The organism is Cryobacterium sp. MP_3.1, from assembly GCF_035984795.1.
In the GTDB taxonomy this organism is placed as follows: Bacteria; Actinomycetota; Actinomycetes; order Actinomycetales; family Microbacteriaceae; genus Cryobacterium; species Cryobacterium zongtaii.
Genome location: NZ_JAXCHV010000019.1, coordinates 1 through 55,588 on the forward strand (window position 1 = coordinate 1; position 55,588 = coordinate 55,588).

General features: G+C 69.3%; 59 protein-coding genes and 1 pseudogene (1 of these 60 cut by a window edge). 41 read left to right on the plus strand and 19 right to left on the minus strand.

The window, feature by feature from the left end:
• Nucleotides 1-172: 172 nt before the first annotated feature.
• Together RCH12_RS12345 and RCH12_RS12350 are read right to left on the minus strand one after the other, a co-directional pair.
• Nucleotides 173-1,213 (minus strand): hemolysin family protein, encoded by a 1,041-nt coding sequence (locus tag RCH12_RS12345; RefSeq protein ID WP_327017033.1) that lies wholly within the window; start codon nt 1,211-1,213, stop codon nt 173-175.
• Complete coding sequence (locus RCH12_RS12350) at nt 1,206-2,555, minus strand: hemolysin family protein (RefSeq protein ID WP_327017034.1); 1,350 nt, start codon at nt 2,553-2,555, stop codon at nt 1,206-1,208. The genes RCH12_RS12345 and RCH12_RS12350 overlap by 8 nt, the downstream gene beginning before the upstream one ends.
• Before the next feature lie 222 nt (nt 2,556-2,777).
• Here RCH12_RS12350 and RCH12_RS12355 point away from each other — a divergent pair, with 222 nt between their 5' ends.
• Together RCH12_RS12355 and RCH12_RS12360 are read left to right on the plus strand one after the other, a co-directional pair.
• Complete coding sequence (locus RCH12_RS12355) at nt 2,778-3,581, plus strand: sugar phosphate isomerase/epimerase family protein (RefSeq protein ID WP_103431406.1); 804 nt, start codon at nt 2,778-2,780, stop codon at nt 3,579-3,581.
• On the plus strand, nt 3,578-4,684 hold the full coding sequence (locus RCH12_RS12360; RefSeq protein WP_327017035.1) for a Gfo/Idh/MocA family protein: 1,107 nt from the start codon (nt 3,578-3,580) through the stop codon (nt 4,682-4,684). Before RCH12_RS12355 ends, RCH12_RS12360 begins: the two co-directional genes overlap by 4 nt.
• Nucleotides 4,685-4,693: 9 nt before the next feature.
• Here RCH12_RS12360 and RCH12_RS12365 read toward each other — a convergent pair whose 3' ends face one another.
• On the minus strand, nt 4,694-5,302 hold the full coding sequence (locus RCH12_RS12365; RefSeq protein WP_327017036.1) for a TetR/AcrR family transcriptional regulator: 609 nt from the start codon (nt 5,300-5,302) through the stop codon (nt 4,694-4,696).
• Between the two features lie 83 nt (nt 5,303-5,385).
• Complete coding sequence (locus RCH12_RS12370) at nt 5,386-5,895, minus strand: hypothetical protein (RefSeq protein ID WP_327017037.1); 510 nt, start codon at nt 5,893-5,895, stop codon at nt 5,386-5,388.
• Nucleotides 5,896-6,025: 130 nt separating this feature from the next.
• On the opposite strand from RCH12_RS12370, the gene RCH12_RS12375 reads away from it, so the two are divergent.
• From RCH12_RS12375 to RCH12_RS12415, 9 genes are all read left to right on the plus strand, one after another.
• Nucleotides 6,026-6,496, plus strand: coding sequence for a hypothetical protein (locus RCH12_RS12375; protein WP_103431402.1), 471 nt, complete (start codon nt 6,026-6,028; stop codon nt 6,494-6,496).
• A gap of 52 nt (nt 6,497-6,548) precedes the next feature.
• On the plus strand, nt 6,549-7,376 hold the full coding sequence (locus tag RCH12_RS12380) for a siderophore-interacting protein (protein ID WP_327017038.1): 828 nt from the start codon (nt 6,549-6,551) through the stop codon (nt 7,374-7,376).
• 98 nt (nt 7,377-7,474) lie between these two features.
• Nucleotides 7,475-8,014, plus strand: a complete 540-nt coding sequence (locus RCH12_RS12385) for a MarR family winged helix-turn-helix transcriptional regulator (RefSeq protein ID WP_327017039.1) — start codon at nt 7,475-7,477, stop codon at nt 8,012-8,014.
• On the plus strand, nt 8,011-8,790 hold the full coding sequence (locus tag RCH12_RS12390; protein ID WP_327017040.1) for an SDR family oxidoreductase: 780 nt from the start codon (nt 8,011-8,013) through the stop codon (nt 8,788-8,790). The genes RCH12_RS12385 and RCH12_RS12390 overlap by 4 nt, the downstream gene beginning before the upstream one ends.
• A 5-nt stretch (nt 8,791-8,795) precedes the next feature.
• Nucleotides 8,796-9,539 (plus strand): SDR family NAD(P)-dependent oxidoreductase, encoded by a 744-nt coding sequence (locus RCH12_RS12395; protein ID WP_327017041.1) that lies wholly within the window; start codon nt 8,796-8,798, stop codon nt 9,537-9,539.
• 72 nt (nt 9,540-9,611) lie between these two features.
• On the plus strand, nt 9,612-10,085 hold the full coding sequence (locus RCH12_RS12400) for a universal stress protein (RefSeq protein WP_103431397.1): 474 nt from the start codon (nt 9,612-9,614) through the stop codon (nt 10,083-10,085).
• A gap of 92 nt (nt 10,086-10,177) precedes the next feature.
• The gene (locus RCH12_RS12405; RefSeq protein WP_327017042.1) at nt 10,178-10,924 is read left to right on the plus strand and encodes a 2,3-bisphosphoglycerate-dependent phosphoglycerate mutase; all 747 of its coding nucleotides are present in this window, start codon (nt 10,178-10,180) and stop codon (nt 10,922-10,924) included.
• On the plus strand, nt 10,924-11,382 hold the full coding sequence (locus RCH12_RS12410; protein WP_327017043.1) for a fluoride efflux transporter FluC: 459 nt from the start codon (nt 10,924-10,926) through the stop codon (nt 11,380-11,382). The genes RCH12_RS12405 and RCH12_RS12410 overlap by 1 nt, the downstream gene beginning before the upstream one ends.
• Nucleotides 11,379-11,756 carry a fluoride efflux transporter FluC gene (locus RCH12_RS12415; RefSeq protein WP_088457521.1) on the plus strand — a complete coding sequence of 126 codons (378 nt, stop codon included), beginning with the start codon at nt 11,379-11,381 and terminating at the stop codon, nt 11,754-11,756. The genes RCH12_RS12410 and RCH12_RS12415 overlap by 4 nt, the downstream gene beginning before the upstream one ends.
• Before the next feature lie 12 nt (nt 11,757-11,768).
• Here RCH12_RS12415 and RCH12_RS12420 read toward each other — a convergent pair whose 3' ends face one another.
• The gene (locus tag RCH12_RS12420) at nt 11,769-12,263 is read right to left on the minus strand and encodes a MarR family winged helix-turn-helix transcriptional regulator (RefSeq protein WP_103431394.1); all 495 of its coding nucleotides are present in this window, start codon (nt 12,261-12,263) and stop codon (nt 11,769-11,771) included.
• A 150-nt stretch (nt 12,264-12,413) separates the two neighbouring features.
• Between RCH12_RS12420 and RCH12_RS12425 the strand changes: the two genes are divergently transcribed.
• The 12 genes and pseudogenes from RCH12_RS12425 (at nt 12,414) to RCH12_RS12480 (ending at nt 24,219) form a co-directional block, all read left to right on the plus strand.
• Complete coding sequence (locus RCH12_RS12425) at nt 12,414-13,595, plus strand: TerC family protein (protein WP_327017044.1); 1,182 nt, start codon at nt 12,414-12,416, stop codon at nt 13,593-13,595.
• A gap of 141 nt (nt 13,596-13,736) precedes the next feature.
• A complete protein-coding gene (locus tag RCH12_RS12430; protein ID WP_088457524.1) occupies nt 13,737-14,327 on the plus strand; it encodes a TerD family protein in 591 nt (196 codons plus the stop codon).
• 54 nt (nt 14,328-14,381) lie between these two features.
• Nucleotides 14,382-14,960 (plus strand): TerD family protein, encoded by a 579-nt coding sequence (locus RCH12_RS12435; protein ID WP_088457525.1) that lies wholly within the window; start codon nt 14,382-14,384, stop codon nt 14,958-14,960.
• A gap of 51 nt (nt 14,961-15,011) precedes the next feature.
• Entirely contained in the window at nt 15,012-16,214 is a 1,203-nt protein-coding gene (locus RCH12_RS12440) for a toxic anion resistance protein (RefSeq protein WP_327017045.1), read from the plus strand.
• A 33-nt stretch (nt 16,215-16,247) separates the two neighbouring features.
• Nucleotides 16,248-16,760, plus strand: coding sequence for a hypothetical protein (locus RCH12_RS12445; RefSeq protein ID WP_327017046.1), 513 nt, complete (start codon nt 16,248-16,250; stop codon nt 16,758-16,760).
• The gene (locus RCH12_RS12450; RefSeq protein WP_103431390.1) at nt 16,757-17,308 is read left to right on the plus strand and encodes a TerD family protein; all 552 of its coding nucleotides are present in this window, start codon (nt 16,757-16,759) and stop codon (nt 17,306-17,308) included. The genes RCH12_RS12445 and RCH12_RS12450 overlap by 4 nt, the downstream gene beginning before the upstream one ends.
• A 3-nt stretch (nt 17,309-17,311) precedes the next feature.
• The gene (locus tag RCH12_RS12455; protein WP_327017047.1) at nt 17,312-18,055 is read left to right on the plus strand and encodes a hypothetical protein; all 744 of its coding nucleotides are present in this window, start codon (nt 17,312-17,314) and stop codon (nt 18,053-18,055) included.
• Between the two features lie 6 nt (nt 18,056-18,061).
• A complete protein-coding gene (locus tag RCH12_RS12460) occupies nt 18,062-19,252 on the plus strand; it encodes an HpcH/HpaI aldolase/citrate lyase family protein (protein WP_327017048.1) in 1,191 nt (396 codons plus the stop codon).
• Complete coding sequence (locus tag RCH12_RS12465; protein WP_327017049.1) at nt 19,249-21,837, plus strand: phosphoribosyltransferase domain-containing protein; 2,589 nt, start codon at nt 19,249-19,251, stop codon at nt 21,835-21,837. Before RCH12_RS12460 ends, RCH12_RS12465 begins: the two co-directional genes overlap by 4 nt.
• Nucleotides 21,834-22,649 carry an HAD family hydrolase gene (locus RCH12_RS12470; RefSeq protein WP_327017050.1) on the plus strand — a complete coding sequence of 272 codons (816 nt, stop codon included), beginning with the start codon at nt 21,834-21,836 and terminating at the stop codon, nt 22,647-22,649. Before RCH12_RS12465 ends, RCH12_RS12470 begins: the two co-directional genes overlap by 4 nt.
• Before the next feature lie 93 nt (nt 22,650-22,742).
• Nucleotides 22,743-23,168 (plus strand): YciI family protein, encoded by a 426-nt coding sequence (locus RCH12_RS12475; protein ID WP_327017051.1) that lies wholly within the window; start codon nt 22,743-22,745, stop codon nt 23,166-23,168.
• A gap of 26 nt (nt 23,169-23,194) precedes the next feature.
• Nucleotides 23,195-24,219: pseudogene (locus tag RCH12_RS12480) on the plus strand (RNA polymerase sigma factor).
• Here the strand turns inward: RCH12_RS12480 and RCH12_RS12485 are convergent.
• The gene (locus tag RCH12_RS12485) at nt 24,216-24,626 is read right to left on the minus strand and encodes an arsenate-mycothiol transferase ArsC (protein ID WP_327017052.1); all 411 of its coding nucleotides are present in this window, start codon (nt 24,624-24,626) and stop codon (nt 24,216-24,218) included. The pseudogene RCH12_RS12480 and the gene RCH12_RS12485 overlap by 4 nt on opposite strands.
• Before the next feature lie 77 nt (nt 24,627-24,703).
• On the opposite strand from RCH12_RS12485, the gene RCH12_RS12490 reads away from it, so the two are divergent.
• On the plus strand, nt 24,704-25,696 hold the full coding sequence (locus RCH12_RS12490) for an epimerase (RefSeq protein WP_103431380.1): 993 nt from the start codon (nt 24,704-24,706) through the stop codon (nt 25,694-25,696).
• 243 nt (nt 25,697-25,939) lie between these two features.
• Here the strand turns inward: RCH12_RS12490 and RCH12_RS12495 are convergent, their stop codons facing one another.
• Nucleotides 25,940-27,340: an MFS transporter gene (locus RCH12_RS12495; RefSeq protein WP_327017053.1), complete on the minus strand. Its 1,401-nt coding sequence runs from the start codon at nt 27,338-27,340 to the stop codon at nt 25,940-25,942.
• Nucleotides 27,333-27,776: a MarR family winged helix-turn-helix transcriptional regulator gene (locus RCH12_RS12500; RefSeq protein ID WP_327017054.1), complete on the minus strand. Its 444-nt coding sequence runs from the start codon at nt 27,774-27,776 to the stop codon at nt 27,333-27,335. Before RCH12_RS12500 ends, RCH12_RS12495 begins: the two co-directional genes overlap by 8 nt.
• A 166-nt stretch (nt 27,777-27,942) precedes the next feature.
• Here RCH12_RS12500 and RCH12_RS12505 point away from each other — a divergent pair, with 166 nt between their 5' ends.
• From RCH12_RS12505 to RCH12_RS12525, 5 genes are read left to right on the plus strand one after another with little or no spacing between them, the layout of a single operon-like run.
• Nucleotides 27,943-28,347, plus strand: coding sequence for a TOBE domain-containing protein (locus RCH12_RS12505; RefSeq protein ID WP_327017055.1), 405 nt, complete (start codon nt 27,943-27,945; stop codon nt 28,345-28,347).
• The gene (modA, locus tag RCH12_RS12510) at nt 28,347-29,147 is read left to right on the plus strand and encodes a molybdate ABC transporter substrate-binding protein (RefSeq protein ID WP_327017056.1); all 801 of its coding nucleotides are present in this window, start codon (nt 28,347-28,349) and stop codon (nt 29,145-29,147) included. Before RCH12_RS12505 ends, modA begins: the two co-directional genes overlap by 1 nt.
• Before the next feature lie 4 nt (nt 29,148-29,151).
• On the plus strand, nt 29,152-29,970 hold the full coding sequence (locus RCH12_RS12515) for an ABC transporter permease (protein ID WP_327017057.1): 819 nt from the start codon (nt 29,152-29,154) through the stop codon (nt 29,968-29,970).
• Nucleotides 29,967-31,055, plus strand: coding sequence for a sulfate/molybdate ABC transporter ATP-binding protein (locus tag RCH12_RS12520; protein ID WP_327017058.1), 1,089 nt, complete (start codon nt 29,967-29,969; stop codon nt 31,053-31,055). Before RCH12_RS12515 ends, RCH12_RS12520 begins: the two co-directional genes overlap by 4 nt.
• The gene (locus RCH12_RS12525; RefSeq protein ID WP_327017059.1) at nt 31,052-31,552 is read left to right on the plus strand and encodes a MepB family protein; all 501 of its coding nucleotides are present in this window, start codon (nt 31,052-31,054) and stop codon (nt 31,550-31,552) included. The genes RCH12_RS12520 and RCH12_RS12525 overlap by 4 nt, the downstream gene beginning before the upstream one ends.
• A 59-nt stretch (nt 31,553-31,611) precedes the next feature.
• Here RCH12_RS12525 and RCH12_RS12530 read toward each other — a convergent pair whose 3' ends face one another.
• The 4 genes from RCH12_RS12530 to RCH12_RS12545 form a co-directional block, all read right to left on the minus strand.
• Nucleotides 31,612-32,727, minus strand: a complete 1,116-nt coding sequence (locus tag RCH12_RS12530) for an EAL domain-containing protein (RefSeq protein WP_327017080.1) — start codon at nt 32,725-32,727, stop codon at nt 31,612-31,614.
• Complete coding sequence (locus tag RCH12_RS12535; RefSeq protein ID WP_103431372.1) at nt 32,724-32,900, minus strand: DUF1059 domain-containing protein; 177 nt, start codon at nt 32,898-32,900, stop codon at nt 32,724-32,726. The genes RCH12_RS12530 and RCH12_RS12535 overlap by 4 nt, the downstream gene beginning before the upstream one ends.
• Before the next feature lie 94 nt (nt 32,901-32,994).
• The gene (locus RCH12_RS12540; RefSeq protein WP_327017060.1) at nt 32,995-33,579 is read right to left on the minus strand and encodes an RDD family protein; all 585 of its coding nucleotides are present in this window, start codon (nt 33,577-33,579) and stop codon (nt 32,995-32,997) included.
• A 27-nt stretch (nt 33,580-33,606) separates the two neighbouring features.
• Nucleotides 33,607-35,244: a peptide chain release factor 3 gene (locus tag RCH12_RS12545; protein WP_241990465.1), complete on the minus strand. Its 1,638-nt coding sequence runs from the start codon at nt 35,242-35,244 to the stop codon at nt 33,607-33,609.
• A gap of 227 nt (nt 35,245-35,471) precedes the next feature.
• On the opposite strand from RCH12_RS12545, the gene RCH12_RS12550 reads away from it, so the two are divergent.
• Entirely contained in the window at nt 35,472-36,434 is a 963-nt protein-coding gene (locus RCH12_RS12550) for an ROK family protein (protein WP_327017061.1), read from the plus strand.
• Here the strand turns inward: RCH12_RS12550 and RCH12_RS12555 are convergent.
• The 7 genes from RCH12_RS12555 to RCH12_RS12585 all read right to left on the minus strand — a co-directional run bounded on the left by RCH12_RS12555 (nt 36,431) and on the right by RCH12_RS12585 (nt 43,643).
• On the minus strand, nt 36,431-37,969 hold the full coding sequence (locus RCH12_RS12555) for a glycoside hydrolase family 3 protein (protein ID WP_327017062.1): 1,539 nt from the start codon (nt 37,967-37,969) through the stop codon (nt 36,431-36,433). The genes RCH12_RS12550 and RCH12_RS12555 overlap by 4 nt on opposite strands.
• Nucleotides 37,966-38,901: a carbohydrate ABC transporter permease gene (locus RCH12_RS12560; protein WP_327017063.1), complete on the minus strand. Its 936-nt coding sequence runs from the start codon at nt 38,899-38,901 to the stop codon at nt 37,966-37,968. The genes RCH12_RS12555 and RCH12_RS12560 overlap by 4 nt, the downstream gene beginning before the upstream one ends.
• Nucleotides 38,898-39,842, minus strand: coding sequence for a carbohydrate ABC transporter permease (locus tag RCH12_RS12565; RefSeq protein ID WP_103431367.1), 945 nt, complete (start codon nt 39,840-39,842; stop codon nt 38,898-38,900). The genes RCH12_RS12560 and RCH12_RS12565 overlap by 4 nt, the downstream gene beginning before the upstream one ends.
• Before the next feature lie 49 nt (nt 39,843-39,891).
• Complete coding sequence (locus RCH12_RS12570) at nt 39,892-41,244, minus strand: extracellular solute-binding protein (RefSeq protein ID WP_327017064.1); 1,353 nt, start codon at nt 41,242-41,244, stop codon at nt 39,892-39,894.
• Between the two features lie 69 nt (nt 41,245-41,313).
• On the minus strand, nt 41,314-42,489 hold the full coding sequence (locus tag RCH12_RS12575; RefSeq protein WP_103431365.1) for an ROK family transcriptional regulator: 1,176 nt from the start codon (nt 42,487-42,489) through the stop codon (nt 41,314-41,316).
• Nucleotides 42,490-42,604: 115 nt separating this feature from the next.
• Nucleotides 42,605-43,366 (minus strand): DNA alkylation repair protein, encoded by a 762-nt coding sequence (locus tag RCH12_RS12580; protein WP_327017065.1) that lies wholly within the window; start codon nt 43,364-43,366, stop codon nt 42,605-42,607.
• 28 nt (nt 43,367-43,394) lie between these two features.
• Nucleotides 43,395-43,643 (minus strand): hypothetical protein, encoded by a 249-nt coding sequence (locus tag RCH12_RS12585; protein WP_133163830.1) that lies wholly within the window; start codon nt 43,641-43,643, stop codon nt 43,395-43,397.
• Nucleotides 43,644-43,765: 122 nt separating this feature from the next.
• On the opposite strand from RCH12_RS12585, the gene RCH12_RS12590 reads away from it, so the two are divergent.
• From RCH12_RS12590 to RCH12_RS12640, 11 genes are all read left to right on the plus strand, one after another.
• Complete coding sequence (locus RCH12_RS12590) at nt 43,766-44,359, plus strand: helix-turn-helix domain-containing protein (protein ID WP_327017066.1); 594 nt, start codon at nt 43,766-43,768, stop codon at nt 44,357-44,359.
• A gap of 178 nt (nt 44,360-44,537) precedes the next feature.
• A complete protein-coding gene (locus RCH12_RS12595; RefSeq protein ID WP_103431361.1) occupies nt 44,538-45,935 on the plus strand; it encodes a DUF6421 family protein in 1,398 nt (465 codons plus the stop codon).
• On the plus strand, nt 45,928-46,626 hold the full coding sequence (locus RCH12_RS12600) for an SDR family NAD(P)-dependent oxidoreductase (RefSeq protein WP_327017067.1): 699 nt from the start codon (nt 45,928-45,930) through the stop codon (nt 46,624-46,626). Before RCH12_RS12595 ends, RCH12_RS12600 begins: the two co-directional genes overlap by 8 nt.
• 82 nt (nt 46,627-46,708) lie before the next feature.
• Entirely contained in the window at nt 46,709-48,127 is a 1,419-nt protein-coding gene (locus RCH12_RS12605; RefSeq protein WP_327017068.1) for a sensor histidine kinase, read from the plus strand.
• On the plus strand, nt 48,124-48,849 hold the full coding sequence (locus RCH12_RS12610; protein WP_327017069.1) for a response regulator transcription factor: 726 nt from the start codon (nt 48,124-48,126) through the stop codon (nt 48,847-48,849). Before RCH12_RS12605 ends, RCH12_RS12610 begins: the two co-directional genes overlap by 4 nt.
• A 123-nt stretch (nt 48,850-48,972) precedes the next feature.
• Nucleotides 48,973-50,454 (plus strand): HNH endonuclease signature motif containing protein, encoded by a 1,482-nt coding sequence (locus RCH12_RS12615; RefSeq protein WP_327017070.1) that lies wholly within the window; start codon nt 48,973-48,975, stop codon nt 50,452-50,454.
• Between the two features lie 81 nt (nt 50,455-50,535).
• Nucleotides 50,536-51,042, plus strand: a complete 507-nt coding sequence (locus tag RCH12_RS12620; protein ID WP_103430762.1) for a universal stress protein — start codon at nt 50,536-50,538, stop codon at nt 51,040-51,042.
• A gap of 105 nt (nt 51,043-51,147) precedes the next feature.
• Nucleotides 51,148-52,032: an ABC transporter ATP-binding protein gene (locus RCH12_RS12625; RefSeq protein WP_088457559.1), complete on the plus strand. Its 885-nt coding sequence runs from the start codon at nt 51,148-51,150 to the stop codon at nt 52,030-52,032.
• Nucleotides 52,029-53,204, plus strand: a complete 1,176-nt coding sequence (locus RCH12_RS12630) for an ABC transporter permease (protein WP_327017071.1) — start codon at nt 52,029-52,031, stop codon at nt 53,202-53,204. Before RCH12_RS12625 ends, RCH12_RS12630 begins: the two co-directional genes overlap by 4 nt.
• Before the next feature lie 125 nt (nt 53,205-53,329).
• A complete protein-coding gene (locus tag RCH12_RS12635) occupies nt 53,330-54,400 on the plus strand; it encodes a threonine aldolase family protein (RefSeq protein WP_103430764.1) in 1,071 nt (356 codons plus the stop codon).
• Nucleotides 54,397-55,588, plus strand: partial view of a long-chain-fatty-acid--CoA ligase gene (locus tag RCH12_RS12640; RefSeq protein WP_103430765.1) — the 5' portion only. The gene runs 512 nt beyond the window's last position; only the first 1,192 of its 1,704 coding nucleotides appear in the window; it begins with the start codon at nt 54,397-54,399; its stop codon lies beyond the right edge, outside the window. Before RCH12_RS12635 ends, RCH12_RS12640 begins: the two co-directional genes overlap by 4 nt.

Below are 55,588 nucleotides of genomic sequence, written 5' to 3' on the forward strand. Positions count from 1 at the left end.
AACGTTCGCCAGCACGGCAAAAACAGCCAACGCCACCCCGGCAGCGGCCTAATAAAATGATCAGGAACAGTGTCCAGGACGCACGGGTCACCCCACCCGATTCGGTCCTCATAGGCGCACTATTTCCTCATAAAGCGGTGCGATTGCCTCCTGGGCACACCCACCAGGCCGGCTAGACGCTGGTGACGTCCTCCACCTCACCGACGAGCTCCTCGATGATGTCCTCGAGGAACAGGACCCCGGTGGCGACCCCGCTCGCGTCGAACGAACACGCCACGTGCGAGCCGGTGCGGCGCATGGCCGCGAGGGCGTCCTCGAGGTCGCTGTCTCGCAGCACTGTGGCCAGCTTGCGCACCCGCTTGGCGGGCACCGGCTGCGCGAAGGCGTCCGGTCCGGTGAGGTCCATCACGTCCTTGAGGTGCAGGTAGCCGGCGGGCAATCCGGCCCCATCGGTGAGGATATAGCGGGAGAAACCGTGCTCGGCCACCGCCCGTTGCAGGTCAGCCGGCGATGCATGCTCGGGCAGGAATACGATGCCGGACAGCGGCACCTCCACGTCCAGGACCCGCTTGGTGGTGAACTCGAACGCCGCCGAAAGCGTGCCGGAGGCATCCATCAGCATGCCCTCACGGGTGGACTGCCGCACGATGCCGGCGACCTCGTCGAGGGTGAACGAGCTGGTGGCTTCGTCCTTGGGGGTCACCCTGAACAGCCGCAGGACCCCGTTCGCCAGCCAGTTCAGGCTGAAGATCACCGGTTTGAACACCGTGGCCACGAACACCAGCGGCGGCGCGAGGATCAGCGCGGCACGGTCGGGCACCGAGAACGAGATGTTCTTGGGCACCATCTCGCCCAGCACCACGTGCAGGAAGGTGACCAGGCCCAGCGCCACCGCGAACGCGATCACGCTGATGGCCTCCGCGGAGAGCGCCGTGAGGCCCAGCGGGATCTCAAGCAGGTGGTGGATCGCCGGTTCGGACACGTTGAGGATGACCAGCGAGCACACCGTGATGCCCAGCTGTGAGGTCGCCAGCATGAGCGTGGCGTGTTCCATGGCCCACAGCGTGGTCTTGGCTGCCTTGCTGCCCTGTGCGGCCAACGGCTCGATCTGGGAGCGTCGGGCCGAGATCACGGCGAACTCGGCGCCGACGAAGAAGGCGTTGACGGCCAGCAGCACAACGAGCCAGAGCAGCCCGGGAAGGTACTCACTCATGGGTCAGCCTCCCTTCACCAACAGCGGTCACCGGGTCGAGGTCGGCCGTTGTCGCGGTCGGGGTGAGACGGATGCGCGAGACGCGGGCGCCGTCCATCCGCTCGACCCTCAGGGTGCCCACGTCGATGGGCACGGTGTCGCCCAGCTCGGGCATCCGGTCGAGCCGGTCGGTCACGAAGCCGGCGATGGTGTCGTAGTCGCCGTCCTCTGGCACGGTGACGCCGATCCGCTCGAGCAGTTCGTCTGGACGCAGGCCCGCGTCGAACACGATGGAGCGGCCGGTGCGCACGATGCCGGGCTTGGCCCTGTCGTGCTCATCCTCGAGCTCGCCGACGAGTTCCTCCACGAGGTCCTCCAGAGTGACGATGCCGGCGGTGCCGCCGTACTCGTCGGAGACCACGGCGATCTGCAGGCCCTGCTGGCGCAGGGTGCCGAGCAGTCGGTCGATGCCCATCGACTCCGGTACCCGCAGAGCGGGCAGCATCAGGTCGTCCGCACGCACCAGGGTGCGGCGGCCGAGGGCCACGGCAAAGGCCTGCTTGACGTGCAGCACGCCCAGGATGTCGTCGGTGTCCCGGCCGATCACCGGGAACCTGGAGAAGCCGGTGGCGCTGGCCAGGGTCACGATGTTCTCGGCGGTGTCACCGGCGTGCACCGACGCCATCTGCACCCGCGGGGTCATCACGTCGGCGGCCGAGTGATCGGAGAACCGCAGGGTGCGGCCCAGCATTTCGGCGTGGTCGGCGTCCAGCAGTCCCTCCAGGGCCGACCGGCGCACCAGGAAGCCGAGCTCCTCGGCGCTGCGCGCGCCGGAGAGTTCCTCCTTGGGCTCGATGCCGACCAGGCGGATGAGGGCGTTGGCGGTGTTGTTGAACAGCAGGATCACGGGCTTGAACACCGCCGTGAACGCGGCCTGCATCGGCACGACGAACTTGGCCGTGGCCAAGGGAACGGCCAGCGCGAAGTTCTTGGGCACGAGCTCGCCGATCACCATGGAGAACAGGGTGGCCAGCGAGATGCCGATCACGGTGCCGAGCACGGGCACGACACCCTCCGGCACCCCGAGGTCGGTCATCGGGCCGCGCAACAGCGAGCTGATGGCCGGCTCGAAGGTGTATCCGGTGAGCAGGGTCGTCAGCGTGATGCCCAGCTGTGCGCTGGAGAGATGCGTCGAGGTGATCCGCAAGGCCTTGATGGTGGGGCCGAGACGTTTCTCGCCGCGGGCCGCTCGGGCCTCGAGCTCATTGCGGTCGAGGGTGACGAGGGCGAACTCGGCGGCGACGAACACGCCGGTGCCGAATGTCAGGATGAGCCCGAGGCCCAGCATGATCCATTCGTTCACGAGGTGGCTCCCTGCGCCCGGAAGTCATGTTCCCGACAAGCTTCGGGGCGGGCAGGGAGCGAGGGTTTATGCGTGGGAGGGTCGTCCATAGTGCTTCGAGCCTAGGGGCGCTTCCTGTACAAACGCACAGGATCACCCGCCGCCGGGTCTGGCGGATAAAACCTTGCAACGTTAGGTTTGTTCCTGCAGAAGAACCACGCCCTCACTTCCAAAGGAGCACGTATGTCCAGCACACCCTCGGTCCAGCTCTACACCGTGAGGGATGCCATCTCCGCAGACCTCCAGGGGGCCATCGCCCGCGTCGCCGACATCGGCTTCACCAAGGTGGAGCCGTACGCGTTCGTCGACCGCGCGGATGAGTTCGAGAAGGCCTTCGCGGCATCCGGCATCACGGCGCCGTCCGGACACGCACCCGTCATCGACTCCGACGACCCGGCCCGCACCTTCGACGCCGCCGCACAGCTCGGCATCGGCACGGTCATCGACCCGTTCATCCCGAGCGATCGGTGGCAGACCGCTGACGACGCCGCCAGGATCGCCGACCGGGTGAACGAGCTCCAGGTGCAGGCGGCCGCCGTCGGCCTGGGCTTCGGCTACCACAACCACCAGTGGGAGTTCGCGAACAAGGTCGACGGCCGCAGCATCTACGAGCTGTTCCTCGACGGCCTCTCCCCCGACGTGGTCCTCGAACTCGACACCTACTGGTCGACCGTCGGTGGCGCGGACACCCCGGCGCTGCTGCGCCGCTTGGGCGACCGGGTGCAGTTCCTGCACATCAAGGACGGCCCGGTCCAGGGCGACATCGTCACGACGCTGCCCGGCAGCGACAGCGCCCTGAACGTGTCCGATGCGCTCGTCACCGCCTTCAGCAGCCAGCTCCCGGCCGGCAGCGGCGACGTCGGCGTCGCCGCCATCCTCGAGGCCGCCCCGCACGCCCTGCGCGTGGTGGAGTTCGACGGCTACGCGGGTGATGTCTTCGAGGGCATCGCGGCGTCGTTCGCCTGGCTCGCGGAGAACGACAAGTGAGCCGCACCGGACGCGTCGGCGTCGGTGTCATCGGCGCCGGCGTCATCAGCGGCACCTACCTGGAGAATATGACGGCGTTCGCCGACCTCGACGTGCTGTTTGTCGCTGACCTCGACCTCGATCGCGCCCAGGCGCAGGCCGAGGCCTACGGGGTGCCCGGACACGGGTCCGTCGAGGACCTGCTGGCCAGGGACGACATCGAAATCGTCGTGAACCTCACCATCCCCGCCGTGCACACCGCGGTGGGTGAGCGCATCATCGCCGCCGGCAAGCACGTCTGGAGCGAGAAGCCTCTCGCCCTCGACCACGACTCCGGCGCGGCACTGCTCGCCGCGGCGGACACCGCGGGACTCCGCGTCGCCTGCGCGCCGGACACCGTGCTGGGTGCGGGCATCCAGACCGCCATGCGGGCCATCAACCGCGGTGACATCGGCGAGCCGCTGACGGCGACCACGATGTTCCACGTTCCCGGCCCCGACGCCTGGCACCCGAACCCCGAGTTCCTGTTCGCGTACGGCGCCGGGCCGCTCTTCGACATGGGTCCGTACTACGTCACGACGCTGGTGCATGCGTTCGGCGCCGCCAGCCGGGTCGGCGCGGTGTCCTCGACGTCCAGCGCGGTCCGCACCATCGGCAGCGGGCCCCGCGCGGGCACCGAGTTCCCGGTGGAAGTGCCGACCCATCACGCGGCGGTCATCTCGTTCGCGGGCGGCCAGTCCGCGCAGTCCACCTTCAGCTTCCAGAACGCCCTGCCGCGGATGGGTTTTGTGGAAATCAGCGGCACCGAGGGCACCCTGGTGCTACCGGATCCCAACACCTTCGAGGGTGATTCCACGCTGTGGCGGTTCGGCCAGGAGGAGCCGAGCATTCTCCCGGCGACAGGTTCCACCTACGGTCGCGGCTCTGGCGTGCTCGACCTGGCCCGCTCCATCCGTGCCGGTGTGCCCGAGCGCGCCAGCGGTGCTGTCGCGGCGCACGTGCTCGATGTGCTGCTGGCCGTCTCCGACGCCGCCGAAACCGGTCAGAGCGTCGACGTGGTGTCGAGCGTTGCCCGGCCGACGCCGCTGCCCGAGGACTGGGATCCCGCGGCGGCCACCCTGTAGCCGCCTGGCTCAGGCCGGGGAACCGTTCGCCGCCGGCGGGCGGTTCCCCGCGCGGGCCAGGGCTATCACGGCCTCGACGTGTGCGCCCATGTCGCGGCTGTCGTCGAACATCCACTGCACCTGCATGCCGTCGCTGACCGCCATCAGGATCGACGCCAACATCTCCGGGTCGACCGAGTCGTCGAGCCGCCCGGATGCCTGCATGCGGCGCAGCCCGGCCGTGATCGTGCTGCGCGAGTGCGCGTAGCGTTCCCGAAAGTACTCGTGCGCCGGATGCTCAGGGTCGGTCGCCGCCGCGGCGGACAGGTTGGCGAACATCTGCACGAGCCCGGGCACCTCGGCGTTGTGCCGGATCAGGGCCGCGAAGGTGGCCGCCGGGTCCGGGTCCTCGGGATCCTTCGCCGCGTCGATCTCGTCCCTGGTGCGCAGGATGGCCACCCAGAGGTCGTCCTTCGACTCGAAGTAGTGCAACAGGCCGGCCTGGGTGAGCCCGACCGCGGCGGCGATGTCCCGTACCGAGGTCTGACGGAAGCCCTGCCGCGCCACGAGCGCCAGGGCGGTCTCCAGGATCTCGGCGCGCTTCGCGACGCCTTTCGGGTATCTGCCCAGGGTGGCCATGGTGCAAGGCTAGCGAGGTTCCGCGGACCGTGAGATAAGCACCGAAAATCCCCGGATTCTGGGGCTTGAGTCACAGTTCGCGGTCAGTGCACCAGGATTTTCAGCAGCATGGCGAGCAGCCCCAGGGCCGCCGTGGCCAACGACCCGCAGGCCCGCCAGTACCAGGCGACCCTGAGGCCGCCGAAGGCGATCCAGCCCGCCGCCGCCAGGATGGCCACCTCGACCCAGAGCGCCCACCAGTAGGCCACTTCGCCGTCGTGCACCCCGACGAGTCCGAGCAGCAGGAAGATCAGCGGCGGGACCCCCGCGAGCAGGAGTCCTCTGGAGTCCTTCAGCGCGGACCGGACCGACGCCCGCACCCGCACGGCCTCGGTGTCCGGCCGACGCCGTTGCGCGGCGATGGTGTGTGCGAAGACTTCGGTGGCCCAGAAGATCAGCACGCTGAAGAGGGTGATCGCAAAGACATCGAAGATGCCCCCGGCCTCGTCGGCAACCGCGATCACCACGCTCACCAGCACGGTCCCCGAGATCAGTTCCTGAGTGATGAACTCCTGTCTCAGCCACGCGCTCGACCAGGGCTTCGTCGTGTCCACGTCCACAGGTATCCATTCCGCGCCGCGCGTCGGCGTTCGTCGGTACGATCTTTGCCCCGACCCTCCGACGCTGTCTAGGCCCGCCGCGCACCGTCGTGCCGGAGAATGGGAGGACCACGAGAGGGGCGTCATGTCGCGGAAGAGGCGAGCAGAACAACTTCGGGCGATCGCAGCGCACGTCCTGACGGCTCCGATCCTGCTCGAGGGGGATGCCGACGAGCTCCTCACCGTGCTGCGCGACGGCGCGCGCGCGGCGGGAATCCCGGTGACCGACCACGCACTGTCGGCGCGCCCGGCCCGTGTGGTGGTGCTGGCCATCGACCGGGACGCCCGGCGATCCTCGCTCGTGAAGGCCGCCACGCTGCTGCGCGAGCTGGAGGACCACATCGCACCGGACGCCGTACGAATCGTCGTGGTGCAGAGCGCCAGATCCAGGCTCGCTCCCCCGAAGCTGCAACGCCTGGTCGCGTCTGAAATCCTGTTCCATGTCGCCCTCGCGCTCTCGAACGTCGTGCCGGGCCAGAGGGAGCGCACGCTCCGGCAGCGGTTCGGCCTCACCACCCTGGACGCGGCAGGCTTCCGGATCCTGCGCTTCGGCTAGCCGCACCCGGAATATTGCCAAGTGAGGGTTACCTAACTTAGAGTGAGTCGGGATGACTACTCTCACCGCCAGACCGGCCCGTCCCGTGCGTCCGCAGATCACTCTTCACGTTGTGCGCCGCGAACAGCTGAGCCCCCATCTGGTGCGCATCGTCCTCTCCGGCGAGCAGTTCGACAGGTTCGTGACCAACGACTCGACCGACAAATACGTGAAGATCCACTTCGCCAGGCCGGAGCTCGGTCTCACGCCGCCCTTCGACATCACGGCCCTGCGGGAAATCCTTCCCCCGGAAGATCTTCCGGTGACCCGCACCTACACAGTGCGCCACGTGGACCTCGACGCACGCACCCTCGCGATCGACTTCGTCGTGCATGGCACCGAGGGTCTGGCCGGTCCGTGGGCCGACGCGGCCCAACCGGGTGACCTGCTGACGTTCTCCGGCCCCGGCGGCGGCTACGCCCCCGACCCCGGTTCGGCCTGGCACCTGTTCGCGGGTGACCAGTCCGCGCTGCCCGCCATCGCGGCCGCGCTGGAGTCGTTGCCGGCCACGGCAGCGGGACTGGCCTTCATCCAGGTGGCGAGCGCGAGCGAAATCCTGGAGCTGACCGCGCCCGGTGCGGTGCAGATCCGATGGTTGTTCGGCACCGACCCGGCGCAGCTGTCCGCCGCGGTGGACGCAGCCACCTGGCTGCCCGGCCGGCCGCAGATCTTCGCGCACGGCGAGCGCTCGGCGATGAAGGCACTGCGCGATGTTTTCACGGCGCGTGGCGTGCAGAGATCCGAGCTCTCCCTGTCCGGGTACTGGGCGCAGGGCCGCACCGAAGACAGGTTCCAGGCCGAGAAGCGTGAACCCATCGGCGTGATCCTGCCCGTCTCCTAGCGACACCACCGGCGAAGCGGGGCTTGCACCACGACCTCCTCGAACATATGCTGTCTTGAAGACAGTAAAAGCTTGAGGATGTGAAAGGACGTGCCACCGTGCCCCCCGAGGCCGACGCCGCATCACGAGGAACGTCCGCTCAGCCATACCGTCATGAGCAACTCGGGGCACTGCTCGAGGTCTTCTCGGTCTGGTCCTCCGCCACCTTCATCCGGGGACTGGCGGTCGATGCCGGCGTGGATCTGGACGCCACCTCGATCGTGGCCGTCACGGTTCTGGCCCGCGACGGCGAACAGCGCGCTTCCGCCCTCGCCTCCCGCCTGCGCGTGGGCGCCTCCGCGATCTCCAAGCTCAGCAACCGGCTCACCGCGCACGGCCTGATCGAGAAGCGTCAGGACCCCGACGATTCCCGGGCCACCCTGGTGCGGCTGACGCCCGCGGGAACAGCCGCCACGACGGCGCTGACCCTGGCATGCGACGCGATGATGGCCGACCTGATGCGCCAGTGGTCAGACGACGACCGCGACGACTTCGACCGACTCCTCAGCCGATTCCGTGATGACGCGCTCGCGTACGCCATCACAGTTCAGGCACCGACACCTGAACCCACCACCGACCAGAAAGCAGATCAACCATGACCCGCACCTACCTCGTGACCGGCGCCGCCAGCGGCATCGGCAAGGCCACCGCCGCGCTCCTTCGTTCCAGGGGCCACCACGTCATCGGCGCCGACCTCAAGGACTCCGACATCAACGCCGACCTGTCCACGGTGCAGGGACGCGAGCACCTGATCCACGCTGCCGAGGAACTCTCCGGCGGCGTTCTGGATGGCGTCATCGCCGTCGCCGGTCTCAGCCACCCGATCCCGGTCACCGCCGCGGTCAACTACTACGGCACCGTCGCAACCCTGGAGGGCCTCCGCCCACTGCTGACCCGGTCCCCCGCACCGCGCGCCGTGGCCGTCGCCTCGATGGCATCGCTGCAGCCCTTCGATGAGGAGCTGGTGCGACTCCTGCTGGAAGGCACCGAACAGGATGCCCTGGCCCGCGCCGCCGAACTCGCCACGACCCCGGCGACCGGGCACCAGATCTACTCGTCCAGCAAGCGGGCCCTGGCCCGCTGGCTGCGCACGACAGCACCGACCGCCGAGTGGGCGGGCGCCGGGATTCCACTCAACGCGATCGCGCCGGGTGTCGTTCTCACCCCGATGACGACCGAGTTGGTCGCCACCCCCGAGGGCCGGGCAAAGCTGAACGAACAGGTGCCGATGCCGCTCAACGGGCCGTTCGACGCCGACGTCGCCGCGAAGCTTCTCGTCTGGCTCGCCGACGAGGAGAACTCGCACCTGTGCGGCCAGGTCATCTTCATCGACGGCGGTTACGACGCCGTCCTGCGCGGCGACAACACGTGGTAACCCCGATGCAACTCGACAACAAGAGCGTCATCGTCACCGGTGGGGCCTCCGGCATCGGCGGCGCCATCACCCGCACCTTCGTGCAACGCGGTGCCAACGTGGTCGTGGTGGATCTCGCCCGGGAGGCCGGGGAAGCCCTGGCCGCCGAGCTCGGCGACACCGTGGTGTTCCTGCAGGGCGACGTGTCCGATCCTGCCGTGGCCGAGCGGGCCGTCGGCGCAGCCGTGGAGCGCTTCGGCGGGGTGCACGGACTGGTGAACAACGCTCACGCCTCGCGCCAGGCGCCTTTCCTCGAGCTGACCGAGCAGATGTGGGACCTCTCCTTCTCCACCGGGCTGCGCGCCACCATCAACTTCATGCGCGCCGCCTACCCGGAACTGAAGAAGACCACGGGATCGGTGGTGAACTTCGGCTCCGGCGCCGGCCTGGACGGTCAGCCCACCCAGGCCGCATACGCGGCGGCGAAGGAAGCCATCCGGGGCCTCAGCCGCGTCGTCTCGAACGAATGGGCACCAGACGGCATCCGGGTCAACGTGGTGTGCCCCATGGCGATGACCGAGGGTGTGCAGGCCTGGTCGCAGGCGTTCCCCGAGCTCTACCAGTCGACCCTGGCCAAAATCCCGCTGGGTCGCTTCGGTGACCCGGGTACCGATGTCGCCCCCGCGGTCGCCTTCCTGGTTTCCGACGACTCGAGTTACATCACCGGGCAGACGCTCATGGTCGACGGTGGGACCATCAAGCTGCATTGAGTCGACGGCACGGCGGCGCCGTCCTGGCTAGGGGCCTACCGCGGTGCGGGGTCTTCTGTCACTCTGGGCGCCATGAGCATCCGAGCCCGAGTGGTGGTGGGGGTCTATCCAGGTCAGGCCGACGGCGTCGTGCTGCAGGCCGCGGTGTTCGCCGCGCGGTTCGACGCCGAGCTGGTGTGCGCCTGGGTGGACCCCGGCCGGCATCCGCGGGCCGACCACGCCGACGCGCCCACGCCGGGTAACGGCGCGGCCATCGACCCGTACCTCACCGCCCATCTGACCCGCATCCTGGGCGGCCACGACATCGAGTGGAGCACCCGCCAGCTGTCCGGCGACCCGGCCAGGGCGCTCGGGCAGCTCGCCGAGACGCTCCGGGCCGTGATGATCGTCGTCGGCACCAGGGACGGCACCGTGCGTGGCAGCCTGCAGGAGTTCTTCGCGGGGTCGATCGCGATGCACCTGGCGCACCGGCAGCACCGTCCCGTCGTCGTCGTCCCCCTGGCTCCGGTGTCGTTCGACGATGACGTGCCGTGGGAGTCCGAGTGAGCGGTGTACCCTTTTGCGTGGTGATGGATCCCACCTGAGCACTCGCTCGAACCGCCGACTGCGCTGATGGTTCCGGCCGACGAGACTGGTGGGTGACGGTGACGAGCTTGCCGAGCGGCGCTTCCCTCGTCCTGCTCCGCCACGGCCAGAGCACCGCGAACGCCGCCGGCCTCTTCACCGGCATCCTCGACCCCGAGCTGTCACCGTCCGGCGCCGACGAGGCGCTGGCCGCCGCAGACCTGCTCACGGCGCACGACCTGGTCCCGGATGCCGTCCTCGTCTCCCCGCTGCAGCGCGCCAGGCAGACCAGTGCCATCGTGGCCACCGCGCTGGAGTTGCCGGCCGACGCTGTCCACACCGACTGGCGCCTGAACGAACGCAACTACGGCGCCCTCACCGGACGGTACAAGGACGATGTGCGCGCCGAGGTCGGCGAGGCCCAGTTCCTGGCCTGGCGCCGCTCGGTCGACACCGCGCCGCCGGCCATGTCCGACGAGCAGCTTGGCGGCTTCGCCGACACGGCCCTGTTCCGTGGCCTGCCCGCCCGGGCGCTCACCCGCAGCGAGTCGTTACGTGACGTGATGTCCCGGGTGGCCGAGATCCATACCGAGCGGGTGCTGCCGCTCCTGGCGGATGAGCGCACCGTGCTGGTCGTGGCGCACGGCAACTCCCTCCGCGCGTATTGCGCCGTGCTCGAGACCCTCGACAAATCGGCCATCCACCGACTCAATCTGCCCACCGGGCATCCGCTGGTCCACCAGGCCGGCGGCCGGCGGTACCTCGATGCCCCACGTGCCGAGGCGGCCGCGCTCGCCCTCACCCTCGACGGCGGCACCTGATGGCAGTCCCGACCGGCGCGTCGAGCCCCGTACACCTGCGCTGGCCGCACCTCGCCCTCGTCTTCGCCGGCGGTACCGTCGGCACCGCGCTGCGCGAGCTCTTGGCGATCTCGGTGCCGCCGGTCGCGGGGGTGGCTGTCGTGATCGTGGGCATCAACATCGTCGGCGCCTTCGTGCTCGGGCTGCTGCTGGAGACCCTGGCCCGCCGCGGCCCAGACGAAGGCCGACGCCGGCAGCTGCGGCTGCTGCTGGGCACCGGCGTGCTCGGCGGCTTCACCACCTACAGCGCCCTGGCCACCGACACCAGCCTGTTGCTGGCCGACAGTCGACTCGGCGCCGCCCTGCTCTACGCGCTGGGCACGGTTCTGATCGGCGCGGCCGCCTCGTGGGCCGGGATCGGCGCGGCCGGGGCCCTGCACGGCCGGCGGCCGAATCCTAGCGGGACGGCGGCCCGATGACCCCGCTGCTCTTTGTCGCCGTGGCGCTGGCCGGCGGTCTCGGCGCGACCCTGCGGCTGGTCGTCGACGGCGTCGTGAAGTCCAGGGTGCGCACCACGCTGCCGGTCGGCACCCTGCTCATCAACGTGGTCGGCTCCCTGCTGCTTGGACTCATCACCGGCCTCACCCTGGCGCTGTGGTTGCCGGAGGCCTGGCACCTGGTACTCGGCGGCGGCCTGCTGGGCGGTTTCACCACCTTCAGCACCGCCAGCTACGAGACCGTGCGGCTGGCGCAGGACCGGCGGTCCCTTCCGGCGCTGGTCAACGGGCTCGGGATGCTCGCGCTCGCGGTGGGCTGCGCCTTCCTGGGCCTCTGGCTGGGCCTGGGCGGGTAGCCCAGCGCGAGGTCAGATCGACTCGTTGTGCCTGGCGACCGCATCGGTCACCCAGGAGAGCTCGTCGACGAAACGACCGAGCAACCGGGCCAACTCTGTGCGGTCCTCTTCAGTCCACTTGCCGACCAGGGTTCCGTACACGTCCTGGGCGAGCTGGCGGTGCCGGGCGATGGCGGTACGCCCCTCTTCCGTCGCGGTGATGAGCACGCCCCGCCGATCGGTCGGATCGGATCGCCGACTCACCAGTCCGGATTTCTCCAGCCGCCGGATCTCGGTGGTCATGGTGGACTTGTCCACCGCCATCCAGCCCGCGAGCTTCGACATCCGCAGCGGCCCGGCGACGACGACGCGTTCCAGCAACCAGGAGTCCGTGCTGGAGAGGGCGGCACCGCTCGAATCGTGCAGCATCCGTTTATTGTCGGCGCGCGTCGACCAGCGGAGGATGGTCGACAGGGCCGATTCCAGAGCCTCACCGACCGTTGGAGCGGTTTCCCGGCTGTACACCATGGCTGAAAGTTTCCTGACTTTTCGGAGGCTGTGCGAATAGTTGGACGGATCCAACTAACATAGTGGAGCTACCTTACCTTTCGGTTGGGATGCGAATGGTTGGGCGACCCCAACTTAATCACACCACTACCCCCGCGGAGAACACCACCCATGGACATACCCGGCTACGTCTGGCTCCTCACGATCCTCGGCATCGTCGCCCTGCTCACCTTCGACTTCTTCTTCCACGTGCGCAAGGCTCACGAGCCGACCCTCCCCGAGGCCGCCAAGTGGTCCGCCATCTATGTGGGCATCGCTATCGTCTTCGGGCTCGGTGTTCTCTTCTTCGGCGGCGGCACGCTCGGTACCGAGTACTTCGCGGGTTACATCACCGAGAAGGCGCTGTCGGTCGACAACCTCTTCGTCTTCCTCATCATCATGGCCAGCTTCAAGGTGCCTCGCGCCGACCAGCAGAAGGTGCTCCTTTTCGGCATCGTCTTCGCGCTGATCGCCCGCACCGGGTTCATCTTCCTCGGCGCGGCGCTGATCAACTCGTTCGCCTGGCTGTTCTACCTGTTCGGCGCATTCCTCATCTACACCGCGGTCAAGCTGCTGAAGCCCGAAGCCGAGAGCGACGAGGCCGACAACTTCATCATCCGGCTGGCGAAGCGCCTGTTCCACACCACCGAGCGGTACGACGGCGACAAGCTCTTCACCATGGAGAACGGCAAGAAGGTCATGACGCCGATGCTTCTCGTCATGGTCGCCATCGGTGGCACCGACCTCCTGTTCGCGCTGGACTCCGTGCCCGCGATCTTCGGCCTCACCCAGAACGTCTACATCGTCTTCACCGCGACGGCGTTCTCGCTCATGGGCCTCCGCCAGCTCTACTTCCTCATCGACGGCCTGCTCGACCGCCTGATCTACCTCAGCTACGGCCTGGCCGCGATCCTCGGCTTCATCGGCATCAAGCTCGTGCTGCACGCCCTGCACGAGAACACGCTGCCGTTCATCAACGGCGGCGAGCACGTCCCGGTCTTCGAGATCAGCACCGGCGTCTCGCTCGCCGTGATCATCGGTGTTCTCACGGTCACGGTCATCGCTTCGCTCGTCAGCCCGGCCGGCCGCGCGCACAGCGCGATCGCGCTCAGCAAGGCTTCGGCCAAGAAGTACCTGACCGGCGACTTCAGCGGCAAGGGTGAGACGCGCGACGAAACCTACGCTCTCGTCGTCGCCCACGAACGCGCCCTGGGCCTGCTCACCCCCAAGCACCGGGCTCGTGCCGCCGAAGACGAAGAGCTGCAGGCGCTGCTGGCCGAGGCGCACAACGCCCACGCCGGCGTCGCGCAGTAGCACCACCCCCGGAGCGGGCGGCGACGCGCGGTTGTCGCCGCCTCGCCGCCCGCTCCATACAGGATTTTCCGTGCCGGTGGCCTCTAGACTGGGCGCGCACTGGCGCTGACCAACACAAAACGTCATACGAAGGAGTACACAATGGGTTTGAGCTTGTCAAAGGGCCAGTCGCTCTCGCTGACCAAGGCGGATGGCGGCAGCCTCTCGAAGGTCCGCATGGGCCTCGGCTGGGACAGCGCCGCCCCCGTCAAGCGCGGTCTGTTCGGTCGCGGCAAGGCCGCAGAGGTCGACCTCGACGCCTCGGCGATCTTCTTCGACGCCGCCGGCAAGGTCCTCGACACCGTCTGGTTCCAGCAGCTCAGCAGCAAGGACGGCTCGACCCGCCACACCGGCGACAACCTGACCGGGGCCGGCGACGGCGATGACGAAACCATCCTCGTCGACCTCGCCCAGGTGTCCGCGGCGGTCTCGCAGATCGTTTTCGTCATCAGCAGCTACAGCCAGCAGACCTTCGACCTCGTCGAGAACGCGTTCAGCCGCCTCGTCGACGACTCGTCCGCCGGCACCCCCGAGGTCGCCCGCTACCAGCTGACCGACAGCGGCCCGCACACCGCGATGATCATGTCAAAGGTCTCCCGCGACGGCACCGGCTGGACCTTCAAGGCCATCGGCGAGCGCGCCACCGGCCGTTCGGCCATGGACCTGCTCACCGCGGCAGCGAAGGTCCTCTAACCGCGCCACCGCACGGCCGTTCACCCACCCCATACACACAAGGAGAAAATTCCCATGGCAGGTCTGACACTCGCAAAAGGCAACAACCTCTCGCTGACCAAGGTCAGCCCCGGACTCACCGTCGCGACTGTCGGCCTGGGTTGGGACCCGCGCACCACCAGCGGCGAAGCCTTCGACCTGGACGCCTCCGCGCTCCTCATCGGCGACAACGGCAAGGTGCGTTCCTCCGCCGACTTCATCTTCTACAACCAGCCCGCCTCGGCAGACAAGTCGGTTGTGCACCTCGGTGACAACCGGTCGGGAGCCGGCGACGGCGACGACGAGCAGATCAACATCGACCTGCGTCAGGTGGCCAGCGACGTCTCCCGCGTGGTGATCGTGGTCTCGATCGACCAGGCCGACGCACGCCGCCAGAACTTCGGCCAGGTGCGCGGGGCGTACTGCCGCATCGTCGACCAGGACGATCAGGAAATCGTGCGGTTCGACCTGAGCGAGGACGCGGCACCCGAGACCGCCATGCTGTTCGCGGAGGTCTACCGCAACGGCACCGACTGGAAGTTCAAGGCCGTCGGCCAGGGCTACACCACCGGACTCGCGGGCATCGCCACCGACTTCGGCATCTCCCTCGACTAACCGGCCCACGCTCGTCGCCGCCCGCCGCACCAGAATCAGACAGGACCACGCATGAGTTCACCCCTCTCTCCCCCGGACGCCTCCGAGCTGGCCCTGGTGCTGAAAGCGCCGGATGCACCGGACATCGTGGTGGCGGACGACGCGCCCGGCATGGTGCCGGTTCCGGCCGAGCGGCAGCAGGAGATCGCCCGTCAGGCGCGGGAGTTCGTGGCGGATGTCTCGGCCCTGGATCCGCGGACCCCCGAGTTCAGCGCGAAGATCGAGGGCATCTCCGGCCTCGCGAGCGCCGAGATGGTGCAGTCCAGCGGCTACTCCACCCGCATGCTCGAGCGCTCGTCGACCTCGGTCGCCGGCGCCAAGCGCACCGGCAACAGCGCCCAGATCACCGTGGCGAACACTCTCGGTGAGCTGCGCTCGACCGTTGAGGACCTCACGCCCAACGACGCCGACCTCGGAATGGGACGCAAGATCCTGGGCTTCATCCCCGGCGGGAACAAGCTGGCGAAATACTTCCAGAAGTACGAGTCAGCCCAGACCCAGCTCGACGCGATCATCAAGTCGCTGATGAGCGGGCAGGACGAACTCCTCAAGGACAACGCGTCGCTGGCCGGTGAGAAGGTACAGCTCTGGGAGACCATGCAGACGCTGAGCGAGTACGCGGTCTTCGCCAAGGCCCTGGACAACGCCACCGTCGAGAAGATCGACGCCTCGCGGTCGGCCGGCCGCATCGACGAAGCCCAGAAGCTCGAAGCCGACGTGCTCTTCCCGATCCGCCAGCGCCACCAGGACATCCTCACCCAGCTCGCCGTGTCGGTGCAGGGCTACCTGACGATGGACCTGATCCGCAAGAACAACCTGGAACTCATCAAGGGTGTCGACCGGGCGCGCACGACGACCATCGCGGCGCTCCGCACGGCTGTCATCGTGGCGCAGGCCCTGGCCAACCAGAAGATGGTGCTCGACCAGATCGACGCGATCAACACCACCACCAACAACATGATCCTCAAGACCAGCGAGATGCTCAAGGATCAGACCGTGCGCATCCACGAGCAGGCGTCGAACTCCGGCGTGAGCGTCGAGACGCTGCAGAAGGCCTTCGACAACGTGTTCGCCACCATGGACGCGATCGACACCTTCCGCGCCGCTGCCGCCAAGAACATGGAGGGCACGGTCTCGGCTCTCGAAACCGGACTGCAGAAGGCAAAGCCGTACCTGGAACGCAGCAAGCAGGGGGAACAGCGCGAGCTACGCTAGACAATCGGGCAACGTAACGAGGACGGTGAGGGCATGGCGTTCGGCAAGTTCGTAGACTCTCTGTTCAAGGGTCCGGCGACGACGGATGCCCACTCCGCGGCCGTGGAGCCGGCCGCCGTCGGGGAATCCGAGGATGAAGCCACCCGGCGAGCCCTCGACCAGCTGCGCGCAGCCGTTCGGAGCTCCGGGGGCGAACTGCCCACCCTGCTCACCTCCAGGCTTGCCCAGATCGACGACCTGCTCCGTCGCGTCATCGAGATGGTCGCCGCCCAGAACGCCTCGACCGAGCAGCGGGTGTTGCTCGATGCGATGATCCGGGACTACCTGCCGACCCCTCTGCGGGCTTACCTCGCCCTGCCAGAGGGCGAACGCACCAACACCTCCGCTGCCACCCTGCAGTTCTCCGCCCAACTCGGGATCCTCGAAGAAACCATCGGCGACCTGCTCAACCAGATTCGCATCGGCGCCATCGCAGAGCTCTCCACGCACGGGCGTTTCCTGGCCGACAAGTTCGCGGCTCCCACTCTCACGCTGGACGGACGATGACCTCACTGATCCCGGGGGCCAACGCCGCCCTGACCGCCGAGAACCCGGGGCTCACCGAGCTGATGATCGGCTTCGGCTGGGAGATCATCCCCAGCCGCGGTCCGCAGTCCGAGCTCGTGCCCCTGGCCATCCTGTGTGACGCCCAGGGCAAGTCGCTCTCCAACGACCACCTCGTGTTCTTCAACCAGATCGTCAGCCAGGACGGCTCCGTCGGTTTCCGCGACGACCTGGACACCGAAGAGATCGACGTCGACCTCGCCAGGGTGCCCGCCGAGGTCGCGAAGATCGTGTTCGTCGTCTACGTGGACCCCGACGTGCGGGGCGCCGGCAACTTCTCCTCGGTCCGTTCCGCGTACGTCCGGGTGGCCACCCGCGACAACCGTGAGCTGGTGCGTTTTGTTCTCCCGGCCGGCGAATACCGCACCGTGGACGTGTTGATGTTCGGCGAGCTCTACCGCCACCGTGACGACTGGAAGTTCCGTGCCCTCGGCCAGGGCTATTCGACGGGCCTGCGCGGAGTCGCCGCCGATTTCCGGATCGACCTCTGACCGGTGGCACTGAACAGCTCCCCGGTCCGCACCGATATTGGGTTCCTGCGCCGCCGCGTCAAGCCCGCAGCGCCGGCCGCCGTCGAACGCGAGGCCGCCGCCACCCTGCCGGAGCCTCGTCGGGCCGCATCCGCCGGGTTGTCTCTCGCCCCCGCGACGACGGGCGCAGCAGCATCACCGGGCCGCCCGGCAGCCGTCGCGACGGCGACGGCCACCGTCTCGCCGGACTCGCGCCCCTTCCCAGCCCCCACGATCGACGAGGTTCGCGAGCTGGGCGAGAACGAGCCGGTACTCCGGCTCAACGCCCGCGAGTCCGCTGTGGGCAGCCTCATCGTGAGCGGCGCCGACCTCGCCGTGTGGGAGGACGCCGACCGGGTGACCGGCTCGGAGAGCGCGGCAGGCGACACCGCCGGCACTCCCGTGACGACAGCCGGCAATCGGCCGCTGGTGGGATTCGACGAGGCCGATGCGATCGTCTCCCTGCGCCACCTGCAGAGGCTGCGACGCGCCCTGTTCATCGCGCGCGGACCGCACACCCTTGGCGTGCAGATCTTCGACGGCTCCACGGTCACGACCGCTCGGGGTGACGACTCACGGATGTTCATCCTCTGTTTGCTGAGGGTCGGTACCCTCATCGAACTGCGGGCGGAACCCGTGGACCGCACGGCGTCTGACGCAGCGATTCTGAGCCAGTTCGGTTTCACCCTCACCCCCCACGTCGCTACTCGAGAGTCCCGGAGCCGATAATCCCCCATGCGCCACTTCGCCTTCCTCGATGACTCCCAGACCGACCAGCTCTTCCACCGGCGGCCCCGGGAAATCTCGGTCGACTCGCCCGCCCCGCTGCTCGCCGCGTTCCTCGGCGCCACGCTCTACTGCCCCGGCGACCGTCCCGCCATCGCCGACGACGTCATCAAACAGGCCTCGCGCGGCTGCGTCAGCATGGTGCTCTGCCTCGAGGACTCGATCGCCGACAGCGCGGTGGCTGCCGCGGAGATCAACGTCGCCGACGCGATCAGAGCCCTGCACCGCACCGCGACGGACAAGCCTGACACCGCCCTCCCCCTGCTCTTCGTGCGGGTGCGCACCCCGGAACAGATGTTGCGGGTGGCCGAGTCCTGCGGTGCGGGCCTGGCGCTGCTGAGCGGATTCGTGGTCCCCAAGTTCGAGAACGAAACCGGCTATGCCGAAGGGTTCTTCGTCGCGCTCCGCGAGATCCAGCGGCAGAGCGGTGCCGACGGCTCGCGGGGCGGCCAACGGCTGCGGCTGATGCCCATTCTCGAGTCTCCGAACATGATCCACAGCGAGACGCGTACCTCGGCCCTCGCGTCGATCCGCACGATTCTGCACGACAACCGCGACGACGTGCTGGCCGCGCGCATCGGCGCGACCGACCTGTCCAGCGCCTTCGGGCTGCGCCGCTCGCGCGACGTCACGGTGTACGACGTCAAGGTGGTTGCCTCGATGATCTCCGACATCGTGAACGTGCTGGGCCGGTCAGACGACAGTTTTGTGATCACCGGCACGGTGTGGGAGCACTACGAGACCGAGCGCATCCTCCGTCCGCAGCTGCGTATGACCCCGTTCGTCGAAGCCAACGAGAGAGAACTCCGCCACCGGCTGATGCTGGGCGGCCTGGACGGGCTGATCCGCGAGATCTCCCTCGACCAGGCCAACGGGCTCCTCGGTAAAACCGTGATCCACCCCACCCACGTGTCGGTCGTGCACGCCCTGTCTGTCGTGAGCCACGAGGAGTTCCTGGACGCCGCGGTCATTCTCGACAACGTGGGCGGCGGAGCCAGCGCGTCCCCGTACGGCAACAAGATGAACGAGGCCAAGCCGCACTCCGCGTGGGCGCACAAGACGATGCTGCGCGCCGACGCCTTCGGGGTGGCGTCGGAGTCCACCACCTTCGTCGACCTCCTCGAAGCGAGCATGCGGTGACGGTGGCAACGGCCCTCGACATCCACGTGGCCACCGACCACACCCGGAGCATCCTCGGCGTCGACGAACTCGTCGGTATCGCCCTCCGCCACAACCCCAAGCGCGCCCACCTGCTCGTCTCCACGGTGCTCGCCAAACATGTCCCGACGGTGCCCGGCATCGCCCTGGCGGCCGGGGAACTACTCGGCTTGCTCGTCTCCGCGGTCGTCAGCGGCGGCGTCAGCGGCGGCGGCCCTCCGGCAGCGAACGCGTTGGGCGACCGATTCGCCGTTCTGGTGGCCCGGCTGGCCGAGAAGCCCGAATCGACGGGCGCGGAATCCCTGGCCCAGGCCCACCGCGATCTGACGGACCTCCGCCGCGACATCCGCGCCGCGACGGCGCCGCAACCGGACGTCGTGACGTTCGGCTACGCCGAGACGGCCACCGGCCTCGGCCAGCTCGTCGCGGACGCCCTCGGCGCCTACTACCTGCACTCGACCCGGCACGCGCCGGCCGGGGCGACCCCGTTCGCCGGCTTCGCCGAGGAACACTCCCACGCCACCGACCATGCCCTGCTGCCGACAGACCCGCACTGGCTGCGCGCGGGCGGCACGACGATTCTGGTCGACGACGAACTGAGCACCGGCACCACGGTGATCAACACGATCACGGCGCTGCATGCCCTCATCCCGCAATCGCACTGGGTGATCGCCTCGCTGATCGACCTGCGGTCCCCCGCCGACCTCGGCCGTTTCGACGAGCTGGCGACCACGCTGGGCACCCGCATCTCCGTGGTCTGCCTGTCCGCCGGCTCGATCGGGCTCCCCGCCGACGTGCTTCCCCGGGCCGGCCGGATGATCGAGTCGATGCCCGTCAGCACCCCGGCACCCGCCGCCGCCGGCGAGGTGCACCTGCTCGACTGCACCGACCTCGCCCCGCTGCGAAGCGCCCGATTCGGCACCACGGCACCCGCGGACGCCTCCGTCGCCGCGGCGATCGCCGATCGTGTGGCCGCCCTGCTCCCCGCCGGCGAGACGACCGCGCACAACCGCGGGGTCCTGGTCCTGGGCTCGGAAGAGTTCATCGCCCTGCCGATGCTGACCGCGGACGAGCTCGGACGCGCCGCCGCGCCGCAGTTCGTCAGGTTCTCCACCAGCACCCGATCGCCGATCGCCGCCCTCGATGCGGCCGACTACCCGATCAGAAGCGCCATCAGTTTCCGAAGCCACGACACCACCTCCGACGGCGACGGCGTGCGATTCGCCTACAACCTCACCGCCGGCCAGCACCGGTTCGGCACCGTGGTGTTCATGCCGGAACCCGGCACCGACCCCGCCCGGCTGACCGGCGCCGACGGCGTGATCGACGCCCTCCGTCGCGTGAGCGACCGCATCGTGGTCGTGCTCCTGACCGCGTCAGCCCCCACCGATGGGATACCCACCTCCGTGACCACCAGCCCTCTCCCGCCGGCGGCCGTGCTGCCGCATCCGCTCAGCGGCCCCGCCTTCGGCTCATACGCCGCCGAGGACGTGAGCTGGCTGCTGCAGGACCTGCAGGGCGTTGCCCTCGAGGCGCCGGCCGAGGAACGCGAGCACGCCATCCAGACCGGGGCGGCGAACTACGCCGAATCGCTGCCCATCGAGTACCTGCCGTCGCCGGAATACGAGGCGCTCTACCGCGAGGCGCTTCAGCGTTCCGGCCGCCGGCTCGCTGTAGCCGTCGGTGTCGTCACCGACCTGGCCCTCGCCGCCCGCGGTGACCGGCCGGTGTTCGTCTCCCTCGCCCGGGCCGGCACCCCGATCGGCATCCTGATGCGGCGCTGGGCCCAGCACGCGCGCGGGATCGACGTGCCGCACTACACGATGAGCATCGTGCGCGGCGTGGGGCTGGACCAGACCGCCCTGCGCTACCTCGCCGCCCACCACGATCCGGAGCAGATCATCTTCGTCGACGGCTGGACCGGCAAGGGTGCCATCGCGCGGGAGCTGTCCGCGGCGATCGCCCTGTTCGGCCGGACCGACGGTGTGTTCTTCAGGGACGACCTGGCGGTGCTGGCCGACCCGGGGCACTGCGTCACCATCCACGGCACCCGCGAGGATTACCTGATCCCGTCGGCCTGCTTGAACTCCACGGTGTCGGGGCTCGTGTCCCGCACCGTCTTCAACCGGGACCTGATCGGCGAGGACGAGTTCCACGGCGCCAAGTTCTACGCCGAGCTGAGCCCCAACGACGTGTCGGGCGACTTTCTCGACACCGTCTGCGGCTACTTCGCCGACGTCGCCGCCGACGTCGCCGCCGGAGTCGCGGCGGCGAGCGCCGAGGACCGCACCCCGTCGTGGGTCGGCTGGAAGGCCGTCGAGAAGATCAGCACCGAGTACGGCATCAACGATGTGAACCTGGTCAAGCCGGGAGTCGGCGAGACCACCCGGGTCCTGCTGCGGCGGGTGCCCTGGAAGGTGTTGGTGCGGGCGGATGCCGTGGCGGATGTCGCGCACGTGCTGCTGCTGGCCGAGCAGCGCGGCGTGCCGATCGAGGTCGTTCCCGACCTGCCGTACAGCTGTGTCGGGCTCATCCGGCCCGGTCGCGGGATCGCGGGTGCGCAGTGACCGGCCTGCCCCTGGTCGCCTGTGACCTCGACCGCACCCTCATCTACTCCTCGCGCGCCTTCTGGCTCGAGACGACCGACGCCCAGGCTCCCCCGATCGTCGTGTCCGAGGTCTATCAGGGCGTGCCGATCTCGTTCATGACGCGCGCCGCCGAACGGCTTCTGCTCGACCTCGCCGCAACCGCAACGTTCGTGCCGGTCACCACCCGAACCGTCGCCCAGTACAGCAGGGTGCAGCTGCCGGGGTCGGTGCCGCGCTTCGCCATCACCACCAACGGCGGCACGATCCTGGTCGACGGTGAGGTCGATCCCGCCTGGTCGCACACCCTGCAGGCCCGGTTGGGTGCGGAGGCGGCTCCGTTGGCCGAGGTCAGAGCCCTGCTCGAGGACCCGGCCGCCGGGGAGTGGATTGTGCGGGTGCACACCGCGGAGGACCTGTTCACCTACGCGATCATCGGCCGTGAGGCGATGCCCGCGGACTGGATCGCCGGGCTGCACGTGCGGTGCCTGGCGCTCGGCTGGACCGTCTCCGTGCAGGGGCGCAAGCTCTACTGTGTGCCGGAGGCCGTGAACAAGAGCGCCGCCGTCGCCGAGGTGCACCGTCGGCTCGGCGCCCCCACGGTGCTGGCGGCCGGCGACTCGCTCCTCGACCAGCGGATGCTGGAGGAGGCGCACTTCGCCTTCCGGCCGGCGCACGGCGAGCTCCATGACGCGGCCTTCACCCGGCACAACCTGGCCGTGACAGCCCGGCGGGGCATCCTGGCCGGGGAGGAACTGCTGCACTCCATCACCCGGCAGGTGCTGTCGAGCTGAATTTCTTTCCCGTCCTGTCGATCCAGGCCCGCCCCGTTCGACGCATCATGTAGAGGGACGCACTCGGCGCCCTCCACGAGTGAGGAGAACCCGATGAAGTACATGCTGATCATGCGAGCAACCGAAGCGGCCCGTCAGGACTACGACACGGCGGACATCAATCAGATCATCGAGAAGATGGGTGCATACAACGAGGCCCTGGTCACGGCCGGCGTAATGCTCGCCGGCGACGGTCTGGCCGACTCGATGGCCGACAATTTTGTGGTCGACTTCGCCGCAGACCCACCCATCGTGACCGACGGCCCCTACGGCGAAACCCACGAGCTGTTCAGCGGCTTCTGGATGATCCAGGTCGCGTCGAAGGAGGAGGCCATCGAGTGGGCGAGCCGGTGCCCGCTCGGACCGGGGTCGAAGCTCGAGGTACGCCGGGTCACCGAGATGAGCGATTTCGGTGAGGCGGCCGACAACCCGATCCTTGCGCAGCAGGAGCTCTGGCGCGCCGAGAGCGGCCAGGTCTAGCGGGCTTCGGCCGGCAGGCTGGGGTCATGGCCGATCCGCGGCGCACCGTGGACGCGGTCTGGCGCATCGAGGGCGCCAGGATCGTCGCCACGCTCGCGAAGATGACCAACGATGTGGTGCTGGCCGAGGATCTCGCCCAGGAAGCGGTGGTCGACGCGCTCAGGCGGTGCTCGCCCGCGAGGCTCAGGTCGCGCTGACGCTACGGCTGATCGGCGGCCTCACCTCCGAGGAGATCGCCCGGCTGTTCCTGGTGCCGGTGGCCACCATCCAGCAGCGCATCGTGCGGGCCAAGAGGACCCTCGCCGCGGCGGGGGTGCCCTTCGAGGTGCCCGACCCGAGCGAGTGGCGATCCAGGCTCGGCGGCGTGCTCGGGGTGGTCTACCTGATCTTCACCGAGGGTTACGCGGCCACGTCCGGCGACCATTGGCTGCGCACCGACCTCGCGAACGAGGCACTGCGGCTTGCTCGGGTCCTCGCCGGGCTCACCCCGCGGGAGCCCGAGGCACACGCACTCGTGGCTCTGATGGAGCTGCAGGCCTCCAGGTTCGGCGCCAGGGTGCGCGCCGACGGCACCCCCATCCTGCTGGCCGATCAGGACCGCCGCCGCTGGGACCACGGCCAGATCGCCCGTGGGCAGGCCGCCCTTGCCCGCGCCGACGCGCTGGGCCGCGGCCGGGGCAGCTACGCCCTGCAGGCCGCGATCGCCCAATGTCACGCGAGGGCCCCCAGCGTGGCGGACACCGACTGGGACCGGATCGTGTTGCTCTACGAGGCACTCGGCCGGATCGCGCCGAACCCGGTGGTTGAGCTCAACCGGGCGGTGGCGGTGGCCATGGCGACGGGTCCCGCATCCGCACTGCGCATCGTCGACGACCTCGCCGACGAGGGCGCCCTGCGTGGTTCGGCCCTGCTGCCGAGTGTGCGCGGTGAGCTGCTGGCCCGGCTCGGCCGCGCCCAGGAGGCCCACGCCGAGTTCGTCACGGCCGCCGCTCTCACCGCGAACACGCGGGAACGTGACGTCCTACTCGCCAAGGCCGCCGCGCAGCGCTAAAGGCGGGCGCGGAGCTCGTCGACGCGGGCGCGGATGTCGTCGCGGACCAGTCGCATGCGCTCCATGCCCTCGATGCCGCGCTCAGAGGGCTCGTCCGTGATCCAGGTCTCGAACCGCGTTCCGGCCACCTCATCGACCTGAGCCTCAGTGCCGAGGATCACGACGACGTCGGCAGCGGCCACCATGGCCGCGGTGAGGGCCTTCGGCCGCTCGTCTCTTACGCCGATTCCCAGCTCGGCCAGTGACTGAACGGACTGAGCGTTCAGGGCCGCCGCGGGCTTGGTTCCCGCCGAGAACACCTCGACGCCGTCCCCCGCCGCCGCCCTCATCAGTGCGGCCGCCATCTGCGACTTCCCGCCGTTCTTCTGGCAGACGAATAGAACGGATGGGATACGGGTCTCGGTCATGCCGCAATCGTACTCACCGAGGCTTGCGCACCGGTCGGTCGCGACCGGCCCGCACCCGTACCTCGTAGGCTGAACCCGTGGGGGACACCAGAGAACGCGCAGTGGTAGCCGGGGCATCCGGGTTCATCGGCCAGAGACTCGTTCGCGAGCTCCGCGACCAGGGCTATGAGGTCGCCCGCATCGGCCGCACCGGGCCCGACGCGCGCTGGGACGACGACACCGCCGTGCGGGAGCTGATCGACGGTTCCGCCCTGGTCATCAACCTGGCCGGCAAGAGTGTCGACTGCCGGTACACCGACCGCAACCGCACCGAGATCCTTCGCTCCAGGGTCAACACCACCCGGCAGCTCCGCGAGGCCATCCAGACGAGCGCGCGGCCGCCGCGGGTGTGGTTGAACGCGAGCACCGCCACCATCTACAGGTACGCGATGGACCGCCCGATGACCGAGACCCACGGCGAGATCGGCTCCGGCTTCTCGGCGGACATCGCCCGCAACTGGGAGGACGAGTTCTTCGCCGGCGACCTGCCCGGCACCCGCCGGGTGGCGCTGCGGATGGCCATCGTGCTCGGTGACGGTCCCGCCACCGCGATTCTCGCGCGCCTGGCCCGCCTCGGGCTGGGCGGGCCGCAGGTCGACGGGCGGTGGTTCCCGCACCGGCGCTACCGCGGCATCGGCACTCAGCCGAGCGGGGACGGCACGGCGCCGACCCATCACTCTCGCGGGCGGCAGCGCTTCAGCTGGATCCACATCGACGATGTCGTGGCATCCGTTCGGTTCATCGTCGCCAACGACGAACTCGCCGGGCCGGTCAACCTGGCCGCGCCGCACCCCAGCGACAACCGCACGCTCATGGCGACGCTACGCCGCCGGGTGGGCGCCAGGCTCGGCCTGCCGGCGTTCCGTTGGATGCTGGAACCGGCCATGTGGCTGCTGCGCACCGAACCCGAGCTGGTGCTCAAGAGCCGCTGGGTGGAACCGGAACGCCTGGTCGCCGCCGGATACCGGTTTGCCTGGCCTGACCTAGAGCCGGCCATCTACGACGTGGTCGCTCGATCGGCACGACCGTGACCGCGGTGGCGGTCCGCCTGGCACGGATGATCGCCCAGGCGGCGCTCAAGACGGCCCTGGTGATCGTCGATGCGCTGAGCACCGGCCCCGGCTCCGCGACGTCGTCGGTGGCACACCTGCCCGTCCTGCTTCCGCGCCGGAGCGGGGACGAACCGCCCGCCGCCCAGCCCCGCAGGAAGCGGCGATTTCGGCGCCGGCGCCGGCGCTCCAACTAGGCATCGACCCCGTCCGTCGCTCCGGCCATCACGACCGCGGCCGCCGACCCGAGCGAACCTGCGCCGCCAGGGCATGAACGAGCAGAGCGACACACACGGCCAGGCAGAGCAGGGCGCCGATCTCGAACGTCGTGGTGATGCCGGCGTTGGTGGGGTGGAGGTCCGTGCCGGTATTGGCCGCGATGACCGCAGCCGAGACGGCGGTGCCGAACGAGCTTCCAACGGTGCGCAGCACCTGGTTGAAGCTCACCGAGCTGCCCAATTCCTCGGTGGCCACGCTGCGAGCGATCAGGGCCGGCATAGCGGCATAACTCGAACCCATTCCCAGGCCGAAGACCAGCATGCCGAGGAGGATCTGCCAGAGTTCGGAGTGGGCAACCCACAACAGCGTTCCGGCGACCGCCATCAAGGCGGCACCGGCGGGCAACAGCGCCGACAGGCGCATGCGCCGCGCGAGGCGTCGCACCACGCGGTTGGCGACGAAGCTGCCCACCGACAGCGGGAACATCACAAAACCCGCCCACACCACCGGCATGGCGAGGCCGTAGCCGGTGGATGCAGGGGCCTGGGCCACCAGACTGGCCATGGACAGGCCGATGTACAGTGCCGCGCCCAGCCCGATTGCGGTGGCGTTGGCCAGCAGCACCTCGCCGTTCGTGAAGACACGGAGGTTGATCAGCGGGTGTCGGGTGCGCAGTTCCGCCCGGATCCAGGTCGCGAGCAGAACCACGGAGAGCAGCAGGGTGCCGATGGTCCACGGCGATCCCCACCCCCAGCTCGGGCCCTCGCTGATTCCCAGGAGCAGGGTGCCGAGGCCGAGGCCGAGCAGGGTCGTGCCGACGGAGTCGAATGGCACGCGCAGGGCGCGTTCGTCCGGCCCGGCCGGGATGACGCGGATCACCACGACGATGGCGGAGAGCACGAACAGGGCGGCAAACCAGAAGGCGAACCTGAAGTCGAAGCTGCCGGCGATCAGCCCGGTGAGGGGGTAGCCGATACCGATGCCGGTCGCCACCGTCACCGACAGGCTCGAGATGGAACCCCGCACCTTGTCTGCCGCGACGTAGCGTCGGGCCAGTGCGATGGTCACCGGAACGATCCCATAGGTGAGTCCCTGGAGGGCGCGCCCGATCAGGAACACCGTGAAGTTCGGAGCCAGGGCGGCCGTGACTGAGCCGATCAGAATGATGGCCAGCGCCCCCAACAGCAGTTTCTTCTTGTGCGGCCCGTCGCTGAGCCGGCCCATCACGGGCGTCGCAATCGCCCCGGCGAGCAGGTTGATCGTGAGCATCCACTGCGCGGTGCTGACGGGCACGTTCATCTCCATCGAGATGGACGGCACGAGCAGCATGCCCAGCGAACTGACGATCGCGGTCGACAGAGCGGCGTAAATCAGGGCGGGGACCAGGCGCGAGCGCGGCTCAGTCATTGGCGCGGCCTTCCGCTCCGATCCTGCGCAAGATCGGGATCGCCGCTTCGAGTGTTCGCCGCTCGTCGTCCGTCAGCAGTTCCCTGATCGCCCGGTCCAGGGTGCCATAGCCGGCAGACGATTCCTCGGCCAGCTTGCGGATGCCGGCCTCCGTGAGAACGATCCAGGCCTTGCGCCGGTCAACGGTGTCGGGAATCCGCGCCACCAGTGCCAGACGTTCCATTTCGCGCACCGCGAGGGAGATGCCTTGCGGGCTCACCTGGATGGCTACGGCCAGTTCGGAGGTGGTGGCCCGGCCGTGCTCCGTCAGGTGACGCAGGATGCCGATCTTGCCCGGGGAGATCGTTCGCTCGGCATTCACGATTCGCAGGAGCGGATACAGCACCGTGAGGAAGGAGCGGGTCAACGACAGGTTGGGCGGTATTTCATTGGGCATCATCCAATTGTACAACCAACTTGTTCAAGCTACTTGATTAAATTCCGGAGACTGTCGCCCGCGGCACCGGGGAGGTGGGCGCGGGTGGATACGAGCATGAGATCGAGACGGAATTGCGGTTGGGTTGGACCATCCACTCCGTGAAAACGGTAATAGAGTGGCTCTCATGCCTCAGGTGCGAATCAAAGATGCCGCCGCGTTCCTCAGCGTCAGCGATGACACGGTTCGCCGGTGGATCGACAATGGCGTGGTGCCCAGCTCGAAGGACTCCTCCTCCCGCACGGTTGTCGACGGCCTGGCGCTCGCCCAGCTCGCGCGCAAGAACGCCGTGCTCCCTGACGACCCGTCGGAGGGCGGCCGGTCCGCGCGAAACCGGTTCGTGGGCCTGGTGACCGAGATCATCATGGACAAGGTCATGGCGCAGGTCGAGATTCAATGCGGCCCACATCGCGTAGTGTCGCTGATGAGCAGCGAGGCCGTGCGCGAACTCGGCCTGGAACTGGGCTCCGTCGCCATCGCGGTGGTGAAGGCCACCACAGTGCTGGTCGAAACCCCGAGCGGGAAGCCCTGATGACGAGGCGCTCCCCCGGTTTCCGCTCGCGCCTCGTCGCGGCGGGGTGTGCCGCACTGACCCTCACCGGATGCGCCGCCGCCACGCCGGCCGCAACCGCGCCCCCGGCTCCGGCCGGCGCTCTCGAGGGCGACATCACGGTCTTCGCTGCGGCGTCGCTCACGGCCACGTTCACCGGGCTGGCCGAGACCTTCGAGGCCGAGAATCCGGGCACCACGGTCTCGGTGAACTTCGCCGGGTCATCCGACCTCGTCACCCAGATCATCGAGGGTGCGCCGGCCGATGTGTTCGCCTCCGCCGACACCACGAACATGACCACGCTCACGGATGCAGCCCTGACCGCGGCCGACCCGGTCGACTTCGCCACCAACGTGCTGGAGATCGCGGTGCCGCCGGGCAACCCCGCCGGCATCGCCGACCTCGCCGACCTGGCCGGGGCGGGCGTGAAGCTCGTCGTCTGCGCCCCAGAGGTGCCCTGCGGTTCCGCGACCGTCGCAGTGGCAGCGGCCGCGGGCGTCACGCTCACCCCGGTGAGCGAAGAGTCCTCGGTCACCGGGGTGCTCGGCAAGGTCACCTCGGGTGAGGCGGATGCCGGTCTGGTCTACGCCACCGATGTGAGGGCGGCGGGCGAGACCGTGGAGGGCATCGAGTTCGAGGAGTCCGCCGAGGCCGTGAACACCTACCCGATCGTGGCGCTGACCGGCTCGGCATCCGCCGACGTCGCCCAGGCCTTCGTCGACTACGTCACCAGCCGCGGCGGCGAAGACGTGCTCACCGCCGCTGGCTTCGGGGCGCCGTAACCGCATGAGATCCCTGTCGGGTTCGTACTCCGGGGTTCCCCGCTGGGTCATCGGCATCGCCGCCGTCGGCGCGGCCTTCGTGCTGCTGCCGTTGGCGGCAATGGTGCTGCGGGTGAACTGGGCCGAGTTCGTGCCCCTGGTCACCTCCGAGTCCTCGATCGCCGCGCTGCTCCTTAGCCTGCGTACCTCGCTGGCCGCCACACTGCTGTGCGTGGTCGTCGGCGTGCCGATGGCGCTGGTGCTGGCCCGCACCGACTTCTGGGGCCAGAAGGTGCTCCGCTCGCTGGTGCTGCTCCCCCTCGTGCTGCCCCCGGTCGTGGGCGGCATCGCCCTGCTCTACACCTTCGGCCGGCGCGGGCTGCTCGGGCAGACCTTCGGACTCCTGGGCATCGAGATCGCCTTCTCCACCACCGCCGTCGTGATCGCCCAGACCTTCGTCGCCCTGCCGTTCCTGGTGCTGAGCCTGGAGGGAGCCCTGCGCACGGTGGGCAGCCGGTACGAAGCCGTCGGCGCCACCCTCGGCGCCAACCCCACCACGGTGCTGCGCCGGATCACCCTGCCCCTGGTGCTGCCGGCGGTGCTGTCGGGCGCCGTGCTGTCGTTCGCCAGGGCACTGGGCGAGTTCGGCGCCACCCTCACCTTCGCCGGCAGCCTGCAGGGCACCACCCGCACCCTGCCGCTGGAGATCTACCTGCAGCGGGAGACCGACCCGGACACCGCCGTGGCACTGTCACTGGTGCTGGTGGTCGTGGCCGTCGTCATCGTCAGCCTCGCCCATCGCACCGGCGAGCCCTCCCGCCGGCGGGCACGGGCGCTCTCGTGACCTTCTCCCTCGACCTGCACGTCGCCGACCGCGACGTCAGCCTGCACCTGGACGTGGCGGCCGGCGAGACCGTCGCGATCCTCGGACCCAACGGCGCCGGCAAGTCCACCCTGCTGGGCACCATCGCCGGGCTGGTCACCCCCGACTCCGGGCGTTGCGAGCTGAACGGCACCGTCTTGTTCGACCTGCCGGGCGCCGGGCGCGGCCCCCGCACCTGGCGGGCCCCCCACCAGCGCGGCGTCTCCCTGCTCGCCCAGGAGGCGCTGCTGTTCCCGCATCTGAGCGTGCTCGACAACGTCGCCTTCGGCCCCCGCAGCGCGGGAGCGACCTCGGGCCGGGCCCGCCAGATCGCGACCCACTGGCTCCGCGAAGTGGATGCCGAACAGCTGGCCGCCCGGCGCCCGGCCGAGCTCTCCGGCGGGCAGGCTCAGCGGATCGCGGTGGCGCGGGCCCTCGCATCCGACCCCGGCCTGTTGCTGCTCGACGAACCGTTGGCCGCCCTGGACATCTCGGTGGCGCCGGCGGTGCGGCGGATGCTGCGCCGCGTGCTGGCCGGCCGCAGCGCGCTGATCGTGACCCACGATGTGCTCGACGCCTACACCTTGGCCGACCGCGTGGTGATCGTGGAGGGCGGCCGGATCGTCGACCAGGGCACCCCGGCCGAGGTCTTCGACCGGCCGCGCAGCGCCTTCGCGGCCGGTCTGGCGGGCCTGAACCTGCTCACCGGCGTGCGCCGGGGCACCACCCTGATCACGGCGGATGCCGCGGCCACAGTCGCGAACATCCCCGAGCCGGGCGTGGCCGACGGGGCACCGCTGTCTGTGGCGGTGCGTCCGGCTGCCGTGTCGGTGTCGATCGATCCGCCGGCCGATTCGCAGCTGAGCAGCGTGCGGGCCGAGCTGATCGACCTCGAGCCCCGGGGCGACTTTGTTCGGGCACGGAGCGCCGTGCTGGCCGCGGACGTCAGCCCGAAGGAGGCCGCGCAGCTCGATGCCGCCGTGGGCTCCCCGGTCTGGTTCTCGTTTGCGGCGGCCGCCGCCACGCTGTACCCCACCGTGCCCTCCGACCGGACCACGTCGTCGTGATCCATCCGGACGTGGCAGGGGCCGTGGCCCTGTGCGGGTCGTTGTGCGGTCATTCGGAGACTGCGGCCGCCGAGATCGACATCGACATCGACAACGCGGACTACGGCGCCGCCGTCGCCCGGATCGGAACTCGACGCCTGCGGTTCCGGGTGGGCCGGGTGACGCCCCGCAAGGTCGGCCTGTTCGTCGCCGTCTGGCAGCGCTCGTCCACCGGTTCGACCGAACCGTTCCCGGTCGACGACGTCGACCACCTGGTCATCCTCACCCGGGAGGGGCTGCACTCCGGTCAGTTCGTGTTCCCGCGCTCCGCGCTGCAGCGTCACGGCATTGTGTCGGTGGCGGGTCAGGGCGGCAAACGCGGCTTCAGGGTCTATCCACCGTGGTCGCGCACCAGCAACGCCCAGGCCATCCGCACCCAGGCGTGGCAGGGCGCGTTCTTCCTCGACACCAGCGACGGCGTCGACCTCGAGTGGCTGCGTGAACTTCTCGACCCCTGAGCCCGCACGCACCGGCACGGGGCAGGCGCGCTGGTGTCCTGGCGATGCGACTGACCGGCCTACCGAACCGCGGCGGTGATGAGGCGTTCCAGGCGCACGATGCCGGCGTAGCGGCCGGCGTTGTCGGTGACGATCAGGGGATCGTACCGATGCGTGCTGTCGCGGGTGATCGCGCGCAGCAGGGCATCCCGAACCGGGGTGTCCAGGTTCGCCCGCACGGCGTCGGTCGTGACGCCGAGGTGGGCGCTCTCGCTGTCGAGAACCGAAACCGGGCGCCCGTGGTGGTCGATGAGCACCACGGTGCGTACCTCCGCGTGCTCGGTGAAGATCCGGGAGGCGTCCGCGACCGATTCCACGGCGGGAGCGACGTCGAGCAGGTCCCGCACGATGGGCACCGGCTGCGGTGGCGCGCTCGGCTGCACGTGCCGGGATAGCTCGGGCCACGCGGGACCGGGCCGGGCGAGGTAGTAGCCCTGCGCGAGCGGCACCCCGAGGGCGGTGATGGTGTCGTACTCCGCCGCGGTTTCGATGCCCTCGGCCAACACCCAGGAGTCGATGCGGTTGGCGAAGGTGCCGATCATCTCGACCAGCGCGCGTTTCGCCTCGTCGGTGTCGATGCCCTGGATGAGTTCCCGGTCGAGCTTGATCAGCGCGGGCTTGAGCGCGAGCAGGCGGCTGAGGCCGGCATAGCCCGAGCCGAGGTCGTCGACGGCGATCAGGCCGCCGGCGCCCCGGATGGCGTCGAGTTCGGGTTCGAGGTCGGCGGCGGAGTCGATGGCGGACTGTTCGGTGAGCTCCACGAACACCCCGGTGAGGTCGGCCTGCTCGCGCCAGACCTGCCGGATGGCCTCGTGGCCGAGCACATGCGGCGACACGTTCACGGTGATGAAGCAGTTGGTCGGCACCGACCCGCGTTCGACAAGGATGACCCGCAGGCAGCGGGCCTCGATCTCCGCGGACCGGTCAGCCGCGCGGGCCTGAGCGAACAGGTCTTCCACGCCGACGCCGGCGGGCATCTCAAAACGGGCGAGCCCCTCGAACCCCACCACGATTCCGCGGGCGGTGTCCACGATCGGCTGGAAGGCCGCCGTCACACCCGTGCCGGCGCTGACCGCATCCAGCAGGGCGGTCCACTGCGCAGCCGAGAGCGGTGCGGTGGAGAGCGGCGTTGTCAGGAGACGACCACAATCCGGTCCGTGACGCTCTGGGCCAGCTCGGGGCTCACCGTGTCGATGCCGTGGGCAGCGCTGGCATGCTGGGCGACGAGAACGAGAATCTCGTCATCGGTGGAACTGACCCAGCTCGCCGTGCAGCCGGGCACCACGTCTCCGCACGCAAATGACTTCATGACACTCTCCCCCTGTCGGTGTCGCCACTGGGGCGACTTTCCTGCTTTCGTCTGATTCCGAGTGTAGTTCGGCGGCGATGCGATTCCAGATTGGTCATGCGGCGGTCACGACCCGGGTCTTTCCCGCTTTGTCCTGCCATCCCCGCCGATCGCCGCGCAGCATGGGGAAGGCGAAGACCAGCCAGACCACCAGCAGGATGGGCAGCACGGAGAGAAGCGATGTTCCCCTTTCGCTGTTCCCCACCCCACCGTTGGCAACGATGCCGAAGAGTGTCCAGGCCGACGAGGCGGTGGCGACGACAGGCACCGCGAGTACCAGGGTGCGGGCAAAGAACCCGCCGTAACTGACCGGGCCGCCGGTTCGCTCATCGACCAGCCGGTTGTGCGCGGCAAGCTGACCTACCGATGCCCGTCTGGTTCTGGAAAGACGGAGGTTGAGCAACAGCACGCCGATCGGCACGAGGAACAGCGAGCCGACGCCCAGCTTGAGCACAGCATTGGCCACCGTTACGTTACCCACCGTGTCGAGGTTGAAGCCCACCATGAAGCAGGTGAAGAACACGATTCCGGTCAGCAGCGTCGTGCCGACCACATCGATGAAGAACGCGACGGCTCGAGCCACTGCGGCGGCAGGCGGCCGAGCGACGTCGGTCTGGGCATGCAACTCTGCTGGCGTCACACGCTCACCCTAGGGTGTGGGGCCGTGCTAGTAGCGCACCTCGTCGATGGGCCCGCCGCCGGCGAGGTCCTCAAGCAGCAGCTCCGGGTGGTCGCGCACGGTGTTGCGCAGCCGCCACGGGGTGCTGAACAGGGCCAGCAGGGTGCCGTCGCTGCGGCGGAGCACCTCCACCTGGCGGTCATGGCCGAGGATCAGCGCGCTCTCCTTGTCGGTGCGGCGGGCCAGCTGGTAGGGCAGCACGTCGCTGCGGATGGCGGCGCCGAAGTCGTGCGACATCCGCTCCTCGACGACCTCGAACTGCATCGGGCCGACGGCGCCGAGCACCGGGGCCTGGTCACCGCGGAGGTCCGAGCGCATCACCTGGATGACACCCTCGTGGTCGAGCTGGTCGATACCGCGGCGGAACTGCTTGTGCTTGCTGGTGTCGGCGGGGCGCACGGCGCGGAAGTGCGCGGGGGCGAACATCGGCAGCGGTGGGAAGGTGACGGCGGGGCTGCCCTCGTGGATGGAGTCGCCGACCCGTAGAGCGGAGGCGTTGACCAGGCCGACGATGTCGCCGGGCCAGGCCTCCTCGGCCACTTCGCGGTCCTTGCCGAACAGCTGCTGGGCGTACTTGGTGGCGAACGGCCGGCCGGTGGCGGAGTGGGTGACGACCATGCCGCGGCGGAACTGGCCGGAGCAGACCCGCACGAATGCGACGTAGTCGCGGTGCGAGGAGTTCATGCCGGACTGCACCTTGAACACGAAGCCGGAGAACGGGCTGGTCACCGGGCGGTGGCCGCCGTCGGCGTCCAGGCGCGCCTCGGCGGGCGGGGCGAAGTCCACCAGGGTGTCCAGGATGTGCTGCACACCGAAGTTGAGCACCGCGGCGGAGAACAGCACCGGGGTGGTCACGCCGTCGAGGAACAGTTCCTCGTCGTGGTTCTGGCCCTCCTCGGTGAGCAGTTCGGACTCCTCGGCGGCGGCGACCCAGGCGTCACCCTCGGCTGCGGCGGCCTCTTCGGCAGTGGTGCGCTCGGAGTCGGCGCGGGTGGCGCCGCCGGCGGTGCGGTTGAAGCGGATGAAGTCGCTGCTGTCCCGCTCGATCACACCGCGGAAGTCTCCCGCGATGCCCACCGGCCAGGTCAGCGGGGTGGGGATCAGGCCGGTGCGGGTGCGGATCTCGTCCATCAGGTCGAGGGCGGCGGAGCCCGGCCGGTCCCACTTGTTGATCACGGTGATGACGGGCAGGCCACGCTGCTTGCAGACCTCGAAGAGCTTCATGGTCTGCACCTCTAGGCCCTTGCTGGCGTCGACGAGCATCACGGCGGCATCCACCGCGGAGAGCACCCGGAAGGTGTCCTCGGAGAAGTCGGCGTGGCCGGGGGTGTCGACGAGGTTGATCACGCTGTCGCGGTACTCGAACTGGATGGCGGCGGAGGTGATCGAGATGCCACGCTCCTGTTCCATGGTCATCCAGTCGGAGACGGTGCCGCGCCGGCCGGCCTTGCCGTGCGTGGCGCCGGCGGTGGTGATGGCCCGCGCGTGCAACAGCAGCGCCTCGGTGAGCGTGGACTTGCCCGCGTCGGGGTGCGAGATGACGGCGAAGGTGCGCCGGCGCACGGCCTGAGCCTCGACCTCTTTCGGGGACACCTCGGTGCCCGGGGTCACGGTTGCTTCAGCCACTGCTCGGTTCCTACCTCTATATGTCTGTCAATGCGTCGCTTGCGCGCACGCGTCCTTCAAACCTAACCTGCGCGGCTGTTCACCCGCTCCGCGCTAATTGTTACCATCCTTTACAAACAGAGTCGGCGCGTGGGACAATGTCCTCACAGGCAGTTGATACAGCATGAGCACCCTCGTGGCCGGTTTCTTGCCCCGCGACACTCGCCGACCGCTGAGGAGCCCCAGCCATGACCGCCGTGACCCTCACTTCGGTTCTCGCCCAGGCCCTCCCGCTCGGCGCCGGCGAGCCGGTGATCGCGGTGGATGTGGGCGGCACCGACACGAAGGCCGCGCTCTTCGACGCTTCCGGCCGGATGCTCGGACTCAGCCGCACGCCGACACCGCTGGACGGCGAGCGCACGGCCTTCTCGGTGATCGCCCGGGTGCAGGAGCTCACCCTGCAGTTCGCCGCGGATTTTCCCGCGGTGCAGCCCCGGGCGGTGGGCCTGCTCGCCCCCGGCCTCGTCGACGACGACGCGGGCATCGGCGTGCTCTCGACCAACCTGCACTGGTCGAACGTGCCCTTCAAACAACTCACCGAAGATCTCATTCACCTGCCCACCACTTTCTCGCACGATGTGCGGGCCGCCGGTGAGGCCGAGTTCAGGCTCGGCGCCGCCCGCCCCTATCGCAACGTGGTGGTGCTGGTCATCGGCACCGGGATCGCCGGGTCGCTCTTCATCAACGGCCGGGCGCACACCGGCGGCGGCTACGCGGGTGAGATCGGCCACTCGATAGTGCACCCGTCCGGTCCGCTCTGCGGCTGCGGCTCCCGGGGCTGCCTGGAGACCGTGGCCTCGGCCGGCGCGATAGTGCGCCGCTACGAAGAGGTCACCGGCATCCGGTTGAGCGGGGCCCGCGAGGCTCTGGCCCTGGCCCGCACCGGCGACCCCGCGGCGGCGCTGATCTGGAGCGAGGCACTGGATGCGCTCGCCCTGAGCATCGCCCAGCTGGCCGCGATCCTCGCCCCGGAAGCGATCGTGATCGGAGGCGGCCTGGCGCAGGCGGGCGACCAGCTGTTCGCGCCGCTGCGTGAGCGGGTGAGCGCCCTGCTCAGCTTCCACCGGCGTCCGGTGATCGTACCGGCGTCGATCGGCGAAAACGCCGGCCTGCTCGGCGGCGCCCTGCGGGCGCGCGACCTGGTGAGCTAGACCGGCTCGGCGATCACCGGCTCGGCGGCCAGCAGCTCCAGCAGCGCCCGTCCGGCCAGCCTCGACGCACCGAAGGTGGCGATGTCGGCGTAGCGCAGGTCGTCCGACGGCCAGCCCATGTCGACCACGAGCACATCACGGCGGTCGGCGCGCAACGCATCCACCAGGTCACGAATGAACGGATGCCGGTGGTTGTCCTTGCCGATCACGACCACGGGAGCCCCGGCCGAGAGCTCCAGCGCCCCGCCGTCCTCTGCGCTGCGTGCGACGAGAGGCCTGGCCAACCACGCGGCCGCGAGGTCCGACTCCGGATGCGCGGCCACCTCGGCGAACGGCCCCCAGGGCGCCGGGCCCACGGCGATATTCGTGACGGTGTCGAGCCGAACCACGGAGAAGGTCGCCCCAGCCGCCGCGAGCCACCGCTTCGCCTGGTCGGTGATCGCGAAGGAGGCACGGATCCGCCCGGTATCGAAGCTGGGTTCCGGCATCGTCACCGCGGCAGCCGGGAGCGGGATTTCCAGGGTGTCGTCGCGGATTCCGGCCGCGAGTCGGTGCACCCGGCCGGCTGCCGCGGCGAGACGGGCCTCGGTGAGGGTTCCGGCGTCGACGGCGGCCAGGACGGCGGCCTCGATCTGGTCGAGCTGCTCGGCGGTGTTCTCGGTGCCGATGCAGAGCAGGTCGCAGCCGGCGGCGAGGGCGGCGGCGGCGGCCCCCGGGATGCCCAGGATGCCGCTGGCACCCTTCATGTCCAGGGCGTCGCTGACGATGACGCCGGTGAAGCCCAGTTCGGTGCGCAGCAGGCCGCCGAGCACCCGCGTCGAGAGCGTTGCGGGGTTCTCCGGATCGATCTGGGGCAGCAGGATGTGCGAGGTCATGATGGTCTTCGCGCCGGCGGTGATCGCGGCGCGGAAGGGCACCAGCTCCCGCTCGCGCAGGGTCGACGGCGGCAGGTCGACGACGGGCATGGCCAGGTGGGAGTCGAGGGCGGTGTCACCGTGGCCCGGGAAATGCTTGGGGCAGGCGGCGACCCCGGTGGACTGCAACCCGCGCACCCAGGCGGCGGAGTGCAGGCCCACCCGCACCGGGTCGACGCCGAAACTGCGCACGCCGATCACCGGGTTGTCGGGGTTGGAGTTGACGTCGGTGTCCGGCGCGAAGGTGAGGGTGCAGCCGGCCTTCCGCAGCTCCCGGCCGACCTGCCGGCCGACTTCCTCCGTGTAGCCGAGGTCGTCGATCCGGCCGAGGATGGCGTTGCCCGGATACGGCGAGCCCGAGGAGAAGTAGAGCCGGGTGACGTCGCCGCCCTCCTCGTCGATCGCGATGACCGCGAGCGGATTCGCGGCGCGGATCGAGTCGGTCAGCGCCCGCAGCTGGGCGATCGAGACGATGTTCTGCCCGAACAGGCACACGGCTCCGAGTCCGTCCTGCAGGCGCAGGCGCAACCAGTCCGGCAGCACGGTGCCCACGAAGCCCGGCATCAGGGTCGCCCGGATCTGCCTGCGCACCGGGGAGTCGTCGCCGTGGCCGCCGGTCATCCCTTGACCGCCCCGCTGACCAGTCCGCTGGTCATTCTGCCTTGCACGAAGAGGAAGAAGATGATCACCGGAATGGCCACCATGGTGGACGCCGCCATCACCTGGCCCCAGTCGGTGGCCCGGCTGGCGCTGGCCTGGATGAAGCCGCGCAGCCAGAGCGGAAGCGTCTGGCTGGAGTTGTCCTGCAGCAGCACCAGGGCCACGGTGAATTCGTTCCAGGCCTGCAGGAACGCGTAGACGCCGGAGGCCACCAGACCGGGGGCGAGGAGGGGGAAGGTGATGCGCATGAACGCCTGGGTGCGGCTCAGGCCGTCGATCATGCCCGCCTCCTCGAGGTCGGCAGGGACTCCGGCGACGAAGCCGCGCAGCATCCAGATCGTGAAGGGCACGACCGCGGCGATGTAGATGATGCTCACGCCCACGATCGAGTTGAGCATGTTCAGGCTGCCCATCAGCTTGTACTGGGCGATGAAGAGCCCCTCGGCGGGGAGCATCTGGATCAGCAGCACGGCCAGGACGAACGCCTTGCGCCCGCGGAACCTGAACCGGCTGATCGCCAACGCCCCGAGGAACGCGAAGAGCAGGCAGAACACCACGGTGATGAGGGCGATGGCCGTACTCATGCCCAGGGCGGGCAGGAAGGTGCCGCCCGAAAAGACCGCGACGAAGTTGTCGAGGGAACCGCCGAACGGGAGCCAGGTCGGGGTGGTGCTCTGCAGCACCACGTTGGGCAGCAGCGACGAGTTGAGCATCCAGTAGACCGGGAACACCCAGATCAGGGCGACCACGATGCCGATCACGCCCAGCGCGATCCGGGCGGGGCGGATGCGCCGGTTGCCGCCGCCCTTCCGGCCGGTCGGCGGGAGGGCGGGCCGGGGCCGCGAGCCGGCGGGCGGGGCGGATGCCCCGGTGGATTGGACCGTCGAGGTCATGATTCGTCCTCCTTGAGCATGCTGCGTACGTAAAACCAGCTCAGAGCCACCGTCAGCACGAGCACGAAGATCGAGACGGCGCTGGCCATCGCGAAGTCGCTGGAGCCGACGCCGAGCTGATAGATGTAGGTGCCGAGCAGGTTGGTCTCCGAGGCGATCGACCCGACGTCCTGCAGCAGCCGGATCTGGGTGAACACCCGCAGGTCCCAGATCACCTGCAGCAGCAGGATGATGGCCAGCACCGGCCGGATGATCGGCACGATGATGTACCGGAGCCGCTGGGCCAGCGTGGCGCCGTCCAGCTGGGCGGCCTCGAGCACCTCGGTGGACACCTGGGTGAGGCCGGCGTAGATGGAGAACGCCACGAACGGCACGCTCATCCAGACCACGATGACCATCGCCACGAAGAAGAACGACAGCGGGTTGGCCAGCCAGTTGTGGTTCTGGAAGTCCAGGCCGATACCGGTCAGAACCGAGTTCAGCACCCCGCGGCGCCAATCGATGAGCCAATTCCAGACCGTCATCGCCGCGACGACGGGCATCGCCCAGGCCAGCAGCAACGAGATCTGCAAGGTGATGCGCACGCTGGTGTGCACGGCGTTCATCAGCAGAGCCATCAGGGTGCCGATGGCCATGGTGACCGCGGCGGTGACCAGGCAGAAGGCCAGCGACCGGGCCACCACGGTCCACATGTACGGGTCCGTGAACAGGGTCACGTAGTTGTCGAACCAGACGAATTCCGGGGGTTGGCCGAACTGCTGGGAGAGTCCGAACCTCTGCATCGAGGTGATGAACTGCCAGACCAGCGGGTAGCCGAGCGCCAGGATCAGGATGGCGCAGGCCGGGACGACCAGCAGGTACGGCGTTGATCTGCCCCTTTTTCGGGGCCTGGCCGGCCGCGGCGGATCGGCCTGGCCGAGCACGAGGTTCTGCGTGGTCACGCCGACCCTCCTTTCGTTGTTCGATTCGTCTGGTTCGACAGGCTGCCGGCTATTCGCCGTTCAGCATCGGGGTGAGCTTGTCGTCGTATTCCGTGGCGAGCGCCTTCAGGTCGGTGGAGCCCTCGATCTTGCTGAAGAACTCTTCCATCACGAGGGAGCCTTCGACCGTGGCCCAGCCGGGCGCTGCCGGGGTGAGCTTCGAGTTCGAGGCCGAGGCGATCAGCGCCTGGGCGAACTGGTCGTCGCCGAGCGAGTCCACGTAGTCGCTGTTCGCCGGGCCGAGGCCGTTCTGGCCGAGCATCGTCTGGTACTCCTCCGAGTAGATGATCCTGAGGAGGCTCTTGGCCAGCTCGGGGTTCTTGCTCGTCGCCGAGATGCCGATGTTGGATCCGCCGGCGAACACCGGGGCGGGCTTGCCGTCGTTGCCGGGCAGGGCGAAGACCGCGTTCTTGGTGTCATCCCAGGTGCGGGTGACCTTGCCGTCGGCGTCGGTGCCGAGAGTTCCGATCGACCAGTGCGCCCAGGTGGGGGCCATGATCGTGGCGGCGGACAGTGAGGTGTTCGACGTGACGGCGCCCTCGGCATCCTTGATCTCGTCGCTGTCGTTCAGGTAGATGTACTGGTTGGAGTCCTTGGCGTCGTTGGGCGCGTTGGAGGCTGACTTGTACAGCTCCTGCAGCTGGGCGAGGCCGGTCAGGGTGTTCTCCGAGGCCAGCGTCGAGGTCCAGGTGCCGTCCTTGACGGTGGCGAGTTCGCCGTCGTTGGCGAAGATCCAGGAGATGCCGTTGCGCCAGTCCTGACCGCCGAGGTAGAAGCCGGAGAAGTCGGGGATGTTCAGCGGGTTGGCGGCGTTGATCGCGGCGACGCCGGCGTTGAACTCCTCGAGGGTGGTGGGCTGCTCGACTCCGGCCGCCGCCCAGACGTCGGCGCGGGTGAACACGGCGCGGGAGCCGAAGTAGTAGGGCAGGGCGTAGTTCTTGTCGCCCACCATGCCGGCGTCGACGAAGGACTGCAGCAGGTTGGTGCCGCCGAGCTCCTCGTACATGTCGGAGATGTCGAGGAACGCACCCACGTTGGTGAAGGTCGACGACTGGGTGTTGCCCAGCTCGGTGACATCCGGGGTGTTGTTGGCGTCCGGCAGTGAGGTCGTCAGCTTGGTGACCAGGTCTCCCCAGTCCTGCTGCTGGATGTTCAGGGTGGCGCCGGTCTGCGCGGTGAATTCGGATTTCAGGTAGTCGCGCAGTTCATCGGGGGTGTCGCCGCCGGCGAGCCAGAGGGTGATGGTCTTGTCGCCGTTGTCGGTGGAGGCGTCGGTGCCTTCATCGGTGGCGGACGAACATCCCGCCAGCACGAGCGCGGAGGCAGTGGCCAGCGCGGCGAGAGATGCGAGCTTTCTCTTCATGAGATATTCCTTTCGTGGATTGCCGACGTTGGCGGGCGCCACATCGTTGGTGCAGGGGAAATCCGTCGGCTAGGAAACGCCGAGTTGTGCGGAGAGAACCATGACGGCCGCACCGCGCAGAACGATGTCCTCCCCCTGCGCGGTCATCCGCAGGGTGAGATCGCCGGTTTCGGTGGCCATGGTCCTCGACCGGAGGGTCTCGACGGTGGCCGCGGAGAGGGCGCCGTCGAGAAGTTCGGGGGGTCCGCTCAACACGATCTCGAGCAGATTGAGGGCACCGACGACGGGGGCGAGGATGATGCCGAGCCGGCGGCCCGCCTCGGTGAGGATGTCGGAGGTGGCGCGATCGGCATCCGCCGGGGTGGCCGCCGCGGCGGTGGCGGCGTGGATCGCCGCGGTCAGCCGCGGTACGGAGAGCCAGGCCTCGAGGCAGCCGGACTTGCCGCAGGCGCACAGCGGGCCGTCGTCGGTGCCGACGACGACGTGGCCGATCTCACCGGCGGCGAAGCGCTCGCCGAAGATGGCGCGACCGCCGATCAGCAGGCCGGCGCCGACACCGTGGCCCACCTTGACCAGGAGCAGATCGTGGTCGGCGCCGCCGAAGCTGTGTTCGGCGAGCACGGCGGCGTTGGCGTCGTTGACCACCCGAACGGGCAGACCGGTCAGTTCCTGGAGCCGGGCCTGCAGCGGCTGGTCACGCCAGCCGAGGTTGGGCGCGTTGCGCACGACTCCCGCCCGGTCCACGATGCCAGGAGACCCGATTCCGACACCCAGGATCGGGGCGGTGGCCCCGGCGATCACCTGGGCGAGCAGAGCGGCGACAGTGTCGTAGGCGGCCTCACCTCGGGCGCCGGCCAGGTCGAGTCCCGAGCTGGACAGCACCGCACCGTCAAGGCTGAGCACCGCGCCGCGCAACCGGGTGTGACCGGAGAGGTCGAGTGACACGATCTGGAACGCGGACCGGTTGATGTCGAGCAGGGTGGCGGGCTTGCCTGGGCGCGGTTCCTGGCGCTGGCCCAGTTCGATGACGAGGTTCTCCCCCATCAGCTCGCTGATCAGGTCGGAGACCGTCACCCGGGTCAGGCCGGTTTCCCGGGCCAGGTCAGCCCGGCTTTGCAGGCCGGTGCGGTACAGCGTCTGCAGCACCAGGGTGCGGTTGTTCAGGCGAATGTGCTCGGGCAAGACCTTCGCGGTGGGGCGGAGGGCTCGGTCCTGGATCGTCCGCGGGGTGCCGGTTGCTGTCATGTTTGTTAGTAAACCTTACGAACGAAATGCGCGCAAGGGAGAACAAACTATTGGTGGGGTTGTTTACCAAGTCGTAACGCGGCGCTGCTATCCGCCGCCTGGATGCCCGCCGCGCTCAGCGGGGCAGGCCGCGATAGTGCGCGCGAAGCTCGGGGCTGAGGTGCTCGGTGGCGTAGCTGAGCATGGTGCGAGGCATTCGCCCCGCGTGCAGGTCGAGGAAGCCGAGCAGCAGGTCCCGGTCGACGCGGGCGCCGACCTCGCGCAGCATCCAGCCCACGGCCTTGTGCATCAACGGCTCGGGATCACCCAGCAGCCGCGCGGCCAGGTCGAGGGTGGTGGTGGCGTCGCCGCGCCGGATGAAGGCCGAGGTGGCGATCACCGCCACCCGCCGTTGCCAGAGCACCTCGCTGGCGGCGAGGTCAGCCAGCAGCCCGCGCGGCCGGTCGAACAGGTACTCGCCCAGCAGCCCCGGCGCCGAGGAATCCACCAGATCCCAATTGTTCACCCGGCCGGCCCGCAGCTGCGCGAGATAGAACTCGGCGAGGGCCCGGCGCCGGGGATCGTCACGGGTGCGCGGGGCGCTTGCCCGGGCGAATTGCGCCACCAGGATCAGCAGGGCGGCGAGTCGGTGCTCGTGCACCGGGCCGGCCAGGAGCAGGTCGATCTCGTGCAGCGGCAGCGTGGTGAACCGCGTGACCACCGCTCGGGTCTGCGGCACGGTGACGCCGATGAACACGTCACCCTCGGCGTACTGCCCCGGCCCGGTCTGGAAGTACCGGGCGGCCCCCGCCGCGCGCTCCGGATCTGCGATCGCGGCGAGCGCCGCCCGCACCTCGGCCGCGGTGGTCTCGCGCTGAGTGTGCCCGGCATCGGTCATGGCAGCAGGCTAGCGCCTGGGCGGCCGGTCAGCGTCTCGCGGTGCGCATCCTGCCGTAGGCGCGCATCAGCTGGGGCACCACGAGGTACACCGCGACCGGCACCACGACGATGGAGAGCACGAAGGCGCGCAGAACCGGGTTCCAGTCGGTGGCGAACGGGGCGATTGCGAAGAATCCCAGGGTCACCAACGGGAAGATGGCTATCCAGGTGATCACGGCCCGCGCGTGCACCGAGGGGGGTCCAGCACTTCCGCGGGGAGTTGGGGGCAACGACATGGTTTCTTCCTTCCGAGGGATGGGCGGCCGACGTTCACGACCTTCTCCCCCTACAGTGCGGCCACCGGGAGAATCCTGAAACTATCGTTGCCAAAAGTGGGACACGCTGCTTAGCTGTCCGCATGAGCAGCACTCCCCGGATCAACGACGAGCTGAGCCAGATCGCGCCGCGCCTCCGCCGCGCCCGCGAAAAGAAGAACGTCACACTGGCCGAACTCGCCGCCGCAACCGGGATCTCCAAGAGCACGCTCTCCAGGCTAGAGTCCGGGCAGAGGAAGCCCAATCTCGAGCTCCTGTTGCCCATCGTGGCCGCCCTGGCGGTGCCGTTCGAGGAGATCGTCAGCCCGCCCAGGGTGCAGGACCCGCGAGTACCGCAGAGGTCCACCCGGGCGGACGGCCGCACCCTCACGCCGCTCTCCCAGCACCAGGGCGAGCCCCAGGCCTTCAAGATCGTCATCCCCGCCACCGATCGGGAGCCCGCACCCCGCACCCACACCGGGTACGAGTGGATCTACGTGCTGTCCGGTCGCCTGCGGCTGATCCTCGGCGAGCACGATGTGGTCCTGGGCACGGGTGAGGCGGCGGAGTTCGACACCCGCAATCCCCACTGGTTCGGCTCCACCGGCACCGATTCGGTCGAGATCCTCTCCATGTTCGGCAAGCAGGGCGAACGCATCCACCTGCGCGCCCGGTCGACATCGGCGTCGTCGAGCTAGCCGTTCGGTCGGCGCAATCACGCGCCAAACCGGGTCAAGACGGCGATTCACTGCGGAGGGCCGCATGAAAACGCCGTCAACCCCCGGTTACGCTGGGGGCGGCGCACACCGGTGTATTCCAGTTCAGTGCGCCGCACGCACGTCGCGCCCGCGGCACTCACGAGGACGGGAGGTTCCCATGTCGAATTACATTGCAGACGCACTGGTCGGTGAGCCCGAGGTTCTCGAGGACACCCGCCCCTCTGCCACGGACCTGACCGGCTCGCCCGCCTGGCTGCGGCTCAAGACCGCCGCCGCCGCCCTGCAGACCGTGCAGGCTCAGGACGGTTCGATCCCCGAGGCCGGCGCCCATGCGGATGCGCAGGCGTCCGTCGCCGAGATCACCGGCGCGGTCACCGAGTTGGCGCCGCAGTTCCCGCACGATGCCGCCTACCTGGCCGCCGTTGTGGTCGACTTCGACCGCTGGGCGGCCGGCGGCTTCGGCGTGCCCGACTTCTACGACTCGCTACTGGCCTTCCAGCCGCAGCAGCACCGGGAGGACGGCATCCGGCACCTGGTGGTGTTTCCGATGTACACCCAGAACGGCAGCCCCAACCGGCTCGTCGAGGCGGTGCTCATCGAGGTGCTCTGGCCGGAGTTCGTGGCCGAGCTCGAGACCGAGTACACCAACAAACTGTTCGTGCCCATCCGCTTTCTCGACTTCACGGCCGGGTACGACACCAACTCGGCGGTGCTCTTCCCCGAGACCGTGGCGATGCGGCAGATCCCGACGTTCACCTGGGGGGCGATCTTCGCCGACCGGGAGGCCGCGAGGTTCCGCAGGGTGGTGCGCGCCGCGGCGGAGATCACCCGGCTCGAGCTGCCAGCGGAAGCCGCCGCGCTGCTCGACGACCAGCACCTCACCGAAGAGACCTTCGTGATGTGGGACCTCATCCACGACCGCACCCACATGCGCGGCGACCTGCCCTTCGACCCGTTCATGATCAAGCAGCGGATGCCGTTCTTCCTCTATTCACTCGAGGAGCTGCGCTGCGACCTCACGGCGTTCCGCGAGTCGGTGAAGATCGAACGAGACGAGGCCGCCAGCCCCGAGGCCCGCCGGCACGCGAAGCTGGTGCAGTACGCGGTCATTTTCGACCGCATCTTCAGGTTCTCGATCACCGGCAGCCGGGTGCGCAACTACGACGGCCTCGGCGGCCAGCTGCTGTTCGCCTGGCTGCACCAGCACCACGTGCTGCACTGGACCGACACGGCACTCTCCTTCGACTGGGAGGCGGTGCCCGATGTGGTCATCGCGCTCGGCGCCCAGATCGACGAGCTCTATTGGGAGTCGATCGACCGGCCGAAAAAGGCGCACTGGCTGGCCGCCTACGAGATGCTCACGAAGACGCTCACGCCCAACCCGGCGTCGACGTGGGCTCGCGGGCTGCCGCTCGAGGTGCTCGCCGGCGCGCCGAAGGGGTACACCGACCTCGTCCTCGACGACGAGTTCCCGCTCTCGATGTTCTTCGAGGCGCTCGACAAGAAGATGAAACCCGTCATCGAGTCGACCAGGGGCATCACGGCGGATGCGTAGGCTCACGCTGGTCGACCCGTCCGGTGATCCCGGCGAGCGGGGGGCTGCCGGGCACACCGTGCTGATCGCCGGGGCCACCAGTACCGCCGGGGTGGCCGTCGCGGCCGCCCTGGCGGGTGCCGGCGCCCGAGTGCTGGCCGTGGGGTCCAACGAGGAACGGCTGGCGCGGGTGCTCGAGGTGGCGCCTCACGCCTCCGTCTACGTCGCTGACCTGACCGATTTTGCGGCGGTGACCGCCCTGGCCGCCACCGTGCACACCGAACACGGACCCGTCGACGGGCTCGTGCACCTGGTGGGCGGCTGGCGTGGCGGCGGCGGGCTCGACGGTCAGACCGACGAGGACTGGGACTTTCTGCACCAACGCGTCCTGCAGACTCTGCGCAACACCACTCGCGCGTTCAACGCCGATCTGCTGGCCTCGTTCACCGGCCGGCTGGCGATCGTGTCGTCGGTGTCGGTGGATGCGCCCACCCCCGGCGGCGCCAACTACGCCAGCGCCAAGGCCGCCGCCGAGACCTGGACCCGGGCAGTGGGCCACGGTTTCGCCAAGGCCGGCGACACCGCCGCGGCCGTGATCTTCGCCGTGCGCGCCCTCGACGGGCTCGAGCCCCGGCTGGCCGCCGAGGTCGTGGGCCTCTGGGACTGGCCCGCCGCGTCCCTGAACAACACCCGCCGCATCCTCACCCCCTGACCGGCAGCCCCGGGCGGCTAAACCATCGAACCTCCCTCTGGGGGCTGATCCGCCCGCGGCGCGACGGCGCTAGCGTGGGGGCATGACTGCCGAAGCGCGCACCGACCCGGTCACCGACCTGCTGGCCGACCCGCTGGCCGACCCGCTGGCCGACGGATGGCGGCGGCCGCGCGGCCCCCGCTCCGCCTACCGGGTCGATGCCTGGGTGGCCCTCGCGCTGGCCGGCGGCACCGCCCTGAGCATTTCGCTGAGCCTCGGCACGGGGCTCATGGGGGATGCGCCGTGGTGGCAGGTGGCGATCTGGGTGGCGCTCATCGCGCTCCCCCTGGCCGTTCGCCGCCGCTGGCCTGAGGCCGTGGCACTGCTCGTCTCCCTGGTCTTCGCCGTGTTCGCCAGCATCGGTGTCTCCGACGGCCTGTTCTCCAGCATCTGCCTCTATGTGGCCATTTACTCGGTGGGCGCGTGGAGCCACCACCGCACCATCGCCCGGTGGACGCGGCTGGGCATCATCGCTGGTATGTTCATCTGGCTGTTCTGGAGCCTGTTGGAGACAGCCAACCAGGCAACCGTCATCCCCGAACTGTCCAGGGACGGGTTCTTTTCGCCGTACGCCGCCTACGGGCTGCTGCAGGTTCTGCTCAACCTGGTTTACTTCTGGGCCGCATACTACTTCGGCGGCGCCGCCTGGCTCGCGGCCCGGCGCTCGGCGGCGCTCGAGGCACGCACCCGTGAGCTCGCCACCGAACGGGAGCGCACCGCGGCGCAGGCCGTGAGTCTCGAGCGGGTGCGGATCGCCCGGGAGTTGCACGATGTGGTCGCCCACCACGTGTCGTTGATGGGCGTCCAGGCCGGCGCGGCCCGGCGCATCCTCGACCGCGATCCCGCCGCCGCCACCCGCGCGATCGCGGTGATAGAGGAGAGCGCCCGCACCGCGGTGGACGAACTGCACACCATGCTCGGTGCCCTGCGCGCCGATGACGCCGACTGTGACGGCGACCAGCCCGCCCACCAGAGCACCAGCACCCGCGGCGTCGACCAGCTCGCCGAACTCGCCCAGGAGAACACCGACGCCGGGCTGGCCGTGCGGCTCCAGGTGATCGGCGAGCCGCGGCCGGTGCCCGGCACCATCGGTCTCAGCCTCTACCGCATCGCCCAGGAGGCCCTCACGAACACTCGCAAGCACGCCGGTTCCGGTGCGACCGCCGAGCTGCGTCTGCGCTACGAGCCGGATGCCGTGGAGCTGGAAGTCACCGACACCGGTCGAGGCATCCGCCCGGCTGTCGGCTCGCCCGCCGCGCAGAGCGCACCCGGCGGACTCGGCCAGCAGGGGATGCGCGAGCGCGTCGCGGCCGTCGGCGGCTCCCTTGAGTTGGCCAACCGGCCCCGCGGCGGCTATCTGGTGCGCGCCCGCGTTCCGCTCGCCGGCCCGCCGTCGGCCGCCGAGGAGCCCATCCCCCGGCCGGCCGCCGAGGAGCCCCAGACCGTGCGGGCCGCCGAATGAGCGCGCCGATCCGGGTGCTCCTGGTCGACGACCAGGCCCTGGTGCGCGCCGGATTCCGCATCATCCTCGAATCCGAGCCGGGCATCGTGGTGGTCGGCGAGGCCATGGACGGCGCTGCGGCGATCCGCCAGGCCACCGCCCTGCAGCCCGACGTGATCTGTATGGACGTGCAGATGCCGGGAATGGACGGGCTCACCGCCACCCGCGCCATCGTGGCAGATCCGACCAGCCGCGCCGCGGTGCTCGTGCTCACCACCTTCGACAGGGAGGACTACCTGTTCGCCGCCCTGCAGCACGGCGCCAGCGGGTTCCTGCTCAAGAACGCCTCGCCGGAGTCCCTGGTTGAGGCGGTGCAGGTGCTCGCCCGCGGCGACGCCCTGCTCTCCCCCGAAATCACCCGCCGGGTGATCGCCCGTTTCGCCGGCACCTTCTCCGACTCCGCGCCTGCCGCCGCACCGGATGCCGCGGCCGCGCACGGCGCGCACCGGCCGGAGCCGGCGGCGGTGGGCATGCTCACCGAGCGGGAGCGGGAGGTCTTCGAGCTGATCGCGCTGGGCCTGGCCAACGCCGAGATCGCGGGTCGGCTGTACCTCGGCGAGGCGACGGTGAAGACCCACGTCTCGAAGGTGCTGCAGAAACTCGATCTGCGCGACCGCATCCAGGCCGTGGTCTACGCCTACGAACACGGCATCGTCGTGCCCGGGGCGCCGCAGCAGCGCTGACCGGCGCTCCCGCACGTCACGTTTCGGCCGCTCGCCCCTCCTCCACAGGGCGGACGTTGTCGACCTCTCCACAGCTTGGTTTCTGGGCCGGGGAGTGTGGGTGCTGGGTGCTTCACTGTCCCTATGGCCACCTCAGCTGCCACTCCCGATCACACCCCCGATGACCCTGCGCACCCCGCGGTGGATCCTGTCGCGGCGGCGATCAGCGCGGTCATCGACCCGCTGATCGAGAACGAGAAAGTCATCGCGGCCGGCTACGCCGAGCGCAGCCGGCTGCTGACCGAGCTGGACCGGCTCGGCCATCAGCGGCGCATCATCGAGGGGCTGGGCGGGGACCTTGTCGAGTCCGGCCGGAACGACCCCGATACCGGCGCGCACGGTCCGGCCTGGGATGACGAGGAGCTCGCCCGCCGCAGCATGGCCGCCGAGGCCGCCGGGGCGTTGCGGCTGACGGCCACCACGGCGGGCATGATGATCTTCGACGCCGCCCGCCTCACCGGCCAACTGCCCGGCTTCCACCAGGCGCTGAGCCAGGGCAGCATCACCTGGGGCCATGCGGTGAAGATGCTCACCCTCACCGAGGGCGTCCCCGAAGAGATCCTGGGTGCGTTCGAAGCCAAGGTCCTGCCCGCGGCGGAGAAACTGACCTCGACCCAGTTCGTGCGGGTCGCCGGCCGGATCCTGGAGCGGATGCACCCGGTGCCGTTGCCGGACCGTGCCGACGCCGGCTTCGTCAAGCGCCGGGTGGTGCTCAGCCCGGACGCCGACGGGATGGCGTGGTTGAACGCCTACCTCAAAGCCGAAGATGCCCAGGCGATCTATGACCGGCTCAGCCACATCGCCACCGACCTCGACCTCGACGCTGACGCCGCCTCGGCGCCCGGCTCCGACTCCCCCGTCATCGATGCGGCCGTCCCCTGCCGCAGCAAGGACCAGCGCCGCGCGGACGCGTACCGCGACCTGCTCCTGGACGGTGTCGGACCGAGTGGCCTCGGCCACGGCATCCGCGGCACGGTCAGCATCACGGTGCCGGCCCTGACCCTGCTGGGCCGAAGCGACGAACCCGCCATCCTCGACGGCTACGGCCCCATCGACCCAGAAACCGCCCGCCGGATCGCGGGCACGGCAACCAGCTGGTCCCGCATCCTCACCCACCCCGAAACCGGCTGTCGCCTGAGCATGGGCCGCAACACCTACAACCCGCCCGCCGACATGCGCCGCTACCTCGCCGCCCGCGACCACACCTGCCAGGGCATCGGCTGCAACCGGCGAGCCACCCTCAGCGAAATCGACCACACCCGACCCTGGTGCACCGGCGGACCCACCGACGTCGACAACCTCGTCCACCTCTGCAAGGCCTGCCACCGCCTCAAACACCAATCCAGCTTCACCACCAGCCAAGGCCCCGGCGGCGCCCTCACCTGGACCACCCCCGCCGGCAAGACCTACACCTCAGCGCCCACCAACACCGACCCCACCACCTACGACCCCGCCACTCACGACCCCGCCGGGTACGACGGACGACCACTCGGCCCCAGCAGCTCGGCGGCCACGCCAGCGCCCGCGCGAACCCAGCCCGCGTCCGAAGACCCGCCGCCGTTCTGAGCCGGCTATCCCGGCTAGGGTCGAGGCAGAGCCCGGCACCGGGGGAACGGCGCCGGAGTCCTGCGTCGCGAAGGAGCCGCCATGGTGCGCACACCCCCGCCCGTTGTCGTCGGTGTCACGGCGGGCCAGCCCGATGCCGTGGTCCTGGCCGCATCGGAATTCGCCGCCCAATTCGGTGCCGAGCTGATCTGCGCCTCGGTGGACCCGAGTCGCTTCATGCTCGAGGAGCTGCCCGACGGCAGCATGACGAGCGCCTCCTTCGACCCGGACTCGTTTGAGCAGGCGGCCGCCGAGTTCGACCCCGGCCTGCGCGCGCAGATCGAACGGGTGCTGGCCGGCCGCGGGGTCGCCTGGTCGACCCGGGCCCTCGCCGGCGAGCCCGCGAGAGCACTCGGCCACCTCGCCGGCACCGTGCGGGCCATGATGATCGTCGTCGGGTCCCGCGAACCCACCGTGCGGCACACCCTCCGGTCCTTCTTCACCGGATCGGTGGCCGTGCGCCTCGCCCACGGCCAGCAACGTCCGGTCATCATCATCCCGCTCAACCCGATTCCCTTCGGCACCGAACTACCCTGGGACGAGGAGTAGGCCGAGCGCCTCACCCTGCGGGCGGAGGCAGGCACTCACCCCGCAGGCGGATGCGGCCACGGCCCCGCATCCCTAGCGTTGACGGTACGCAACGAAAGGGCAGACATGCTCGAGATCAGGGACATCAACAAGCATTACGGCACCCACCAGGTGCTCACTGATGTGAGCTTCAGTGTGGGCGCTGGCCGCATGACCGGCTTCGTCGGCGCCAACGGCGCCGGCAAGACCACGTCGATGCGCATCATTCTGGGGGTGCTCTCGCCGGACTCCGGCAGCGTGCTGCTCGACGGCGTCGCGCTCACCGCCGGTGACCGGCGCCGGTTCGGCTACATGCCGGAGGAACGCGGCCTCTACCCCAAGATGAAGGTCGCCGAACAGTTGGTCTACCTGGCCCGGCTGCACGGCATGAGCACCAGCGCCGCCAAGCGCAACGCCAACGACCTGCTCGAGCGGCTCGGCCTCGGCGAGCGCGCCAACGATCTCGTCGAGGCCCTGTCGCTGGGCAACCAGCAGCGCGCCCAGATCGCCGCAGCGCTCGTGCACGACCCCGAGTTCCTGGTCCTCGACGAACCGTTCTCCGGCCTCGACCCCATCGCTGTTGAGGTGGTTCTCACGGTACTCAAGGAGCGTGCCGCGGCCGGCGCCCCCGTGCTGTTCTCCTCGCACCAGCTCGACCTCGTCGAACGGCTCTGCGACGACCTCGTGATCATCGCCGCCGGCGAAATCCGCGCCAACGGGTCCCGCGAACGCCTGCGCGAGCAGTTCAGCACCCCCAGGTTCGAAATCCACACGGATGCCGACGCCGGCTGGATCCGCGGCGTGGCCGGCATCACCGTGATCGACTTCGACGGCGGCGAAGCCGTCTTCGAAGCCGACTCCGACGCCGCCAGCCAGCAGGTCCTCCGCGAGGCCCTCACCCGCGGCGCCGTGCACTCCTTCGGCCACCTCCGGCCCTCCCTCTCCACCATCTTCAAGGAGGTCGTGCGATGAGCACCGACACCGAACCGGGCATTGGCACTGGCACTGGCACTGGCACTGGCACCGGAACAGAACCCCGCCAGAGCGCCGCAGCCCGCACCACACCCCCCGCGCCCAATTTCTGGGCCAGCGTCTGGCTGGTCGCCACCCGCGAGATCGTCTCGCGCCTGCGCAGCAAGGCGTTCCTGATCTCCACCGGCATCCTGCTGCTGATCGCGGTCGGCTCCGTCGTCGCCGGCGGCATCATGAGCGCCAACCCGTCCACCACCTCGGTGGCCGTGGTCGGCTCGGCCGGATCCGTGGTCAGCGAGGCCGACGGTCTCACCATGGTCTCCGCCGACGGCGTCGCAGAGGCGGAGGCCCTGGTGCGCGACGGCACCGTCGAAGCCGCCGTGGTGCCTGACGACTCCCTGCTCGGCGTCAGTGTGATCGCCCTGGATTCACCGCCGAGCGCGGTCATGAATGCGCTCAGCGTCGCCCCCGCCGTCGAACTGCTCGACCCGGCCGAACAGGGCGGCTTCCTCGTCTACATCGTGGCGCTCGGCTTCGGCCTGGTGTTCTTCATGTCGGCACTGACCTTCGGCTCCACCATCGCGCAGAGCGTGGTCGAAGAGAAGCAGACCCGGGTCGTCGAGATCCTGATGTCCGCCATCCCGGTGCGCGCCCTGTTGGCGGGCAAGGTGGTGGGCAACTCGATCATGGCGCTGGGTCAGATCGTGGCCATCGCCCTGCTCGTGGGCATCGGCATGGCAGTCACCGGCCAACGGGTGCTGCTGGCCGACCTGGGCCCGGCCATCGGCTGGTTCGCGGTGTTCTTCGCCTTCGGCTTCGTGATGATCGCCGCCCTGTTCGCGGCGACGGCGTCGATGGTGTCCCGCCAGGAAGACGTGGGCTCGACCACCGCACCGGTGACGTACCTCGTGATGATCCCCTATTTCCTGGTGATCTTCTTCAACGACAACCCGCTCGTGATGGCCATCATGTCCTACGTCCCCTTCTCCGCACCGGTCGGGATGCCCGTGCGCATCTTCCTGGGCTCGGCCGAGTGGTGGGAGCCGGTGCTGGCGCTGATCATCCTCGCCGTGACCACGGCCGGAGTGATCATCCTGGGCTCGCGCATCTACCGCAATTCGCTGCTGCGGATGGGCGGCCGCGTCACCATCAAGCAGGCCCTGCGCGGCTGATCGGCGCGAAAGCGCGAATCCGGGCCTGACCCGGGGTGTTGACACGCTGTGCAGGCACACAATCCGTGCGACACCCCGGGGCAGACGCACAGATTCGCCACCCAGGTTTACGCCAAGATGGAGGGGTGACCTCCCTCCATGACCTGCTCTCCCGCGGTTTCGCGTCCGACAACTATTCGGGCATCCACCCGGAGATTCTCGACGCCATCGTGCGGGCCAACGGCGCCCATCAGATCGCCTACGGCGACGACGTCTACACGGCCGAACTGCAGCGCGTTTTCGCGCGGCACTTCGGTGACGGCGTCGAGGCGTTCCCGGTGTTCAACGGCACCGGCGCCAACGTCACCGGGCTGCAGTCCATGTTGCCGCGCTGGGGAGCGGTGATCTGCGCGAGCACCGCGCACATCAACACCGACGAGGGCGGCGCCCCCGAGCGGGTCGGCGGCCTCAAGCTGCTGCCGATCGAGACGCCGGACGGCAAGCTCACTCCCGCCCTGATCGACCAGGAGGCCTGGGGCTGGGGCGACGAGCACCGCGCCCAGCCGCTCGTGGTGTCGATCACCCAGACCACCGAGCTCGGCACCCTGTACACGCCCGCCGAGGTGCGCGCCATCGCCGACCACGCGCACGCCAATGGCATGCTGCTGCACATGGACGGCGCCCGCATCTCCAACGCCGCGGCCGCCCTCGGGGTGCCGTTCCGGGAGTTCACCAGCGACGCCGGTGTCGACGTGCTCAGCTTCGGCGGCACCAAGAACGGCATGATGCTCGGCGAGTGCATCGTGGTGCTCAACCCCACCTCATCCACCGGGCTCAAGTACCTGCGGAAGCTCAACATGCAGCTGTCCTCGAAGATGCGCTTCATCTCGGCCCAGCTGATCGCCCTGCTCGACGGCGATCTGTGGCTGCGGAACGCCGACCACGCCAACGCCATGGCCGCACGCCTGCGCGGCGCGCTCGAAGAGGGCCTGGCGGATGGCTCGGTGACCGGACTCTCGTTCAGCCAGCCCACCCAGGCCAACGCGATCTTCGCCGTGCTGCCCGCCGGCGTTGCCGACAAGGTGCGCGAGTTCTACAGGTTCTACGACTGGAACCCGGCCACCGGCGAGGTGCGCTGGATGTGCGGCTTCGACACCACCCCCGACGACGTCGACGATTTTGTCGCCGCCCTGAAGAAGGAACTGATCAGCGCATGAACGTCTTCACGAACAAGCCCTGGTTGAGCTCCTATGCCGCGGGCGTGCCCAACACGATCACGGATCCCACCGAGACCCTCATCGACATGATCGAGGGCTCCACCCGCCGGTTCGCCGACAAGGTGGCGCTGGACTTCTTCGGCGGCACCATGACTTACGGGCAACTGGGCGACGAGATCTCCCGGGTGGCCAACGGCCTGCGCCGGCTCGGCGTCAAGCCCGGCGACAGGGTGGCCCTGGTGCTGCCGAACTGCCCGCAGCACATCGTCGCGTTCTACGCCGTGCTGCGGCTCGGTGCGATCGTGGTGGAGCACAACCCGCTCTACACCGAACGTGAGCTACGCCACCAGTTCGAGGACCACGGCGCCAGCGTCGCCATCGTCTGGGACAAGGTGTACACCACGGTGCGCGGCTTCCCCCGCGACATGGGTCTGCACACCGTCGTGGCCGTCGACGTCACCAAGTCGATGCCGCTGACCACCCGGCTGGCCCTGCGCCTGCCGATCCCCAAGTCCCGCACCGCCCGCGCCGCCCTCACCGTGGCCCAGCCGCTCAAGGACGCCATCGAGTGGAGCGCCCTGGTGGGTTCCCGCCGGCTGCGCACCGCCCATCCGCGCCCGCTGCTCGGCGACACCGCCGTGCTGCAGTACACCAGCGGCACCACCGGCTCGCCCAAGGGCGCCATCCTCACCCACTTCAACCTGCAGGCCAACGCCCAGCAGAGCGAAGCCTGGGTGCCCGGGCTCGAGCGCGGCAACGAGGTCTTCTATGGCGTCCTGCCGATGTTCCACGCCTACGGCCTCACCCTCTGCCTCACCGTCGCGATGTCGATCGGCGCCCGGCTGGTGCTGTTCCCCAAGTTCGACGTCGGCCTGGTGCTCAACGCGGTCAAACGCACCCCTCCCACCTTCCTGCCCGCGGTGCCCCCGATTTACGAGAAGCTCGTGACGGCCGCCAACGCGCAGAAGGTCAGTCTTCGCGGCACCAAGTACGCCATTTCCGGGGCGATGAGCCTGCCCCAGTCCACCGTCCAACTGTGGGAGGAAGCCACCGGCGGCGTACTCGTCGAGGGGTACGGCATGACGGAGTGCTCGCCGATCGCGGTGGGCAACCCGATGGGAGAGAGCCGGCGCAATGGCACCGTGGGCGTCCCGTTCCCGAGCACCGAGATCCGGGTCGTCGACCCCG

Coding starts and splice junctions, on each gene's coding strand:
- RCH12_RS12345 (WP_327017033.1), bottom strand. CDS start 1,213: ATGAGTGAGTACCTTCCCGGGCTGCTCTGGCTCGTTGTGCTGCTGGCC.
- RCH12_RS12355 (WP_103431406.1), top strand. CDS start 2,778: ATGTCCAGCACACCCTCGGTCCAGCTCTACACCGTGAGGGATGCCATC.
- RCH12_RS12365 (WP_327017036.1), bottom strand. CDS start 5,302: ATGGCCACCCTGGGCAGATACCCGAAAGGCGTCGCGAAGCGCGCCGAG.
- RCH12_RS12375 (WP_103431402.1), top strand. CDS start 6,026: ATGTCGCGGAAGAGGCGAGCAGAACAACTTCGGGCGATCGCAGCGCAC.
- RCH12_RS12380 (WP_327017038.1), top strand. CDS start 6,549: ATGACTACTCTCACCGCCAGACCGGCCCGTCCCGTGCGTCCGCAGATC.
- RCH12_RS12390 (WP_327017040.1), top strand. CDS start 8,011: ATGACCCGCACCTACCTCGTGACCGGCGCCGCCAGCGGCATCGGCAAG.
- RCH12_RS12395 (WP_327017041.1), top strand. CDS start 8,796: ATGCAACTCGACAACAAGAGCGTCATCGTCACCGGTGGGGCCTCCGGC.
- RCH12_RS12400 (WP_103431397.1), top strand. CDS start 9,612: ATGAGCATCCGAGCCCGAGTGGTGGTGGGGGTCTATCCAGGTCAGGCC.
- RCH12_RS12410 (WP_327017043.1), top strand. CDS start 10,924: ATGGCAGTCCCGACCGGCGCGTCGAGCCCCGTACACCTGCGCTGGCCG.
- RCH12_RS12415 (WP_088457521.1), top strand. CDS start 11,379: ATGACCCCGCTGCTCTTTGTCGCCGTGGCGCTGGCCGGCGGTCTCGGC.
- RCH12_RS12420 (WP_103431394.1), bottom strand. CDS start 12,263: ATGGTGTACAGCCGGGAAACCGCTCCAACGGTCGGTGAGGCTCTGGAA.
- RCH12_RS12425 (WP_327017044.1), top strand. CDS start 12,414: ATGGACATACCCGGCTACGTCTGGCTCCTCACGATCCTCGGCATCGTC.
- RCH12_RS12430 (WP_088457524.1), top strand. CDS start 13,737: ATGGGTTTGAGCTTGTCAAAGGGCCAGTCGCTCTCGCTGACCAAGGCG.
- RCH12_RS12435 (WP_088457525.1), top strand. CDS start 14,382: ATGGCAGGTCTGACACTCGCAAAAGGCAACAACCTCTCGCTGACCAAG.
- RCH12_RS12440 (WP_327017045.1), top strand. CDS start 15,012: ATGAGTTCACCCCTCTCTCCCCCGGACGCCTCCGAGCTGGCCCTGGTG.
- RCH12_RS12445 (WP_327017046.1), top strand. CDS start 16,248: ATGGCGTTCGGCAAGTTCGTAGACTCTCTGTTCAAGGGTCCGGCGACG.
- RCH12_RS12450 (WP_103431390.1), top strand. CDS start 16,757: ATGACCTCACTGATCCCGGGGGCCAACGCCGCCCTGACCGCCGAGAAC.
- RCH12_RS12460 (WP_327017048.1), top strand. CDS start 18,062: ATGCGCCACTTCGCCTTCCTCGATGACTCCCAGACCGACCAGCTCTTC.
- RCH12_RS12475 (WP_327017051.1), top strand. CDS start 22,743: ATGAAGTACATGCTGATCATGCGAGCAACCGAAGCGGCCCGTCAGGAC.
- RCH12_RS12485 (WP_327017052.1), bottom strand. CDS start 24,626: ATGACCGAGACCCGTATCCCATCCGTTCTATTCGTCTGCCAGAAGAAC.
- RCH12_RS12495 (WP_327017053.1), bottom strand. CDS start 27,340: ATGACTGAGCCGCGCTCGCGCCTGGTCCCCGCCCTGATTTACGCCGCT.
- RCH12_RS12500 (WP_327017054.1), bottom strand. CDS start 27,776: ATGCCCAATGAAATACCGCCCAACCTGTCGTTGACCCGCTCCTTCCTC.
- RCH12_RS12505 (WP_327017055.1), top strand. CDS start 27,943: ATGCCTCAGGTGCGAATCAAAGATGCCGCCGCGTTCCTCAGCGTCAGC.
- modA (WP_327017056.1), top strand. CDS start 28,347: ATGACGAGGCGCTCCCCCGGTTTCCGCTCGCGCCTCGTCGCGGCGGGG.
- RCH12_RS12515 (WP_327017057.1), top strand. CDS start 29,152: ATGAGATCCCTGTCGGGTTCGTACTCCGGGGTTCCCCGCTGGGTCATC.
- RCH12_RS12535 (WP_103431372.1), bottom strand. CDS start 32,900: ATGAAGTCATTTGCGTGCGGAGACGTGGTGCCCGGCTGCACGGCGAGC.
- RCH12_RS12550 (WP_327017061.1), top strand. CDS start 35,472: ATGACCGCCGTGACCCTCACTTCGGTTCTCGCCCAGGCCCTCCCGCTC.
- RCH12_RS12555 (WP_327017062.1), bottom strand. CDS start 37,969: ATGACCGGCGGCCACGGCGACGACTCCCCGGTGCGCAGGCAGATCCGG.
- RCH12_RS12560 (WP_327017063.1), bottom strand. CDS start 38,901: ATGACCTCGACGGTCCAATCCACCGGGGCATCCGCCCCGCCCGCCGGC.
- RCH12_RS12570 (WP_327017064.1), bottom strand. CDS start 41,244: ATGAAGAGAAAGCTCGCATCTCTCGCCGCGCTGGCCACTGCCTCCGCG.
- RCH12_RS12575 (WP_103431365.1), bottom strand. CDS start 42,489: ATGACAGCAACCGGCACCCCGCGGACGATCCAGGACCGAGCCCTCCGC.
- RCH12_RS12580 (WP_327017065.1), bottom strand. CDS start 43,366: ATGACCGATGCCGGGCACACTCAGCGCGAGACCACCGCGGCCGAGGTG.
- RCH12_RS12585 (WP_133163830.1), bottom strand. CDS start 43,643: ATGTCGTTGCCCCCAACTCCCCGCGGAAGTGCTGGACCCCCCTCGGTG.
- RCH12_RS12590 (WP_327017066.1), top strand. CDS start 43,766: ATGAGCAGCACTCCCCGGATCAACGACGAGCTGAGCCAGATCGCGCCG.
- RCH12_RS12595 (WP_103431361.1), top strand. CDS start 44,538: ATGTCGAATTACATTGCAGACGCACTGGTCGGTGAGCCCGAGGTTCTC.
- RCH12_RS12600 (WP_327017067.1), top strand. CDS start 45,928: ATGCGTAGGCTCACGCTGGTCGACCCGTCCGGTGATCCCGGCGAGCGG.
- RCH12_RS12605 (WP_327017068.1), top strand. CDS start 46,709: ATGACTGCCGAAGCGCGCACCGACCCGGTCACCGACCTGCTGGCCGAC.
- RCH12_RS12610 (WP_327017069.1), top strand. CDS start 48,124: ATGAGCGCGCCGATCCGGGTGCTCCTGGTCGACGACCAGGCCCTGGTG.
- RCH12_RS12615 (WP_327017070.1), top strand. CDS start 48,973: ATGGCCACCTCAGCTGCCACTCCCGATCACACCCCCGATGACCCTGCG.
- RCH12_RS12620 (WP_103430762.1), top strand. CDS start 50,536: ATGGTGCGCACACCCCCGCCCGTTGTCGTCGGTGTCACGGCGGGCCAG.
- RCH12_RS12625 (WP_088457559.1), top strand. CDS start 51,148: ATGCTCGAGATCAGGGACATCAACAAGCATTACGGCACCCACCAGGTG.
- RCH12_RS12630 (WP_327017071.1), top strand. CDS start 52,029: ATGAGCACCGACACCGAACCGGGCATTGGCACTGGCACTGGCACTGGC.